Raw genomic sequence first — 57,671 nt, forward strand, 5'->3', positions numbered from 1 at the left:
TTATATTGAGCCAAAAGATATAAAGATAGATGGAACAGCAACACGTATAGAATGGCCACCAGTGTTTTGCCATGCAGGAGAGGAGTATGCAATAGTACTGCTTACTGATGATCCTGGTACTGCAGTCAAAATAGCAGAACTTGGCAAATATGATGCAGTAAATAGCCGTTGGGTAACAAGTCAGCCATATCAAGTAGGAGTATTACTATCATCGAGCAATGCAAGCACCTGGACTCCACATCAAAATTTAGATTTAACGTTTCGACTACTAGCTGCAAAATTTAGTGAAGTTTCTCATGTTGTTGATCTGGGCAAAGTTACTGTAAATAATGTATCAGATTTAATTGTTTTGACGAACGTCGAAAAAGTAGCATTTGATACCAATGTAGAATTTATCTTAACAGATGAAGAGGGAAGAGAAAACTTTTTGTCTGATAATTTACCGCTCGCACTGCGTGAAAGACTATCTGGAGAGTTAACAGTAAAGGCAAATTTAAAAGGGTCAAAAGAAAAAAGTCCAGTGCTATATCCTGGGTTACAGCTAGTTCTGGGAAATATAGGGGAAGAAGGAGATTATGTCACGAGGAGCATTACCGCAGGAGCTAACACTAAAATTACCATAACGTATGATGCATTAATACCTGGTACTGCAGATGTAAAATCATATGTGGAACAAAGCGCTAAAGGATGGCAATTAGTAGATTTAACAGCAGGAAAACCAATTGGAGAAAATTGGGTAGAGAGAGTCCACATACTGACAAACTTTAATGGCAATGAGACAAGGATAAAATTAGTTTTAAGTGGAACAGTTGTCTATCGTCCTAAAGTCAAAAATTTGCGAGTGATTATTACTTGAATCAATGCCAAATGACCAAAGCAAACGAGGATATACACTACCACATCCAGAAAATATTGCTGTGCAGGATGTTGTTCGTATCCGTACCACAATTGAGAAAATAGATGAAGATATTACCGAAAGAGAAGATGAGCATAATCAACTTAAGAGTAATTTTGAGCGGTTTAATTTTGAGACTTTTTTAAATTTTTGGGAATGAAAGAAGCAATATACCAAAGGATAAAGGATTTAGCAGCAAGTAGCACACCTGATCAACTGGCATATCTTGCAAAATCGCTGGAATTGATAGCAGATAAAAAAGCTATTGCTGACATTGTGCAGATGACTGAGGTAAAAGAGATAATTGATGCACTACAAAAGAGGCTTAAGGATTTAGCAGAAAACAGTACACCAGATCAATTAGCATATCTTGCTAAAGCATTGGAATCAATAGTCGACAAAAGTGCAGTTTCTGAAATTGTACAGATGACTGATGGTAAGCTAAAAGAACTTCTTGATAGTGCAAAAAAACACTTAACTGATCTGGATACTAAAAAAACTAGCTCTTTAGCAATGATCTCTGAATCAGAGAAGCAGTTATTAAAGAGAATTGATGAAAAAGGAACAACAAATTTATCACTACTTGATACGAGAAAGAATGCAAATATTGCAGCAATAAATAGCATTAGTAACAGTCATAAAGATGGTCTTAAAGGTTTAGTAGAAGATTTTCGTGCTGTTAATAATGTACCATCTGGCTCATCAATTATAGGAGAAATAGAAACTCGAATTAAAAACATCTCTAATGAGGTAAAAACTCGGGATGAACAGTTAAAAGTGTCTCTTATAAATGAAATAAGAAAGCGCAACATGGTTGAATCAGGGTCATTACCTTTCTTATTTGGTGTACTTGGCAGAAAAAATAATTACTTTGGCCACGGAACTTTTATGACAGAGCTTGGAAAGTGGAGTAGTGATATAACAAAAACCGACTATATGTTGCAATTACTAGCAGGTAGCCATATATACGATACAGATTACGTTAGTTTTTATCGGCCAAGACAACTCAGTTTTATAGAGGGAAGCAAGGGAACATTTATTTACGGAGAGTTATACACAAACAGTTTTTCTGGTAGTTATGATCAAATATACTATTACCCATATGCTGCACTTGGAGTAGTATTTATAAAAAATACAACGAATGTGAACATAAATAAAACTATAGAGTTTGTTGGATCATCGTATTCGAGTACGGAGTATGGAGGTGCAGGATTATTTGTGGGAACTCCTGATAATACTAATTCTAATAAATCAAGAATTTCAAGAATAATATGGAAAAATGTTTACCAATACACGAGTTCTGATAGCAAGTTAGCCGGATCTGGCAATGTAGAAATTCCAGCAGGAAAAACAGTTGCAATATTACTTTACACATCATCTTATTTATATTCCAGAACAAAAGTTAGTGAAGGTGTGCTCTCAGGTAATGTATATACCTATGGTCAATTTATTCAGTGGGGGATTTATAACATACGTAGCAATGTTCTAACTACAGGACTTGAAGTAGATGTGGAGAGAACGCTAAAAGCTTGGCAATGTCCAGGGTTATCTAGCACATGTGAGATTTGGCAGTAAATTAAATAGGGAGGGAGATGATATGAATTGTTATTGCTTGGTTGGAAGCATGAGAAGGTATAATAACTTCTCAGAGTGGATAGGTGGCAGGTTGAAAGTTTTTGTGAGGCCCTTTCTGCTTTTTGCAGTATACAGGAAAAAGACCTCGTGAGGGAGATTAATCGCCCCTGCCACCGAAAACCATCATGCGGCCTATAAAATTTAGTGACCGCGTATAGGAGAATGGACCAACCGGTAATATTCTACTCTGATATATTGGAGTATTCAATAAGAGGGAAAATTTATGCGTTATATAGGTGTTGATTTACATACTAATAGTTTTACTGTTTGTTATTTAGAACAGGAAAAACCAGAGCATATTAAAACATTTCGCTTACAGGATTTAGATAAATTTATTAAAGATCTTCGAGAAACAGATGAAGTAGCTTTTGAAGCAACAGGGAATAGCTGTTTCTTTTATGATGAAGTGTCACCCTGCGTTAAGCGTGTTGTTGTGGTTGCTCCCTTGCAATTTGAAGTTATTCGTCGTTCTGTAAATAAAACAGATAAACATGATGCAAGAGCTATTGCTTTTTTTCTCAGCAAAGATATGTTGCCTGAAGCAAAATGCAAGAGCAAACAATGCCAACAGTTAGCTTCTCTTCTTAAAACAAGAGATCAGTTAGTAAAATCACGGGTATCTTTAATCAATAAAATGCATGGACTTTTCAATTACCACGGAATAAAGATTAAAAAGGAAGTACTGACAACCAAAACGGGATTTGAACGCTCTCTAGGTAAACGTGATTGGAGTTACTTGGAAAAGGTTGAGATTGAAGTAATTAGCAGTAACCTGGAAGTTATTCGAGAAAGTCTCAAAAAACTTGAAAAGGAAATGATAGCTTTTGCCAAACAGCTCCCTGGATTTAATAATCTCATCAGTATTAAAGGCATTGGTGCAATTTCTGCAGCTGTCTTTGTTGCAACAATTGGTGATATTAATAATTTTAGTAATCCAGAAAAACTGACAGCTTATTTTGGAATTGTACCACGAGTTTCTCAATCTAATCAACAATGTACAATTGGAAAGATTACCAAACGTGGACCGAAAATAGGTCGTACTTCTTTAGTACAGTGTACTTGGATTGCTATACGTTATAGCCCTTATTTGAGAAGCTTTTATGAACATGTGAAAAAAAAGCGTGGTGCTGCTAAGGCTATTACTGCAACTGCTAGGAAGTTTCTAACAACCATTTTCTATACTCTTAAAAACAACTGGGTTTTCAAAGATTTTACAAAATATGAAATTTATAGTTGACAACAATCATAGGAGACAAATCTAATTAAAGTAAGGCGAGTAGAAAATTATGAGGAAATAGTTGAAGCAATAAAACAAAGTGCTGAAGAAAACTTGAATGAATTAGGCGATTATATAGATAGAAATTTTAATGAGCTATTAAGTTACATAGAAAGTAATCAAAACGAGGTTAAGAAAGTCTTTAGTGAGTTAATCAAGCAACATCGGCAAGCTAGTGAAGAAATAGCAAACTCTATTGCAGAGGGAAGAGAAGAAAATAAAGAAGGCTTCAAGCAAGTAGGTCAAAAGCTTGATGAAATACATAGTACGATTGTAGCAGGGCAGGAAAATAGACAAGTAAAGGAGCCAATTTGGTTTGATGTGAAAAGGCCAGTAAGTTTATTTACTGGGAGAAAAGAAGAATTGATTGATCTACATAATAAGATACAACGTAATTCAGGAAAGGTAACAGTAATATCACAAATAACTTCAATTAGCGGGTTAGGGGGAATAGGTAAAACTGAGCTAGCTAGAAGATATATTCAAGAATATAGTAACGATTATTATAACAATGTTATATGGATCAATGCTGAAAGCGAGGTAACTCTTATTGAATCATTTACTCGATTAGCGAAGGATAAACTAAGAATTGATACAAAAGATACAAATGGAGAAGAAAAGGATATACAAGCTATCGTAGAAGAGGTTTATGAATTTTTCAGTAATAGCAAAAGCTTGTTTATTTTTGATGATGCCGAAAAAAGTAATTATTTGAATAAGTTTTTACCACTACATGATTTATTACCGGGTGGTAATAGACCTTATATTTTAATTACTTCTCGTAATCGAGAGTGGGAAAGGGGGATAGAAGTTATTAATCTCAACGAATTAAAGTCAGAAGAAGCGATAGAATTTGTAAAAAAGGGCTTGAGTATAGAAGATGAATCTCAAAATGAAAAGATAAAAGCTTTAGTAGAAAAGTTACAACACTTTCCTTTAGCTATGCAGCAAGCGATAGCATATATTGAAGATCAAAGAGTTACTAGGGAATTTGATATAAATGATTATCTGAACGAATATGAAAAGAAGACAAAAGACTTGCTTAATTATGAAGCATTTAAAGGAATTGATAATGACTATGCAAAAACAACTTTTACAACTTGGAAGATTACAACCGATAAAATAGCAAGCGATAGAGAGAATGGAAAATTAGCTTTAAGGATTCTTAATATTATATCTTATCTTGCACCTGACAAAATTAGCAGAGAAGTATTTTTAGGTTTGACAGGGATTGGTGAGGAGGAATTAAGGTCAGCTGTTCGTTTGCTCATAAAATATTCTGTGGTGAATGGTGAACAAAAGCAAAGTGTGTTGAGTACTCATAAATTAGCTCAAGAAGTGACAAGAATAGAATTAGAAGAAGAAGGTAAAAGTGAGGAGGTTATGAAAGAGACTTTCGAGCTTCTCAGAGTAAGTTTTCCTTATGGTAGTGATAAATTAGAAGACTATGTCAAAAGACGACAATTATTACCGCACTTAGAGGCATTTTTATCATATATAGATAATTGGTTAAAAAAGAACCCTGAAGATAAACAAAAAATGGAAGAAGATTATCTTGAGGATTTGTTAATACGAATGAATGGTGGGTATTTTAACTTGGGTAATCCTCAAAGACAAAAGGAATTGCTAGAAAGGGCGTTACCTATTTTAGAGAGTCGTTATGGAAAAGGACACTTTGAAGTGGCTAGAGCTCTAGTAAACTTGAGTATCAGTTATGGAGCTTTAGGTGATGCCCAGGGAGCAAAAGAGTTACTAGAAAGGGCTTTACCTATTTTAGAGAATCATTACGGAGAAGATCATTTTGAAGTGGCTATAGCTCTAGTAAACCTGAGTGTCACTTATGGAGTTTTAGGTAATTATCAGAAAACAAAAAAGTTGCTAGAAAAGGCTTTGCCTATTTTAAAGAAACATTATGGAGAAGATCATTTTGAAGTAGCTAAGATACTAGTAAACTTAGGTGTTACTTATGGAGCTTTAGGTGATCATCAGAAAGTAAAAGAGTTGATAAAAAAGGCTTTACCTATTATAGAGGATCGTTACGGAGAAGATCATTTTGAAGTAGCTAAGACGCTAGTAAACTTAGGTATTACTTATGGAGTTTTAGGTGATCATCAGGAAGTAAAAAAGCTGCTAGAAAAGGCATTACCTATTATAGAGAATCATTACGGAGAAGATCATTTTGAAGTGGCTAGAGCTCTAATAAACCTGAGTGTCAGTTATGGAGCTTTAGGTGATCATCAGAAAGCAAAAGAGTTGCTAGAAAGGATACTACCTATTTTAGAGAATCATTATGGAGAAGATCACTTTGAAGTAGCTAAAACAATAATAAGCCTGAGTATCAGTTATGGAGCTTTAGATGATTATCATAAACAAGCGGAGTTGCTAGAAAGGGCTTTACCTATCTTAGAGAATCATTATGGAGAAGATCATTTTGAGGTAGCTAAAACGCTAGTAAACTTAGGTGTTACTTATGGAGCTTTAGGTGATTATCAGGAAGCAAAAGAGGTGCTAGAAAAGGCATTACCTATTGTAGAGAATCATTACGGAGAAGATCATTTTGAAGTGGCTAGAGCTCTAGTAAGCCTGAGTATCAGTTGTGGAGCTTTAGATGATTATCATAAACAAGCGGAGTTTCTAGAGAGAGCGTTACCTATTTTAGAAAATTATTATGGGGCAAACCATTTTGAAGTAGGAATAACTCTAAAAAATTTAGGTATTGCTTGTCTAGCTTTAGGTGATGCTCAGGAAGCAAAAGAGGTGCTAGAAAAGGCATTACCTATTATAGAGAATCATTATGGGGAAGATCTTTTTAAGGTAGCTGAAGTACTAATGAACCTAAGTATCAGCTATGGAGCTTTAAATGACTATCGGAAACAAAAGGAATTGCTAGAAAGGGCTTTGCCTATTTTAGAGAAGCATCACGGAGAAGATCATTTTGAAGTAGCTATAGCTTTAGAAAATTTAGCTTCTGCTGATAAAGCTTTAGGTAATGATCGGAAAGCAGAAAAGTTGCTAGAAAGGGCTGCTAAAATATATCAAAGAGGTAAAACTTTAGTTGAAGAATGTTTGCCGAGCACAAGTTCAGGAAGGAGTAAAAGAGAAGCAAAGATTGGGGAATGTGAACTGTCTTGGGAAGACGTAGATAAATTTAATACAGAAAAGGATGAGAAAAGAGATTTTAGTAAAATTAAAATCGATAGTGAGAAGTTCGTTAATTATATTAAAGATCTACCAGAGAGAAAGCATTTTCAGCTAATTGAGCTAGCAGATAAAGTTGAAGTTACAGGTAGGTTTCGCGATTTAGTCAATAAGCTTACTAGTAATCAAAAAGTCATGAATCATTTAAATAGAGTAAAAAAAATCTCCAGTATAGCTATGCATGGAATGATGGCTAAAAATGTTCTAGCTGACTTTTTAAATGGAGATTATGAAGGTGTGGCAATTAATGTTGGCTTTATTGCCGGTGGTCAAGGATTTGCTAAAGTTGCTGAAGTTGCATCTCGTAAAGGATTAAATTTACTCTCAGAAGGAAAAATATTACTTGGTAGATCTTTAAAAGTAGCATCACCTTTACTTGCTCAAGGTACTTCTGCTTTTATTATTTATGATCTAGTAAATCAGATAAAAGCATTTAAAAATGGAACGAAAGAAGCACTGGTTGGCATAGTAGAAGATAGTATTTACTTAGGAGTTGACGCTGCAGAGATTGGGATTGAAGTTGCTGAAGCTTTTGAAGTATTAGAAGGAGTATCAAGTATTACTGGACCTATTGGAGCAGGAGTTGGCGCTGTAGTATTTGTTGGCACTGATGTTTACATGGCAGTAAAGAGAGTTGATAAAATTGATCAACTTATTCACTTAAGTGAAAGAGAAAAATTTATTGAAGGATTGCGTGCGTTTATAGGTATGCAACCTGAACAATATATAGAAGAGTTAATGGAGGAAAAACAACTTTATAACCAATTAGTTAAGCAAGGATTTGAGTATTTAAAGGAGCATAGTGATATTCAAAGCTATGTCTTTCCTACTGGTAAATCAGTTGTAGATTTTTGTCATAAAGTGCTATACCCAGCACTAAGTGGAATGACACCACGTTATTATACTGAAAAATGCACAACTAAATTTGAGATAGATTTAGACAGTACAGTATTACTTGATAGAAAAAGAACCAATATAAAATGGAGTAGAGCAAGACCAGATGATCCAAGTGGAGGAAAATTGCTTTGTTTACCACAGGAAAATGACGAACCTGCGCCAAGTTATGGCTCATATTTATGTGAAAATGCAATTGGTTTATCTAATAACAAAACAGAAGGGTATACTTTAATTAATTTAGGAGAAGGTGAAGATTATGCCAGAGGATTCAAGAATAGCCCAAACATGTTTGTAGTGAACGATGGGTTTAAAAGATATTATGGAGGAAATAAGAATGATATATTTATTTTTCAGGAAGGTCTTACAGAAGGATATTTGCATGGGGAAGGTGGAATTGATACCTTAGATCTGACTGAATTTGCTCAAGAAGTCGTAGTTATAAGCGTTTACTTAAATACAAGTATTGGTTATGTAGTATATAATCACCATGGTTATCATCGCTTTAAAATTAATTCATTGGAAAGAGTGCTTGGCAGAAAAGCTAAGGCAGATCGTATATTTAGTGCATGTGAAACTAAATTTGTAGATGGTAATGGTGGTGAGGAAGATCAACTTGATTATGTAAAGATAGAAAATAATAACTGTTACTATGATATACAAGTAATAGTTAGGAATTACACTGAAGTAGATAATATGGCACTAAAGGGTAACTTTAGCTATATTGTACCATTTCAAAAAGGTAGCGCATCTGTTAAATTACTTACTAATTTGGAAAGTAATCATAGGTTTATATTCGATTACTTGCTTCCTGATATTCAGAGTGTTGATATTGAAGGTCAAAATAGTATAAGGTTCGATTTTTTTCCAAAAGTAGCAAATGGCAACTTTAATGTAACTATCTTATATAATATAATAAACAATATAACCTATCAATTAAAAGACGGAACCGAAATAAAAGTAAGTAAGGAAAGAAATTTATATGCAATACAGAGTGCTAATACAACCATTGACAAAATTATAGAAAGTTATCCAGCTATAGCAAATAAACTCAATATGACTATCGCTGTTCAATCTGATAATGAATCTATACTTGTTGGCCATGGGAAATGTGAGGTACTCCGCAATAATCCAATCCATAACAGTCACTTAATTGGAAATGGTGGTGAGAATATATACGTAATTACTATAGCTTCAGGTGAGCAAAGATATGAACATAGTGTTTTTTCTATACCACAAGTAAACATCTACAATCTTGATAGAGCAAGTTCTATAGATACGTTAGATTTACGTAATGTGGTAAAAATAATACAAGATGATTTAAAAGTGCATATTAGTTTGCCGAGAATTTATCAAGATGGAAATGATTTGCTAGTTAAGTTAGAAGCAGAAAATATGGAACAAAATTTTTCAGCAGTAGAAGTGCTAACAGTAAGATTAAAAGACGGTTTGGATTGGTATCAAAAGCTTCATATTATCTCAGATAATGCGCTTATGAAAATCAGTTCTGAATTAGAATTAAAACCACTACCTTTGATATTTGGAAAGGATAAGGAGATTATTGTGGTAACCGTTCAAGATGTGGAGGAAGGTACTGAGCTTATCACGCCTAGAAAAGGAGGAAACTATACTTTTGTTCGTAACAATTTCCGTGATTTAATAATAACTAATGCTTTTGACTCGACTATTACTAGAGATGATCTTTGCAGTATTACACTTAATAAATTCTATAAAATACCTAAAATGAAAACGTTATCAATAAAATTTGCTGATAAAGAGATAATGTTAAAAGATCATCAGAAAGAAATAAGTACGGCAAGAGATATAAATATTGTAAAAAGAGAGTATAATGAGCAATTATATAATGATGTTTTCAATCGTAGTGAACAAGTTATGTTATCTGATCAACCTCATAGACATAGGCGGCACATTAGAAATCGTAGAAGTGAATACACAATGAGTAGTGGTACAAGATCATCTTCATGGATAAATGGTTTGTTTGGTTGGGTAAAGAGCTCTATAGGAGGGTTGTTAAGTTTTAAACCTGAACAAACATCAAGCACTCCAAGTCCAATCTCACAAGTAGATGCAAAAATGGATGTAAATGGTACGATAATGTTACTTGACGTGCTCGTTAGAAAAGTTACAGGTCAAAAGTATATTTCTACAGGAGATCGATCTATATCTCCACTAGAGGCACAGGAATATACACTCAATATTACAAAGGGATTTGAGAAAGTAGTAGAGCAAGCTGGATTAAAAAGTGGTGTATCAATGCATCGATTAAATATTGATTATATGGGAATGCAAAAAGAGATTACTAGAAAAGTCATGAGTGGTAAATTTAATGAGATTTCAGGTATTTTAAAATCATATGTAGGGAAAGCATGTCCTGGTGAAGAAGCTGGTAAATTAAGTACGAAGAAATTTGACAAGTTTATAGCGCAATTTGATAAGGGCCTGCTAAATCAATCAATAGAGCAGATATTACACAACAGAGATGGTAGATTAGAAGTTGATGATACAAAGCAAATGAGTTTAGAGCCTCAAAGTTATTTAAGTAATGCTTCTGTTCAAAGCCATCCAAAAGCATCAACTTGTCTTTCTGAGATAGGAGTAACCAAGCTTGGAGGTAATATCAATAGGTAGGTTATAATATAAGAGGTAATATGCCAAGTAGTGAAAAATTTAAAGTGAAGGTAGCAAAATTAGCCAAAATAATTAGGGATACCAGACCAAGTTTGATGGTCCTAATACTAAGAATGTGTTTTCCATATTGAACTTACAGCACGTAGCTTTGATATAGAAGTTTGGGTAACGTTATGATAGTAATTTATATAATTCTATGTGCAATCTTCATAGCTGTTTTAGACAGTTCATTAGACTCTTAATTAGGGGATATTTCTCACTTAGAAAAGGTTTTCATAAATGTTAAAGTGAATAAGTAGGGATATTATGCTTTTTTCTTAAGTTGCAAAATTTCAGAATGAGAGAGACCAGTAATTTGAGCTATAACATCAATAGAGACACCGGCCTTGAGTGAGTTGGGAGTGTTAAATAAACTGTGTCAAACCAAGAAATAAAAATATAATTGATATAAAAAAATGGAGGTTTGACATGAGTCAAGTAAACAGAACTACCGGTTTGGTAGACTATAAAGAACTGGAAGCAAATATTCTATCATCGATAAGAGAAGGAAGGCCGCTGACGGGAAGAGATGGAGCATTAACACCGTTTATAAAAAGGTTGCTAGAGGCAAGTCTGGAAGGTGAAATAGAAAGCCACATGTCAGCTAAAAGTGAAGAAAATAACCGAAGAAATGGGAGAAACGCAAAAACTTTACGCACGAGTGGAGGCTCATTTGAGTTGTTAACACCTAGAGACAGGGAAGGAAGCTTTGAACCCCAAATAGTTAGAAAAAGACAAACAAGCCTACATCCAGAACTTGAAGCAAAGGTCTTAAGCACATTTGCCAGTGGCATGGGATACAGAGATATAGCGTCACATATTGAGGAAATTTACGATCACAAAATATCGGCGGCAGAGATATCAAGTATTACTGACAAACTGCTACCAGTAATCAACGAATGGCGTAGTCGTCCGCTGCAGTCTGTATATCCGATAGTTTTCATGGACGGAATATTTTTTAAAGTCAAGGAGGACGGGCATTGTGTAAGTAAATGTATGTATAATATATTAGGTATAGATCAAAATGGCAGAAAAGAAGTATTAGGTTTTTATTTAGCTGAAAGTGAAGGAGCTAACTTCTGGTTGGGAGTACTAAATGATCTCAAAGAGAGAGGAGTGGAAGATATTCTAATTGCATGTGTAGATGGGCTAAAAAGCTTTCCTGCAGCAATAAACGGTGTGTTCCCTAATGCAGAAGTGCAGATGTGTATAGTGCATCAGATACGTAACTCACTGAAGTATGTAGCTAGTAAAGATGCAAAGAGTTTTTTGAGTGATTTAAAGAAGGTATATCAAGCTTCAAGTAAGGAAATTGCCGAGAATTATCTGTTGGAATTAGATGAAAAATGGGGCACAAAGTACCCTATGGTTATAAAATCTTGGCAGAATAATTGGGAAAACCTATCTGGTTATTTTAAGTATTCCGATCCAGTTAGGAGGATAATCTATACTACTAATCCCATAGAGGGGCTACATAGGCAAATTAGGAAATTCACCAAAACCAAGGGCTCATTTACCAACACAAACGCCTTGTACAAACAGGTATATTGTGCTATAAAAAAAGTAGAGCAAAAATGGGTAATGGCTTTGCCTAATTGGGCATTAACTATATCTCAGCTCGATATTTTCTTTCCCAACAGATTGAAAATTCAGTTGAGCTAAAAATGTGGTTTGACACAGTTTATTTAACACTCCCTGATTCCAGCGTCACGCGCTGGAATGACACCTATTTGCTTTCATTGGTTCCTTTCTTATCATCCGAGTGGCCTTTTCTTTTCATTCAAGTAGCCGCGCTGTAGAATAAAATTTTTTATTTTAATGAAAAAATTGCTTCCGCATACTCAAGATGCCATTATAATGATAGTAGAGATATTTAGAGAGCTCAAAATCTATCTCGGTCTGCAGACCTTTTAACCAATTTTTCAATAAAAACTTTAGTGACATCTGTTGTATGTACACTCTGAATTTCTTTTATACAGGAGGATTTTATGCCTAGAATTCCAGATACTTGACCTTTACTTTAGCTAATAACAGGCGCCTGTAGTTTTTAGATTAGTGTTAACACGGTTTTTCTGCTTTTTTTACTTAATGTCTTAACTCAATACACACCAGAATCATTTACTGCTTCTAATAAATATAACATTGCTATCACTAACGATATTGTTGTTTTATGCTACAATGTAGATGACGCAGATTTTGCATCGTAATAACATTTTTGTATGATTAATGTTAAGTTAATTACTAGCCCAGCAATATTGCTAAGCACAATAAAAGTTAACCCCTCATAGAGACCATAGATAAGCCAAGAAAATGAACAAATAACAAAATTTACTAACATCAGCATCGATATATCACGAATAATTTTAGTGACATATGATTTATATACTTGAGGTAATAATCCAACTAGAGACGAAATTAACGCAATGAAACCGAAGCACTTTCCTACGCTTATATACATATACCATCCTTTTATTAATATATTAAATTTAAAATGTTGATAATATTAAATTTCTTTCGACCATTACTAAACTATAATAATGATATAGCTTAAACCAAAAAGAATTAAAAGTATACCTAAGCTAATTATTATCCAAACTAATAGTCGGCTGTGCATCCTGCTCAGAAATCAGAGCAACTAGCAAATTGTTTATCAATTGAACCTTTTGTTTTCCATCCAATTGTAAGCTTTTATTTTTTTCAAAATGGGCTATTACTTCTTCGATAATTCCTATTGCATTTTGCACTATATGCTTTCTTGCAGAGGTGATGGCATGCGCTTGTTGACGCCTCAGCATTGCTTGTGCAATCTCAGATGAATAGGCCAAATGCGATATTCTCGCTTCTGCAATTTCAATTCCAGCAATATTCAATCTTTGTTGTAGCATTGATCTCAATTCATTTGAAATTTTATCAGAATTTTTACGCAAAGATTCCTCATCGTTTTCGCTATCATACGGATAATTACTTGCCAGTTCTCTAATTACCGAGTCACTTTGCACAAAAACGAATTCATGATAATTATTAACATCATAATATGCCTTTGCAGGACTGCTCACTCTCCAAACAATTACTACTGAAATCTCTATCGGACTTCCATTAGCATCATTAACTTTAATTTTTTCTGTATTGATATTCTGAAATTTCAGAGAAACTCTATATTTACTCGAAAATGGAAGCGTTACGCATATTCCAGACTTAAAATAAGTTCCAATATAATGACCAAAAAACTCTATCACTCTTGCTTCATTAGGGTCATTAACAAAAAATGCCTGAAGAAAAGTCAAAATTGAAACAGCAGCAACTCCAAGTGCAATTGTGCTGTCATACACAAAAAGTACCAATAAAACTAATCCTAGTACTATTAGTACAGGAAAAGCCCGAATTTTACTTAGATTTCTATCATTTATTGTATTTTTATCTGTACTGTCTTCATCAGATTGCTTTTTCACTTGCACCCTCTCTGCTGATTATTTCATCTACCTTACTTACAAATAATTTAAACTCTCTTAATTCACGATCAGGCAACTTTACTTCAGTTCTACTTGCTATTGTAAGTGGATCAATGTGTTTACCATTATATATAACTTCGTAATGTAAATGGGGTCCTGTTGCAACACCAGTGCTGCCAACATAAGCAATGATTTGTCCCTGCTTTACTTTAGAGCCTAACTTTATATCGCTACTAAATTTGCTTATATGTGCGTAACAAGTTGAATATTTATTGTTGTGCTTTATTTTGATGTAATTCCCATAGCCACCATTCTTTCCTATATATTCTATTACACCTTCTGCAGTGGCGTGTATAGGAGTGCCAAGTTTAGCTGCATAATCTACTCCTTTATGAAAAGCAATTTTACTATGAATGGGATGCTTTCTATTACCAAAATTCGAGGATATACGAAAATCTCCGTTTAAAGGACTTACAAAAATTTCGCTACTCTTCAAGCTTACCCCCTCTTTATTAAAATACCTTTCTTTGCCGCTCTGTGATTCATAATGATACAAACTAATGGCCTTTTTATCTGTTATCAGTGAAGTATATAAAATTTTTTCTTCAGCTTTCTGATTACTCTCACACAGAACTTCCAACTTGCTTTTGGGCACAATGTCTTTTTTAAAATCTACACCATAATCTTTATATATGCTGATTAATCTCATTATTGTATCTGGCGCCAAACCTCCTGCATCAAAAAAAGAGGATTTTATGTCACTGGATATGAATAACAACTTTCTATCACTTTCTGTAGCTTTTTTTTTCCTGATCCCGTCTTGGAATAACACTGGAGAGTGGGTTAGTGTCATTTCAGTGCTTGACACTGGAATCCAGTTTTTTAATCGAAAATGTTGTATAGCGTGCTGTTTACAATCAATTTCCAGTGTCTGGGCACTGGAATGACAATAGTCTTTCTGCGCAAATGTTTCAGTTGCATATGCTGGTAAAATACAAAGCAGTGGAAGTATTACCAGCCTCATAGTTTATCAGCAAAAATAAAATTACCTTCAACATACTGCACATCATCATTATCTTCTAGCTCTTCAACTAATGTAGATAATTTATCAATTAATTCTTTGTCGCTAACTTCAATCAGGTCCTTTGGTTGCCATGAAAGACGAGCAAGTTCTGGTTCTCCAAATTTTGTATAGAAAGCGTCACGTACTTTACCAAAGTCTTTTACTTCACAAGTTATAACATATAATTCTTCTTTGTTATTTTCCTCAACATTCAATACTTCTAATTCAATTCCATAGTTAAATAAATCTTCAAAATTTATACCCTCTGCTTTATAGACAATTAAGCCTACATGATCGAAAAGGTAACTCACACATCCTGTTTCTCCCAAATTACCGCCTTTGCGAGAAAAGATATAACGTATCTCAGAAGCAGTTCGGTTGCGATTATTTGTCAGAGCATGGACAATAAGTGCAGCACCAGAAGGTCCGCAGCCTTCATATTGTATTTCTTCATAACTTTCTCCAGCAACGTTACCAGCTGCATTTTTTATTGCTGTTTCTATTTTATCTTTTGGTAGATTTTCCTTTCGCGCAGCAAAGATAGCAGAGCGAAGACGTGGATTGAGTTCGGGATCAGGCAGCCCTTGTTTTGCAGCAACTGTTATTTCCCTAATGAGCTTCGTAAATTTTTGCGAGCGCTTTGCATCCTGAGCACCTTTTCGATGTTTTATATTTGAAAACTGTGAATGACCAGCCATAAGAAAACTAATTCACCCCTTCTGCTAACATATTTTCATACTGCTCAGCTTCTAAGTCAAGGCCAAGAGCTAAGTGAGCTGTTATTAAATAACTAATAACTCTAGAAGAATATTTATCGCTTATCATATTTTGAAAACGCTTAATTGCTGCTAAATATTCACCACGCTTTAGGTAAAATTCACCAATAGAATACTCTTTTTTTGATATATGTTCTGTGATTAATTTTTCTTTTTCTTTGATCTCTTCTATATATTCGCTATTCGGAAAAAGATTAATATATTCAGTAGCTAGCTCTAAAGTTTTATATGCAATTTGTTGCCCAAGCTGCACTTTGTTAATTTGCATGTAATAAGATAATACTCTTAAGTAATATACATATGGCAAATCTTCACCATTTGGATAAACGTATATATAATCATCCATATCACTTGCAGCACCGCTGTATTTACCCATATTATAGTGAGAAACCCCAGACAATAATTTGGCTTTCATTGCCCAATAAGATAAAGGATACAAATCCTCTATCTTTTGAAATGCTCTAATAGCTTGCTTATATTTTTTCTGATCATAAAGCTTAACTGCCTCCTCATATAGTTCAGCTTCGGTGTGTTCCAGATCATTCCCATACGACTGCGTGAAGGGGCAAGTCAGAAGAAAAAAGCATATGATTAAAGTCTTATACATAAGATTTTTTTTGATCAAAATAAAGTATAGACTAAATATTACCTAAATAAACAAATTTTTGGCATTATCATCGAACGAAAAGCGGCTCTTGGCCACCATTACCTATATTGCTCGCACCACCACCTATTGCAACACCCTTTCCGCTCACTTCCACGTTCTCTAGCTTTTTACTATAAGAATGCGTAATCAATCCACTTCCTACCATCAAAAGAGCAATACCTACCAGACCTAAAGCAGGCCCAACAGCAGATGATGCTAATGCTACTCCAGAAATCAATATTATTCTCCTGATTAGTAATAAAGAAGAACCAGCGAGCATTAACTTAGCTGCAGACATATTGCTTGTCTTTTTTTCAGATTTCTCATCAAAGCCTTGCTCTTTTTCTACTTCAGAATTTTTATTTTTCTTGTACTCACGATAGCAAAAAGTAGCACTCGCTACAAAGTAAAATAGACTAGAAATTGAAAAAGCTACGTCTCCTATTACTCCTTGCTCCAATGCTTCGCTTACTATGCTAGCCACAATAACTAATGTAACTAAAGCAGCATCAGCATAGTTAAAGTAATCATCAACTGTATAAGGAATATCTCTCTTTTCTTTTTCTCCATCTTCAATATTCCCCAACTCTCGTTCTTTTTCTGCTATTTTTCTATTATTATAAATTAAATATAGTGTGCAAATAAGATATAAAATTGTAAAAGGTAATATAGTATGGCTCAATGCGCTACTTATAAGGCCAAGTAATACCTGATCGCTACATGTTTTTTCCAGTTCAATTGCCATCAACAATGCAAATGGAGCCATTGTTGCCAATGATACACATTTTCTATGCAGCTCTCTTTTTTTTAACGTTAATAACTCTTGTTCTAGCTTCTGCTTTTTTTTTCCTTCTTCAAGTATTAATAATTCTTGCTCAAGTTTTTTTCTCTTTTTTTCTTCTTCATCAACTGTTGACCAGAAATCTCGAAAAAAATCCTCTATTGTAGTATCTTTCTCAGAACTTGATCTCTTAAAGGAAGACTCAGTATTAAAGCTATCTATAATAATACCAGTCATACAAACTTGACTAATTTATAAACTAATACATTATACAGGATTTTAACTACTCAGTCAATATTGTGAAATTATTAACTTTCTTTGTATACTCTTAAGTAATTTAGTCAATCTGTTTGATGCCAGCTAGAACGTAATTATAGCCTGACCACATAGTCATAACAGCCGCAGCCCATAAGCAAACCACACCTATATATTTAGTTGCTTCATAATCACTCATTATTAACGCTACTATAGCAACCATCTGCAAAAATGTTTTAATTTTCCCAGCCTTACTCACAGGTAAACTAACGTTTGTAGCTATCAAGAACTCCCGCAAGCCTGAAACTAATATCTCCCTACAAACAATTATAACTGACGGTATAATTGTAATATCATCTATCTTATGCTTATAAACTAGCATGATTATTGTTGAAGCTACTACTAACTTGTCGGCAATTGGATCAAATAACTTGCCAAAATTCGATTGGACTTTCCATGCACGCGCTAAATAACCATCAAAAAAATCTGTAATGCACGCAAACATAAAGATCAATATTGTTATTAGACTTGCATACTTACTTTCTATATAAAAGCTTGATATTATTGCCGGTATCGCGAGCGCACGAGAAATTGTTAGCAAATTAGGCACGTTTTTCTTAAGCATGTCACATCACCCTACGTAGTAGATAAATTTATACAGAAGTACAATAGAGTTCACAAGCTAATAGTTGAACATTCATAAAAACCCCATATACTTAAAAAATTACTAACAATAAGCTCAAAGCATAAGAATGAATAATGATTTAGATAACACCACAAAACAAGAAGCACTGAAGTATCATAATAGGGGTGGTAAACCTGGTAAAGTATCGATTATACCAACAAAACCCTTATCCACACAGTATGACCTATCACTTGCTTATTCCCCTGGTGTTGCAGCCCCATGCCTTGCAATAGCTAAAAATCCTAAAGCGGTTTATGATTACACGGCAAAAAGCAATTATGTGGCTGTCATTTCAAATGGCACCGCAGTGCTGGGACTTGGCAATATCGGTCCTCTTGCTTCAAAACCCGTCATGGAAGGCAAAGCTGTTTTATTTAAGCGTTTTGCTGACATTGATGCAGTCGATATAGAAGTTGACACAGAAGATATAGAAAATTTCATCAATGCAGTAAGGTATCTTGGGCCAAGTTGGGGGGGAATAAATTTAGAAGATATAAAATCTCCTGATTGTTTCATAATAGAAAAACGTCTAAATGAATTGATGGATATTCCGGTTTTTCACGATGATCAACATGGAACTGCAGTAGTTGTTGCAGCTGGTATAGAAAATGCCCTCGATATTGCTGAAAAGAAATTAGAGAATGTCAAGATCATCATGAATGGAGCTGGAGCAGCTGGTATTGCGTGTTTGGAAATACTAAAGTCCATGGGCGCTAAGAACATAGTACTATGTGACAAACAAGGAGTAATACACAAAGACAGAAAAGAGGACATGAATGAGTGGAAGGGAAAATATGCAATTGACACTAAAGAACGTTCTCTACTTGATGCCATAAAAGGCGCTGATGTATTCATCGGACTCTCTGCAAAGGATGTGCTCAGCGAAGAGATGTTAAAAAGCATGGGTAAAGACCCGATCATTTTTGCTCTTGCTAACCCTGATCCAGAAGTAAGGCCTGAATTTGCAAAGTCTGTAAGGCCAGATGCAATAATTGCAACTGGTAGGTCAGACTATAACAACCAAGTCAATAACGTAATGGGATTTCCTTACATATTCAGAGGAGCACTTGATGTACATGCAACAACAATAAATGAAGAAATGAAAATTGCCGCTGCAGATGCAATAGCAAAGCTTGCCCACGAATCAGTGCCAAATGAGATATCTTCAGCCTACGGCGGTCGTAAAATGAGCTATGGACGTGAATATATAATACCTACTCCATTTGATCCAAGATTAATTTCTATAGTATCTCCTGCTGTTGCAAAAGCTGCAGTTACCTCAGGTGTGGCAAGAAAGGAAATAAAGGACTGGAATGAGTATGCAAGTCAACTAAAATCTCGTCTTGCTAGTGCTCTCAATACGCTCAATTTATTGTCTTCACAATAATCAATTGCATATTTTAGACTTATAATTAAAATAAACTGATGACTATTACAATTCATGAATTAGAGAAAATTATCAAACAGTCATTCCCTGACGCTGATATAAAGATTAAGGACCTTGCTGGAGATGATGATCACTACCATTTAAAAATAACTTCCAAGTGTTTTTCTGGAAAGACAAAAATAGAACAACACAGAATGGTATATAAGGCTCTTGAAGGTCAGTCTATACATGCATTGCAACTAGAAACTGGAGCTTAAAATTAAGGTGATATTTATGAACAATTTTGAACAAATAAAAAAAGACATAGCAGAAAACGATGTAGTGCTGTATATGAAAGGCACCTCTGACTTTCCTCAATGTGGATTCTCTGGACTCGTTGTGTCAATTCTCAAAGAATTGAATGTAAAGTTTAAATGCATCAACGTACTTGAGAATGATGAAATACGTCAGTCCATAAAAAGTTTTTCTGATTGGCCAACAATTCCACAATTATATATAAAGGGAGAATTTGTTGGTGGCTGTGATATTACCCGTGAGATGTATGAAAAAGGTGAATTACAAAATTTGTTAAAAGAAAAAAAGGTTGTTGCCGAGTAAGTTTACACAGCAGAGTGGCAAAATAAGGTAGGCGAGAAAAGACAACCATAGGAACAAATAGGTGTCATGCCAGTGCTTGACACTGGCATCCAGTCCTTTTGCACAAAAAACGTTGTAAGTGTCTACCAACTTAGTTGGATCCCAGTGTTAGCTACTTTCATGACAAGAAAAGAAGTGGGATTTTGAGTTTTTGATGAGATTATGGATTCCAGCACCACGCACTGGGATGACAGTCATGTTACATTCGAGTTATACCTTATCACCAGGCTTAACAGATAGATGGCCCAACGTTATTAACTTTATAGGCTTATTTTCGTTATTTGCGACTACCCAAACCCCATCATCTTCATGGTCAACAATTTCTATTGGTGTAAATACTACGTAATTATTGTCATCAACAATCTTTATTCCAAGAATACCATCGTCATTTAAGCTCAAAGCTGAAGAAGGAATTTTATATGCAAATCTTTCACCTGAAGGGAGGCTTACACTAGCAGTCAGTCCTTGCAAGGATATAATCTCATTATCAGTTACCTTTACCTCCACTCTATAAGATCCAGTTTTAGGCTCAGCAATTTTACTAATAAAACTCACTTCACCTACTAATTCCCTTCCGTCTAGCAAATTAATTTGCGCTGCACTACCTAGTTCTATTTTACTTACTTCATTTTCTGAAACATATAACACCACAAGAACCTGATCAAAATTAACTATGTCAGTTATCTTATGTCCAAGATTAACAAAATCCCCTTCATTTACGTTGATCTTATCTACATAACCATCAATAGGGGATTTAATCGCAGTATTTTCTAAATCCAACTCTAGCCTTTTTAGGTCAGCTTTTGCACTCTGCAATGCAGTAAAAGCTGCTTCCACTCTTATCTGTGCTCCATACCCTTTTGTATTCAATTTTCGAGAGGAATCATACTCAATTTCACGCTGATTTAATAAAGCTTTGGCTTTCTCAACTTGTGCAACTCTGTCATAATCTTCTATCTTTAAAATTACATCGCCTCTTTTTACTTTTTCACCATCAGACAAATAAATAGCAATAACTTGACCACTTGTTCTTGAAACAAGGCTTGCCCTATGCAAGGGATTTACTGTACCAGAAAAATTTAAATATACAGTGCGGTTTTGTGGAGTATACTCCTGAGTTTTTACTGAAAAACTACTAATTGGATTATCACTATGAACCGCCTGATCTTTTTTTAAAAATGTACTGTTGATAAAAAACAGTAGAATAAGAGCAATACCGGAAACGATGATTACTTTGTTTCTCATCCTTAAACAGTAAAATTTATTGACCAATCTTGTTAGAAATAACTGCATAAATTTTCGAATCAGAAGTATAAGTATAATACATCTATTGTCACTCTATAAACAGTTTTATGTGAGCAAATTTTCCTACAATAAGTATTTGCTAAAATGCAATTTTTAATCAAGAAACCTTATCCGAAAAGTTATTATGTCAGTATAAGAATTAACATTATATTAGCATATAAGTACTAACGTGGTGTTAGTTTTATAATTAAGGAGTATATTATGACAAATCCTATACTAAACCCTCCATTTCAATGGAAGGCACCTCATGATTGCTATAGAGAATGTGAAGAAAAGTCACCAGGTAATAGTTGGCAGGTAACAGCAGAGCAAAATAACTGCAAGTGGTACTGTCATCTGAAAGATACTCATGGCTTATTTAAATCTGATTCACAAGAAGAGTCGACACCTATTGATATAAGTAGTACATTCAGAGAGATTGGAAATAAATTCTATGATCTTGCAGATTCAGTGTCTGTTCTATAGTAAAATAAAGGATCAAAGTTCAATTAGTAAGTCTACTTTTGTAGACTTACTCTCTCATATTGACTCAACTGCAGAGCTGAAGTGCTAATGCCTGAGATTTTTTTTACTGACTTTCCGTATTTTCAGGAAGAGCAGATCCTATTAACTCTATCTTGGTCTGTTGTACCACAATGTTCGTACAGCAACTAAAAGGGTGTCATTCCAGCGCGTGACGCTGGAATCCATAATCTTTTCAAAAACTCAGAATTCCTGGATCCCACCTGGGATGACACCTATTTATTTTCGGTGCCCCCTTTCTTGTCATTCCAGTGTCAGCTACTTGAATGACTCCTATTTATTTTTAGTGCTCCCTTATCTTGTCATTCCAGTGCGTGACACTGGAATCTAGAAAAGAAGCCAGTATCAGTTACTTTCATGACAACCATTTTGTTTCTATGGTTGTATTTCTCTCATCTACCTATTTTGCCACTCTGATGAGTAGATATATTAGCATATATTTAATAGAGTTTAGCTCTTCACTAAACGGGTACCCAACTGCTCAACACTATCAATTTTAATTTGTAAAGTGCCCTTTATAAATTTATTAGTCTGGTCTGTACTCATAAAAACTGTATGTTTATTGGGCATTAATTTTTCCATATCGGCTCTATTTTTTTTATCTTGCAAATTAGGCATTAATTTTTCCATAACAGCTCTATCTTTATTTTGCAAATGACAAATATAGCTATACTCTTTGAAATCTAGAAGTTTAGCAAAGCTATCACGATCATTCTCATGGTGAAAAGCAACATTTATACCTACTATTTCGTCCGTTTCTTGCAGCTTTCCATCTTTATCTATTACCTGTGCCTTAGCAAGCGCAACTGTAGGCTTATGGCCATAATTTGTTCCAATAACTCTTCTTATTGAGTGCTCTATTGCTATTTTTTGCACTTCGGGATTTTCATCAAACTCTCTCAGAAAATTAAGGTGTAAGTTAATATACTCAGAGTATTTCAATCTGTGTTTTTTATGTATAGCTGGTTTATAGGACAGCTCGCTTGTAGGTGACTTATAGCTTGCAAGGAGCAATTTTTGTTCATACTGTTCATTAAATTCTTTTACCCTTTCAAAATGTCTTTCATATTGAGTCAACCCATCTTTTCCTTTTTTCTCCATCCTTTCCAAGAATTTCTCTACAGGTTCTCGTTTGGCTAGACTAATTTTGCGTATAAGCGGAATTTGTTTTTTCAAGCTAATCCAATATGGTAGGCAAACAACTTTCGCATCTTTCGAAAATAGACCTTCTAATTTTTTCACTGCATTGTATAAGTTTGCTGATTCTGGTTTATAATGCCCACTATTATTGTCTATATAAGTTATTTTACCATTTACCACTTTCATTAAACCAGAACATAAAATCGGCTTACCGCCTGCAAGAGTTGAATGACGATAAGCCCATTCGCTTTTGTTAACATTAATATGTTCATGAGTTACTAATTTTCCATCAAGCGTGATCACATAAGCTACACAACCTTTTTTACCCTTACTAATTTTATCAGTTGTATCATATAATTTGCCCTCTAAGTTGTATAACTTAAGTTCCCCATCTTGCTCGCCAATAAATTTTCTTTGATCAAATTGTTCATCAGAGTTAAAATACTTAACCCTTGTATTAGTTCCAGGAATTTTTCTTCCTTCAACTCCAACTTCTGGAAACAAATTATATCGTGGAAAAAAATAAGTAAAATTATTCTCTATCCAATACAGAATCTTATTTATGATACCAAAAACTTTTCTATTACCTAAATCAATAGAGAGTTGCTGTTCCTTTGGTACTGCTAGATGATTGGACTTTGTACCAGACTTGCCAAATTCTTTGGCAGCATATTTAAACTTTTCTAGTAAATATTCCTTACGTTCTTTTGATACTGACATTTTTACCTTACTCACTATTATTTTATCTTATATTATTTTAAACAAAAAGTCAATCTTTCTTAAGATATTAAGAAAAAAAAGTAGCAGCAAAATAGCTAAACTGACTTAGATTTATCGACAATTTGAAAAATCATCATTCCGCTACTTGTTAGCGAAATCTATGTTCGTACAGTTGTGCTGCCCAACAAACTTATGCTAAGCTGTGCTGCCACTAATTTTGCAACCGGTACTCTATAGGGCGAGCATGACACATAATCAACCCCTGATTTGATGAAAAACTCTATGGACTGTGGATTCGCTCCATGCTCTCCACATATACCAAGTTTAATTTCTTTTCTGGTTTTTTTGCCCCTTTCGATAGCTATTCTGATTAATTCCCCTACCCCTTCAACATCTAGCACCTCAAAGGGATCGTTTTTGAATATGTTGCTTTCCTTATAAGAATCGAGGAAATTAACTGAATCATCTCGTGAAAGTCCCATAGTTGTTTGTGTTAAATCATTAGTGCCAAAACTAAAAAATTCTGCGTGTTTTGCGAGTTTGTCAGCAATAAGTGCTGCTCTTGGCAGTTCTATCATCGTTCCGATTGAATAATTCACATCGAAATTTTTAGCTTCTTTCTTTACTAACTCGCATATCAGAACAAACTCTCTCTCGCTCATGATAAAAGGAATCATGATTTCAGGTTTCACTTCTATCTTCTTTTCTTTCCTTAATTCACTTGCAGCACTGAGTATTGCCCTAATCTGCATTTTATATATTTCAGGATGAGAAATAGCAAGCCTACACCCTCGATGGCCAAGCATTGGATTTTTTTCTGATAACTGTACTATTTTATTTTTTACCGATTCAACTGACTTATTCAGTGATCTGGCAATTTTCTCTATAATAGATTGATTATGGGGTAAAAACTCATGCAAAGGCGGATCAAGCAACCGTATAGTGACTTCCCTGCCCTCCATAATAGAAAATATTTCTTTGAAATCAGACCTTTGCATTTCTTCGAGTTTATTTAATGCATTTGTCCTTTCATTTTCATCATCAGCTATTATCAATTTTTGAATGAATTCGATTCTATCACTAGCAAAAAACATATGTTCTGTGCGACATAATCCTATACCTTCTGAACCGAATTCTTTTGCAATTTTTGCATCTTTTGGAGTATCAGCATTCGCTCTCACCTTCACTGTTTTGATTTCATCTACCCAGTTAATTATCGTTTTGAATTCTTGAGATAATTCAGGCAAAATTGTAGGGAGAATACCAAGCATAACCTCTCCTGTTCCTCCATTGATGGTGATTGATTCACCTTTATTTACTTTTATATCCCCCATAGAAAGAAATTTTTCATCTTTATCAATATAAAGTCCATTTAGACTACAAATGCATGGTTTACCCATCCCACGAGTTACAACAGCGGCATGGGAGGTCATACCTCCCCTCGCTGTTACTATTCCACTTGCAGCATTCATTCCATTAATATCTTCAGGGCTCGTCTCTGATCTTACCAAAATTACTTTTTTACCCTGCTCTGCAGCTTTTTCAGCATCACTTGCACTGAATACTACATATCCAGAAGCAACACCTGGAGAAGCTGGCAGTCCTTTGCCTATTACTTCTTGATCGATTTTAACATCAAGAACTGGATGTAATAAATTGTCAAAGGTTTTTGGATCAATTCTCAATATTCCTTCCTCTTTTGTAATCACTCCTTCGTTTACCATATCAACTATTATGCGAATAGCAGCTTCGGCTGTGCGCTTGCCAGACCTAGTCTGCAAAATCCATAACTTACCGTCTTGTACAGTAAATTCGATATCCTGCATGTCCTTATTATGCCTTTCAAGTTTTTCACATACCGCGCATAATTCTCGGTAGACACTTGGTAGCAACTTCTCCATGGTACTTTCTTGCTCCCCGTTAATTGGCATAGGAGTATAAACACCAGAAACCACATCCTCACCCTGAGCATTAACTAAAAACTCACCAAAAAGCTTTTTTTCTCCAGTTGAAGGATTCCTTGTAAATATCACGCCGGTTGCAGAATTATCGTTCAGATTGCCAAAAACCATTGCTTGTACATTAACTGCAGTTCCAAGGTTTTCAGGAATATTATTTATTTTTCTATAGGAAACAGCTCTATCATTTTGCCAAGAAGAAAACACTGCATTTACTGAATTGAGTAACTGTTCTTCAACGTTCTGCGGGAAATTTTTTCCTATTTTCTCACATACTATCTCTTTAAAATCATTAACAATTTTCTTTAAAACATCAACATTAAGATCAGCTAAGCTTTTTACTCCACTTTTTTGCTGTTCACTATCAATAATGTCTTGAAATAGGTTGTGGTCAAGCTGTAGTACAACATTCGAGTACATCATGATGAAACGACAGTAGCTATCATAGGCAAAACGTTCTCCACTTTTTTTTGCAAGACCAACAACGGTTGCATCATTTAGGCCAACATTTAAGATCGTATCGAGCATACCTGGCATTGAATTCACACTACCAGAGCGTATGGAAACTAATAAAGGATTATTTGAATCCCCGAATTTACAACCGATGTCATTTTCGAGCATCGCCATGTAGTTTTTGATCTCGTTACGTAGGTCGTTAGACAATTCATTATCTTGACAATAGGCCTGACAAACAGCAGTGGAAATTGTAAAACCAGGTGGAACAGGAATGCCAATGTTACACATCTCTGCCAGATTTGCTCCCTTCCCTCCTAGTAGATTTCTCATTGCTGCATTGCCTTCACAGTTGCTTTGGCTAAAGTAATATATTAACTTTTCTTGCATTTTTTTCGGATTTTCACTAATAAACATACTATACATACTATTCTAATAAATTTGTCAGGCAGGAGTAATAAATTTTGTAAAATTCAGCACAATTAAATAGCCTCTTTTCCTTTCATTTTAGTGTCCCTATTGTCATTCAAGTATTCTTTCCTGTCATCTCAACGACCTCTATGATGTCATTCCAGCGCATGAGACTGGAATCCAGTTTGTCCATAATCTCACCAAAAACGTTGTGTTTTAGCATAATTTTGTGCTCAATATGCTTATTTGTAGTAAAGACTTCTGGATTCCAGCATCAAGTGCTGGAATGACACCGTCATACCTGTTGGAGTATGAATGTAGCCTTATCTCACACTCCTGTCATCCCAATGCCCAGACACTGGGATCCAGAAGACTGATCAAGTAATAAGAACTAGTCACGCGCTGGCTCTCTAAAATTACTTTGGCTACAAGTGTTAAGAAATTTACCAATCAAAAAAAGGCAAAAGGAATCCCATGTTGCTTTTTGACCCTATATTACTGTAAGTGATAATGTGCTAACGCTTAAAATAAGCGCGATCTGGCCGAATGTAGAAAAAATAAAAAAAGGCATGCAGCCGCTATAATTTCGCCAATAAATACAAGATTTATCAAGAAGCTTCTATTAAATGAAAGTTATGCAAAAAATCTATTGCAAGTCTTTTAATATTCTGTTAAGAGCTGGAACAAATAAAAATTATTATGTTTGGATTAGAGAATAAGAAATTTCTGATTACTGGTGCATCAGGCGGAATAGGCCAGGCAATTGTAGAAATTATGCATAAGGCCAGAGCAACTTTATGTATTTCTAGTACAAAAAAAGAAGTACTCGAAGAAGTTGCTAAAAAATATGAAAAAAACATCCATGTGCTTACTTGTGACTTATTAAAGTCTGAGGAGGTAAATCAACTAATAAATAAAGCAAGTGAGTTGATGAAAGGCTTTGATGGGCTCATATGCAATGCGGGTATTACGCAAGACAGTTTATTGTTGAGAATGACAGATGAAGCATGGGAAAAGGTGATTGACATTAATTTGAACTCTACATTTAAACTAAATAGAGAAGCATGCAGGAAATTAATTAAAAACAACTGGGGAAGAATCATAAATATTTCCTCAATAGTAGGATTGACAGGAAATGCCGGGCAAGTAAATTATGCAGCATCAAAAGCTGGAATAATAGCTATGAGCAAATCTATAGCAAAAGAAGTTGCAAGTCGCGGTGTAACAGTAAATTGCATTGCTCCTGGGTTTATAGATACTAAGATGACTGAAGTTTTAAATGAAAAACAAAAAGAAAAAATATTAGATAATATTCCAATGAAAAGAATGGGAACAGGGAAAGAAATAGCAGCAGGGGTATTGTTCTTAGCAAGCGACGAAGCAAGATATATAACGGGGCATGTGCTTAACATCAATGGTGGGCTATTTATGTAGCAACACTTATTTATGGACAAACTATGAGTTTTACCCTAAAATAAATATATATATAAATTTAGATTTACACTAGTTTATTACTTGGAGGCAAAAGAATGAGCTATATAATAAAAAAGTTTTTTGATGCTTTATGTATAGTGTTGTTTCTCTCTTTCTCAGATTACGCAAGTGCTGCTAGCGATATAGAAGATACAACTGCCCAAGTAATATGCAACATTATTGGTTACGTTTGGGGAATAGGCGGACCACTTATGACTGTAGTCATAATAGGTGCAGCTTTGCTTGCAATATTTGGTAGAATGCCATGGCCAGCTCTCTTTGCCTTAGGTATGTTTTGTGGTGTATTTTTTGGCGCCAAAACGATTATAATGAAAATTATACCCAATATAAGTACTGAAGTAAAAGATATGTTGGATAAGTGTGGAAAATAATCCTAAAAGTCAGCGTGTTTTTGTTTGTATTGTTGCTTCATATCTTCAATTTGCAGCAAGTAAGAGCTATCTTGCGGTAAAGTTTTAACAGCTAACTCAGCGTACTTCATAAATTTCTTTAAATTACCTTCAATACAAGCCTTTTTTGTCAAAGCAAAATAATGCATTGCCGTATCAGCGCTACGTTTATATGCAATACTTAAATACTTCCAGACAAAAGCGTTATTCACTTCTACGTTTGCAATCTGCTCCAGGTAAAAAATTGCCTTCTCTATGTTACCGTGTAATAACAAAGTATGAGATAATGCAAGTTTCACTAAATAGTTATTCTTCTCAGATAAATATCTAAGTGATTCTTCATACATTTTTATTGCTTCACTTAAATTTCCAGCTTTGTATAACATCTCCGCTTTTAATTCATATAAATAAGGATCATTGCGTGACTCTTGAATCAATAAATCAACTTTAGCAATAGCCTTTTCTATCTTTCCTTGCCTATAATGAATTACAGCATTTACATACTTAGAATTATCTTCATATTTATTAGATAATACATAAATAGGGGTAAAAAAGGAGTCTAGCTTTGCAACCATACGTTCAAACTTCAACAACTTATCTGCAAGGATTGGTTTTATATTATTTTTAACCTTATAATTCTGTACAGCAAATATACGTTTATCACTAAGTGGGTGAGTGCGGAAATACTCTTCAGTGTTTTCATGCTCAATACTCTTAAAATAGTCAAAAATCTCTTTCATACCCGAATTATCATAGCCAGATTCATCAAGGTATCTTAAAGCATAGCTATCTGCTACACTCTCTTGCTCTTGAGAATAGTTAAAAAACAGCCTTGAACTAAGCGTTACACCACTAAGCAAAATTGCACTAGCAACCTGAGGGTTAATGACAATACTAGAAACTAATCCTACCATATAACTAACCATTGCTATTGATTGAAAATAACCTACAGCACTACTCATTTGTAATACATGACCAGCAGATATATGAGCAATTTCATGTGCTAATATACCAAGTAAAACATAAGGTTCAGTCGAATATTGTAAAAGCCCCAAATGAATGAAGATGCTGTTATTGTTAATTACAAAAGCATTAATCGATCTATCATTAACTACAAAAACTTTTATTTTATCATTATCAATACCCGCAGCAGAAAATAAAGGTTGCGCTAGATCCTTAACTACCGCTTCCACTTCACTATCTCTAATAATACTAACAGAGTAAGCACTATTACAATATACAAAAAAGAATAGTAAAACAAAAAGCTTAGACATGGAAATTCCTTATTCGTATAACTTTTAGGAATCTTACATTTTAACATTTAAACTATACGAATTTATAAACGCTAGTTTAAATTTTGAACGTAACTGATAAGTTTATCGATGGTAGTTAACTTAATTTTGTGTTGTTCAGCAAATTCAAGCAACTGGGGTAAGCGCATCATAGAGCCATCATCATTCACTAATTCACACCCTACAGCCGCATGACTAGATCCAACCAATTTTGCTATCTCAACACTTGCCTCAGTATGACCGTTGCGTGCTAAAACCCCGCCCTCACTTGCAATAATAGGAAAAACATGACCAGGGGTAATAATATCATCCTTAGTACTTTTTCCATCAATAGCAGTAAGTATCGTATGCGTTCTATCATGAGCAGAAACACCTGTTGTAATACCATAACGAGCATCGATTGACGTAGTAAATGCAGTGTGAGGAATAAGTGCTTCATCTACATTACTTCTCTTCATAAATTCAAGGTTAAGTTTATTCATGTAAAACTTTGTCATAGCTAAAAACACAATACCAGTGCCATACCTAACCATAAAAGCAATATGTTCTGGTTTCACCTTTTCAGCTAAAACAACCAAATCACCTTCATTCTCTCTATTTTCATTATCAACTAAAATGAATAATTTACCGGAACGAGCATCCTCTAATATATCTTCCACAGAAGAAATGAGAGACAGATCAATTGAAGGGTAAGCTGCTTGTACCATGATTTACTTAAACTCAATCTTAACTATTTTATACAATTTCTCTCCATTTGGCACTATCACTTCCACATACTCACCAACTTTTTTGCCAATTAAAGCACTACCGAGTGGTGAATCCGTAGAGATCGACTGCTTTGAAGCATCAGCTTCATACCCACCTACAATCTTATAAACATATTCTATTTCACTGTTATCGTCACCGAGCATGCTTACCGTAACAGTTGCACCAAACATTACTGTATCACCAGACAAATTTTTTACTTCTATCACTTCTGCATGTGAAAGTTTACTTTCTAACTCAATTATGCGGCCTTCAATAAAACTTAATCTTTCCCGTGCTGCATGATATTCTGCATTTTCAGATAAATCGCCTTGATCACGAGCATCAGAAATAGCCTGTATGATAGAAGGTTTTTCTTCCTTTAATTTCTCAAGTTCGACTTGCATACTCTCAAAACCTTCCCTTGTAATAGGAAACTTGTTAACAATGGATGAAGTCATAATCACCGCCTAAACGCAATTAAATTGAGTGACAAAATCACTCACAATACCAAGAATATCATCTTTTATATCATCATTCATGTCACCTGACAACTTTTTTAAAACTCCAGGGTGAACAGTTTGAAAATAATTGATAAGATCACACTCGAACCTATTGATGTTGCTCACCTGTACCTTATTTAATTGACCATACAGATTAGAAAAGATATACATAAGCAATACTTGCTCTTCTATTTGCATAGGTGAATACTGTTTTTGCTTTAATAATTCAATAAGGTATTTACCCCTGTCTAACGACAACTGAACACTAGCATCAAGATCAGAACCAAATTTGGCAAAGTCTTCTAATTCTCTATATTGAGCTAAACTTAGCTTTACAGAACCAGCAACTTTTTTCACAGATTTCAATTGTGCAGCAGAGCCAACCCGAGAAACCGATAAACCTATATTCACTGCAGGGCGAAATCCTTTGTGAAACAATTCAGACTCAAGAAAAATTTGTCCATCGGTAATTGAAATCACATTAGTTGGAACATATGCAGATACATCACCAGCCTGAGTCTCAATAATCGGCAAAGCAGTCAAAGATCCCTGTCCTTTTTCATCAGACATTTTGGCAGCTCTTTCAAGCAAGCGAGAGTGTACATAGAATATATCTCCAGGATAAGCTTCACGACCAGGAGGACGTCTGAGCAATAAGGACATCTGCCTATATGCCACAGCATGCTTAGATAAATCATCATATACCACCAAGCAATGCATTCCATTATCACGGAAAAATTCTCCAATAGTGCAACCGGTATAAGGTGCTAAAAATTGCATAGGCGCGCAGTCAGATGCGCTAGCCACAACTACGGTTGTATACTCTAATGCTCCACTTTCTTTTAGCTTATTCACCACTTTTGCTACTGTCGAAATTTTTTGTCCAATAGCAACATAAACACAGTAAATTTTTTGATTTTCGTTTACCTCATCATTAATCTTCTTCTGATTGATAATAGTATCAATCGCAATAGTGGTTTTACCAATTTGTCTATCGCCAATAATTAATTCACGTTGCCCTCTACCTATAGGAATCAACAAATCTATAATTTTAATTCCTGTCTGCAGAGGTTCATGCACAGATTTACGGTCAATAATACCTGGCGCTTTAGATTCTATATACATTTTGTTCTTGGCTCTAATTTCTCCGCCATCGTCTATAGGATCGCCTAATGCATTTACAACTCTCCCTAATAATTCATGACCTACAGGCACCTGTACAACATCACCACTACATTTTACAACGTCCCCTTCTTTTACATCACGGTCATTGCCAAGCACAACTATTCCAGCTGTATCATGATCTAAATCAAGAACTATTCCTTCTACACCGCTTGCAAAAGATACCTTTTCACCAAACTTTGCTTTTTCCAGCCCATAGACCAATGTGATACCATCCGTTACTGAAATTACTTCACCTATATTTTCTCGTTTTATAGGATTATCAAATGTCTCAACCTTCTCTTTTATTATGTTCACTACTTCAGAGGCATTTATGCTATTCTTCATATACAATTCCTTATTTTCAACATTTCCATTTTACTCAAATCAACCAATCTATCCAAATAACTCTTAAGCGAAGCATCAATCAAGTTAAAACCATACCTAACTACAAAGCCACCTAGTATAGAAGGATCAACCACATTACTGACTTTTATTATTTTACCAAGAAAGTTCAAAGATTCAGTAATTATTTTTATATCAGGTTTCTTTAAGACCTCTGCTGATTTTATAGTAATTTCCAATTCATTTTCACTTTCCCTTACAAGATTTAAGAATTTTTCTAATATAAGGATTAATAAACGGGAGCGCTTGTTTGCAAGTGTAACCATAATAAATTTGACTAAGCTTTCACTCAAGTTCTCATTTATAGAAAGTATCGCTTCTTTTTTGTGCAAAAGAGAAACCATAGGATGAGATAGATACACAAAAACATCACTTTGATCTTTAAAAAAAGCTAACAAAAATTCTACTTCTTTTCTTATAATACCTAATCTTCTTCCTGAGACATGAAACAGTGCTCTAGCATAAGATGAAACTAAATTATTGTTTTTCATATTAAATTACCTATTCTAGTAAATCTAAGTTATTTAAGCTACCATTGTTCAATCCAAGCATTTTTTATATAAATAGGTTTTCTCCTTAAGGAAAGAAAACATAAATCATATCTGACTGAATAATCTAAAAAATCAAGATTTTTACTTAAGAAATATTTAGAAGAATTTATAATAGACTGACACTGAAAATGAGATATCGGTACTTCTTTTCCAAATAAACTTGTTTTAACTTCTATAAAAATCAGCTCCCTTTTTTTAGATACAATTAAGTCAATTTCACCCAACTTACAACGGAAGCGACGTTTTATAACATTATAGAATTTCAGCTTTAAATATATCGAAACTAACAATTCTCCAAAGTAACCTACAAAATAGCGTAACCTACTTACCATAAAAAGAACAATTAGCTTTGTGTAACTACTTTGCTTCCTTTTTTATTTTTACTATAAATCTCACCTTTTGCTGAAATATCTCTATCAACTAGCTCTATCACTGCCATTGGAGCGCAATCACCCTTTCGAGTACCAAATTTTATTATTCTAGAATACCCACCTTTACGGTCTTGATAACGATTAGCTAGAATGCTTAATAATTTATCAACTACTAACTTACTATTATGAAGACGTGAAAGCAAAAGCCTTCTACCATGTAAAGAATCGTTATTCTTAGCAATTGTAATAAACTTTTCCACATATGGACGAAGTGCTTTAGCCTTTGGTAAAGTAGTTACAATCTGCTCATGATTAATTAACGAGATAGATAGATTCTTTAACATTGATAACCTATGCTCGGTACAACGAGACAGTTTATTTTTCTTTATTCCATGTTTCATATACTACCTAATCCTCATCAGTATGTTGTTTAGCCAGTTCATCTATATCCTTAGGCGGCCAATTTGGTATATTCATACCCAAAGACAAACCTGAATTATTTAAAATTGCCTTGATTTCATTCAAAGACTTTCGGCCAAAATTAGCAGTTCTCAACATTTCAACTTCCGTCTTTTGCACAAGATCACCTATATAAGTGATATTTTCATTTTTCAGACAGTTATGAGATCTAACAGATAATTCCATTTCATCTACTTTACGCAATAGAACAGGATCATAGCCCAAATCTTTAGCACCACTAGATAAAGAAACCTGCGATTTTTTATAACTCACATCAGAACTAATAAAAGGCTGAAATTGCTCCTGTAATATTCTTGCAGCATAGTCAACAGCTTGACTTGGAGAGATTGTACCATCAGTTTCAATTGACAATATCAGCTTATCTTTATCAGTAACTTGACCAACACGACTATTCTCTACTTTATACGAAACCCTCTCAACAGGACTATATAAAGCATTAACTGGAATAAAACCAATTAAATCTTGTTCATTCATAGACTTTAAAAATTCATTTTCTTTATATTTATTTACAGAAAGATAACCTTTTCCACTGGCAACATATATAGTAATGTTAAGCTCCACATCTTGACCTAGTGTACATATCACCAAATCTTTATTAACAATAGAGCATTGGTCATCAGTTTCTATCATTCCAGCTAATACTTGACAAGGCCCTTTAGCGCTCAAATTTAAGCACTTATTAGACGTGTTATTTAACTTACATCTCAACATGCCCATATTTAATGCTATATCAGTTATGTCTTCCCTCACTCCTTGGATCGAAGTAAATTCATGATTCACGCCTTCAATTTTTATTCCATAAACAGCGCTACCGCGAAGAGAAGATAACATTACACGCCTCAATGCATGACCCAACGTTAAAGCAAAACCACTTTCCAAAGGTTCTAGAACTATATCACTTTTTTTACTTGAATCACCTGATATTACCTTAATCGCATTAGGCTTAGTTAATCTATCTAAATTTCCACAGAAAGAAACATTATCACTATAATACATACAAAAACCTTCCAAATATCCTATACTCTTCTTTTTTTCCTTAATCTACACCCATTATGAGGTATCGCCGTTTTATCTGCAATTGAAGTGACAGTCAATCCAAAATTCCGAAGTGCTTTAACTGCAGCTTCTGCACCAAAACCAGGACCACGAATTATTACAGAAACAACCTTCATACCAAATCTCTCTATTACTTTCTTCGCAGCAGCCTCCGCAACCTTACCTGCAGCATAAGGTGTGGATTTTCTCGAACCAGAAAAACCACATGCACCAACAGAAGTCTGGTAAAGCGTATTACCACAAACATCAGTCACATTTACAAAAGTATTATTAAAAGTTGCACGAATATGGACAATACCAGTAATAAACCTTTTTGTATTCTTACCAACCGTTTTAACTTTTTTCATAAAAACTCACGATAATAACAAATTTTATTTTTTCCCAGCAATAGGCAATTTAGATCTGCCTTTACGAGTTTTAGCATTAGTATGGGTTCTTTGTCCCCTCACAGGCAAACCTTTTCTATGCCTTAATCCTCTATAGCAACCAATTTCCATTAAAGATTTTATATCCATAGCCACTTTTTTTCTGAGCTCACCCTCTATGACATATTTTTGCCTAATAAAACTACTAATTTTCTCTATATCTTCATCTTGTAATTCTGAAACACGCTTACGCTCATCAATTTTACAGCTACGACAAATTATATTCGCAGTAGTAATACCTATACCATGTATATAAGTTAATGCAAAAGGAATACACTTCTTCACCGGAACATTTATGCCTGCAATACGTACCACTGATACCTCGATACTTTATTAATAATAACTCTTAATTTATACCATAAAACAACTTATAGTCAAATCAAATTACAAGAAATTTTACTTTCAATCTCTTGCATTACTCTATCAACACTCAAATTAGCGTTAATTGTTAACAACTTGCCCTTATAATACTCGCGCAAACCCTTCATCTGAAAATGATATTCTCTTATCCTCTTATTAATTGCAAGCATATTAGCATCATCAATTCTCTTCTCCAATCTCGTACTTTTACATTTAGCACAAGTAGTATTTTTAAAAGAAGATATACTATATATACTTTTACAATCCAAACAAGTAAGACGATCTTTTAATCTATCAATTGCAATATTATCGTCAAGCTGCAACTCAATTACAAGATCAACATCCCTATTGCATCTTTTTTGCAAAACTTGAGTCAAAAAATGAGCTTGATTTAAATTTCTTGGAAAACCATCTAACAAAAAATCACCATCTATTAATGCAAGCTGGTCACACAATAATTTACATATAACTTCATCTTGAATTAAATTACCAGATTCAACAGTATCCTTTATTCCTTTACCTAATTTACTCCCACTAGATATAATATTCCTTAATAAATCTCCTACTGAAACTAATTTAAAATTATACTTTGCTATTAACAAACTGGACTGAGTACCCTTACCAGAACCAGGAGGACCAAAAATTGTAATAATCACTTTAGTCTCCTTGTTTTAGACTCATATTTCTTTATCCAACTATCGTACCTATTTGAAAAAACATAAGATTGTACTTGCATAATAGTATCAGTAATAACGTTAACTATAATCAGCAAGCTCGTCCCACCAAAAATAAATGGTATATCATAATGATACCTCATAATTTCAGGTATAGTACATATTACCACCAAATACGCAGACCCAATAAATGTTAATTTAAAAACTATATCTTGAAGATAATCAGAAGTATGTTTTCCAGGCCCTCTACCAGGAATAAAACCACCATTTTTCCTAAGAAAATCAGCATTTTCCTCTGGATTAAATATAAAATTGGTATAGAAAAAATTAAAAAGTACTATGAGTATTAAGTAAGTTATAATGTACATCACTTTATTTGCCATAAAGTAGTTTAAAATAAAATCAGCAATGGCATGACCTTTATAGAAATTTGCAATTGAAATAGGCGTTAATAGAATTGCGTTAGCAAAAATAGTTGGTATTACACCAGATAAATTGATCTTCAATGGAATGTAAGTAAAATCATCATTATGTAATTTTTTAAACTGTTTTTTGGGATATTGAACAATTACCTTTCTATAAGAAGATTCTGTAAAAATGACTAAAAGGAGTAGTAAAAAAAACAATGCTATAACAAAAAGGGTAATGAAAAACGACATACTACCATTTTTATTTAATGTTAGCAGAGATGATAAAGCATTATGTAATTCAGATGTTATGCCAGTAAAAATGATTAATGAGATACCATTGCCTATACCGCTCACACTAATCCGCTCACCAAGCCATATTAAAAATATAGTTCCACCTAAAAGGCTAAAGACACCTATAGTACGAAACATAATACCAGGTTCAACTACAACTAACACCCCTTCTCTATTCATTCTTTCTAACCCTATCAAGATCGTAATTGATTGAAAGATACAAAACACTATAGTCATATAGCGTATATAAGAGTTCATCTTTCGACGTCCTAACTCTCCTTCATTTTTAATTTCATTGATTCCTTTAACGGCAGAAGATAATAATTGCATAACTATGGATGCAACTATGTATGGCATAACGTTTAACGCCAAGATAGTCATTCTAGCTAAAGCGCCACCAGAAAATAAATTAAATACTCCAAAAATACCAGAACTCTCTTTTGGAAATATATCATTGATTATATCAAGATTAATTCCAGGAATAGGAACATAAGTGCCTAAACGATAACAAACTAAAGCCATCAGCGTAAAAAATATACGCTTTAGTAAATCAGCTTTATATAACAACGTAGAATCCAAATTATCAAATGCAAATTTACTGTTCATAATTCATGATAGTATTTCTACACTACCACCAACTGCAGATACAGATCTTTTTGCAGCTTCTGATGCAAAATCAACATGAAACACAAATTTTTCGCTTAATTTACCCTTATTAAGAAGTTTGATTTTACTTTTAACAGATCTGATAAAACCTAATTTATGCAGTAGCTCCTTATCTATGATAGAATCCTTGACTATTTTTTTAGCTTCCATTAAGCACTGTACATCACCAACATTAAATATAGAGTATAAGTTTTTGCGTATAGGCTTAAAACCTCTTTTAGGTAAACGAGTATATATAGACTGCTGTCCACCTTCAAAACCATTTATAGAAACGCCACTTCTCGCTTTTTGCCCTTTATGCCCCCTACCGGATGTTTTACCTTTACCACAACCAATACCTCTACCTAATAATTTAGGCTTCTTTTTCTTAGATAATTTGGTAAACACAGAATTTAATTTTACAGCATCATTCATACTTTACCTATTTCCAACTATCTCACTAATCTTTTTACCCCTCTTACCTGCCACTTGGCGAGGAGATAACATAACATCAAAAGCCTTAAATACTGCACATATAATATTATGAGGATCATTTGATCTAGTAGACTTAGCTACCACATCCTTTATACCTAATACCTCAAAAACCGACCTCATTGCTCCACCAGCAATAATACCTGTTCCAGTTCTTGCAGCTCTTAAAACTATCTCACCAGAACAAAATTTAGCTTTAATATCATGATGTAAAGTTCTACCTTCACGTAAGTACACCCTAATCATCGACTTCTTTGCAGCATTTACAGCTTTCACTCTTGCTTCAGCAACCTCTGCATGTTTACCTATTCCACATCCTACCCTACCCTTACCATCACCAACAACAACCAAAGTTGAAAATGAAAATCTTCTACCACCTTTAGTAACCGTTGTTACCCTTCGTACTGAAACCAAAAGTTCTGATAAATCATTATCATTTTGTAAATTCTTTACAGCCATATTTAAAACCTTCTAAAATTTAAATCCAGAGCTTCTTAAAGCCTCAGCAAATTGAGAAATCAATCCTGTATACTTATATGCCCCCCGATCAAAGACGAACCGCTGCTGCAATTCTGTACTAGGCAGACGCTCAATCACTAAAGAAGAAACCTGTTTTATAGTTTCAGCATTGACCCTACCTTTACATACATTCCTAATTTTATCATCCAAAGTAGAAGCAGAAGCTAGGGTTGTTCCTTTTGCATCGTTAATCAACTGAACGTAAAAATGTTTATTAGACTTAAATATGGATATACGTAAACGTCCAGCGCTCTTATCGAGCTTCGCTCTATTACGAAGTTTCCTTTTTTCATAGCTAGTTAAAAAATTATACAATCTTTTCATTTTAATTATTTCTTTTTATTTACAACCTTACGCAGCATAAATTTGCCTTTTATTATAATACCCTTACCTTTATAAGGATCATATTTTCTAATTTTGCATATATCAGAAGCCACCATATAGACTTTTTGCTTATCCATACCGCGAATCACTAAATGAGTTGGCTTTATACACTTAATCTCAACGTCTTTAGGCACTTTATACTTAATATTATGACTATAACCAAGATATAAAGTCAAATACTTATCATCACATTCTGCTTTATACCCCACACCATTAATCTCAAGATCAACAGAAAAATCATTAACCATACCGTTAATCATGTTATTAATATTACTTCTATAAGTGCCCCATATAGATTTTATTTTATCATAATCATCCCTGCCTTGATCAACAGAAAGTAACAATTGATTATCAACTATCTGACACAGAATGCCACTACACAAGTTCAGCTCTTTTTCTGCCCTAACACTTCTTATTAATACCCTACCATCATTATATTCAACTGAAAGATCAGCAGGAATATTGATAGGTGCGGCACCTATACGAGACATACATTTCTCCTATCATTTAAAATACACGACACAAAACTTCTCCACCAACTTTTAATCTACGTGCATTATAATCGGTCATCACTCCTTTCGGTGTAGATATAATAAAAATTCCAAGACCATTATATGCTTTAGAAATGTCCTTACACTTAGAATAATAACGACAACCGGGCTTTGATACCCTAGCTATATCATTAATCACAGGTGATTTATCATAATACTTCAACTGCACAACAAGCGAAGGGACACTATCACTCTCTTGCTTTTTATAATTAAGAATATACCCTTCCTCTTTTAAGATCTTCAATATAGAAGAATTCACTTTAGAGAATAGGACTCTTGTTTCCCTATGCATTGCCAATTGAGCATTACGTATTCTTGTTAAAAAATCACCAATACCATCAGATAACGACACTATTACACTCCTTATATCACATTTACCAACTAGATTTTGTAACCCCTGGAACTTGCCCAAAAGAACACAAATCACGTAAAACAATCCTACATAAACCAAATTTTCTATATACTCCTCTCGGCCTACCAGTTAAAGCGCATCTATTCCTAATTCTGATTTTAGAAGAATCTTTAGGCAATTTTTTAATCAGCTTACTTTGAGCTGCAAACCTTTTTGCAATAGATAAATCCTTATTATTCATTATAGATTTTAATTCTTCTCTTCTCTCCCTATACTGATCGCATAACTTTATTCTACGAAGATTCTTCTGTATCATGGATTTTTTTGCCATATATATTTTCTCTCAATTATCAAAAAAAGGGAATTTAAGAGCCAGTAATAATTCCTTTGCTTCCCTATCACTAACTGCACTTGTTATAATATTAATATCCATACCTCTAATTTTACTTATTTTATCATAGTCTATTTCTAAAAATGATATATGCTCCTTGATACCAAAGGAAAAATTACCATGACCATCAAATTGCTTCACACTAAACCCTCTAAAATCTTTTTCCCTTGGCAAAGCAATATATATTAATCTTTCTAAGAATTCATACATTTTATTTCTACGCAAAGTCACTTTACAACCTACAGTTGCACCTTTTCTAATTTTGAAACCAGAAATAGATTTTTTTGCAAAGGTTAACACAGGCTTTTGCCCAGCAATCAAATGTAGATTATCAAATGGCTCATTTATCGCTTTATTGTCCGTAGCAGCATCTCCAACGCCCATATTGATACACACCTTGACAAGTTTAGGCACTTGCATTACATTGCCGTAATTAAACTTATCCTTTAAGGATTTTACTATATTATCTTTATACAATTGTTTAAACATATCAACCTAATCTATCACTTCTCCAGAAACTTTTGCAAAACGCACTTTTCTACCATCTATAATCTTAAATCCTACTTTAGTTGGAGTTTTACACTTAGGATCCAATATTGCAACATTTGATACATCAATAGCTAACTCTTTATTCAATATACCACCACCACTACCAGCTCTTGGTTTAGTATGTCTCTTACACACATTTACGCCAGAAACAACTACTTTCTTTTTAGCATCACGTATTATAACTTTGATTACCTTACCAATTTTTCTCTTATCTTTACCAGTTAAAACTATAATATCATCACCACTTTTTATTTTAGCACTCATTATAAAACCTCATCAGCTAATGACATTATTTTCATAAAAGAACCAGATAATAACTTTTTTACCGGACCAAACACCCGAGTGCCAAGTGGTTCACCTTGATCATTAATTAAAACCACAGCATTGCTAGAAAAACGAATTACAGAACCATCAGATTTCTTAACATTATTTTTTACTCTAACAACAACTGCTTTATATACTTTTCCTTTTTCAACTTTACCTTTTGGGTTAATAGACTTAGTAGATATAATAACCGTATCACCTACAGATGCAGATTTCCTACCACCTAACAAGCCAATACAAAGCACTGCACGCGCACCAGAATTATCAGCTACTTCTAACAATGTATTTTTTTGAATCATATAAATACCTATTCCTTTTTAGCTATTGATAACAACCCATTTTTTAGTAACAGAAATAGGCTTATGTTCCTGTATTAAAACCCTATCTCCCTTTTTGCAACTATTATTCTCATCATGCGCTATATACTTCTTGTATTTTTTTATAACTTTTTTATACAGCCTATCCTTATACACTTGTAACACCGAAACCTTTACAGTCTTATCAGACTCAGCATTAGTTACGACACCACAAAAAACCTTCTTAGGCATTTTTTCCCTCTCTCTTTCTTCTATTTAATACAGTTAGACTACGAGCTATGCTCTTTCTTATTAAGCTAAAACGCGAAAAATTGTTGCACTGGCCCAGCTTTTTTTGAAAAGCCAAATTAACAAATTCTTTCCTCAAACTCACAAGAAGTTCATGTAACCCTTGTGAAGATTCTGATTCAAATTTAACTATATCCATTGCAACTCCATTCAATTATGATTAGATATAAATTTACACTTCATAGGAAGCTTAGCAGTCGCTTTTTCAAGCGCCAATCTTGCTAAATGCATGGGAACATCACTACTAATTTCAAACAAAATCCTACCGGGCTTAGCTTTAAATACCCAAAATTCAACACTACCTTTCCCTTTACCCATACGTACATCTGCTGGCTTTTTACTAACCGGGGTATCAGGAAAAATTCTTATCCACACTTTACCAGAGCGTTTTAACGTTCTAGATATTACGCGCCTTGCAGTTTCAATATGCTTAGACTGAACCTTACCTACTTCCATAGCTTTTAATCCATAATCTCCAAAAGACAGCGTGCTACCACCTTTAGCATTACCCTTGATTCTCCCCTTAAATACCTTTTTATATTTACTCTTTTTGGGAACAAACATTTCAATATACCTTAACTACCAACATAAACCCAAACTTTAACTCCTATAATACCACATATAGTCTTCGCTTCATAAAAAGCATAATCTATATTAGCACGCAAAGTATGTAAAGGCAAACGACCTTCTTTGTACCATTCAGTACGAGCTATTTCAGCTCCGCCAAGACGCCCAGAGCAACTTACTTTAATACCCTCAGCACCCATCTTCAAACAATTTTGAATAGCTTTTTTCATCGCTCTTCTACATGAAATCCTTTTTTCTAGCTGATGTGTAATACTCCTTGATATTAAAGCTGCATCTATTTCAGACTTTTTAACTCCTACTACATTCACTTCGACACTACTTCCTACTTTTTCAGCTATTTTTTGCCTTACCTTCTCAACATCTAAACCTTTCTTACCTATTATAACTCCAGGCTTAGAAGAATGTATTATTATAGACACTAAATTAACTGTACGCTCCACAATTACTTTAGAAATACCAGCATGCTTAAAAGATTCATTTATATAATTGCGAATAAATAGATCGTAATGCAATCTCTGCTTATAATCGTCTGTAGCACACCAAACAGAATCCCAGGTATTACCATTTACTTGTAATCTAAATACTTTAGGATTAACCTTCTGTCCCATATTTTTACACTTTCCTTATTAACTTTCCATTTCTATAAATCATACAATTTCTTTCAATTTTATAGTTATATTACTATAAAATTTACTCATTCTATTAGCCCTACCCATAGCTTTTGGATATACTCTACGCAAAGTAAGGGACTTACCTATTAAAATTTCCTTTATATATAAATTATCAATGTTCAATCCATAATTATTTTGAGCATTAGAAATTGCAGAATTCAACACTTTCATTATAAAACCAGCAGCTTTTTTTTCACAAAATCTTAATTGTACATTAGCAAAAGAAACTTTTTTATTACGTACTAAATCAGCAACCAAATTCAATTTGCGAGGAGTCGATCTTAAAATCCTAGAACCAGCCTCAACTATTATATCCCTATTTTTCATATCAATTACCTATCTTCTTGTTGCCTTTTTATCACCACCGTGCCCAGTAAATTTACGAGTAGGTGAAAATTCACCAAATTTATGACCTATCATATTCTGATTATCAACACTAACAGGAATGTAATCTTTACCATTATAAACAGCAAACTTTAAACCCAAACAATTAGGAAGAATTACAGAAGCCCTGGAATGAATTTTTATCACCTTATTAATAGAACCCTCTTTTAAAGCTCTCTGAACTAATCTTAGTACAGATGGGTGTAAAAAAGGTGGTTTCCATACAGATCTACTCATAAATTAACCTTTCAATTTTTTTATATACTTATCACTAGATTTATTTTTTTTCCTAGTTTTCTTTCCCTTTGTTGCAACACCCCAAGGAGTAACAGGATGACGACCGCCAGAAGTTTTTCCCTCTCCACCTCCATGAGGGTGATCAATCGGATTCATTGCAACTCCACGCACGGCAGGTCTAATTCCAAGCCACCTACTTCTCCCAGCCTTACCCAGCTTTCTATTCTTATGATCAAGATTAGACACTACACCAATAGTAGCTTTACAAGAAGATAAAATCAACCTAACTTGACCAGATCTAAGCCGCAATAAAACATATTGACCATCACGACCAACAATTTGCGCACAACAACCCGCAGCTCTAGCAATTACAGCACCACCACCTGGCTTCAATTCAACGTTATGAACAAAAGAACCAACAGGTATATATTTCAACAACAAACAATTACCTGGCAGAATATCAGCATCATCTCCAGCTGTCACAACATCACCAGGCTTCATACCTTGAGGAGCTAATATATAAGATTTAGTATCATCTTCCTTATATGATATTAATGCTAAAAACCCACTTCTATTTGGATCATACTCTATTTTCTCAACTATACCCTGATCACTTCTATTACGTTTAAAATCTATAACTCTATATTTCTTCTTGTGACCACCACCCCTGTGACGAGTTGTAATTCTACCATGATTATTTCTTCCACCACTGGATTTCTTACCAAATACAAGAGACTTCTCCGGCTTATCTTTTGATAAACCAATTTTACTTATTAATATAGTCCCACGAGAAGACGGAGTAACAGGATTAAAAAATTTCATACCCATATTAAACGCTCATTATATCTAATTTTTGACCATCTATCAAAGAAAAATAAACCTTTTTTCTCTGTTTTTTACAACCAATCACACCCCTGAAACGTCTATATTTAGGTTTAACTCTAATAACATTTATAGAAGAAATTCTGACATTAAATAAAGACTCTATTGCCAATTTTATTTGACGCTTATTTACATTTACAAAAACATACAAAGAGTATTTATTAAACTTCTCTCTTAAAAGAGAAGCCTTTTCTGTGATTACAGGAGACTTTATTATATTATTATATTTAATCATAACAATCTACCTTCAAGATGCTTTAAAGTGTCTTTTGTTAACATCACGCATTCATGATTCAATATATCAAAAACATTTAACCCAATAGGTTTGATTAAATCTACATAATGCAAATTTTTAGCAGCACGTAACAAATCATCTCCATAATCACCAACTATTAAAAAAGAAGAAAACTTAAAATTTCTAATATATTCACACATTTTAGATGTTTTCTCCACATCAACATTTAAACTATCAAGAACAATAACTTGATTATTTAAATATTTTAGAGATAAAGCAATTTTCAAACCAAATTTACGTACTTTTTTATTAAGAGAATAAGCATGACTCCTCACAACAGGACCAAAAATAATTCCACCACCTCTAAACTGAGGAGACCGCAAGCTCCCCTGTCTCGCCCTACCAGTACGTTTTTGACCATACGGCTTAGCTGTTGTACCAGAAACATCACTGATACCCTTTGTTTTATGAGCACCAACTCTTCTCTTTGCTAATTGCCATCTCACTATATCATGCAAAATACTCAATTTTTGCTTGGCAGAAAATATCAAGGGATTAAGCTCAACACTACCTACATTACTATTAGATAGATCAACTAATTCACATTCCATAACTAACTCACCAAATTATTAGCATCATCACTCATATTCAACAGCAGACCTGCTGGAAAAGGAACATCTTTATGTAAAGGCTTTTTAACTGCATCTCTCACAAAAACATAAGAGTTTTTAAACCCAGGAACATTATTACCCTTTACAGCAATTATGCTATTTTCATAATCAATGGATAATACTTTCATATTCTGTACAGTTACTCTGCTATTACCTAAATGACCAGCCATTTTCTTCCCCTTGAATACTCTACCAGGATCTTGACATTGACCAGTAGAACCTTGTGATCTATGAGCAATAGAAACACCATGAGATGCCCTAAGCCCACTGAAGTTATGCCGCTTCATCACACCAGCAAACCCTTTGCCTAAAGAATAACCCGTAATATCAAGATATTGACCAACTACAAAATGATTAACCCCCACCTTTTTACCACATTCTATTCCGAATAGATCAGTTAATCTACTTTCGTATAATTTACATTTACTATTTATACCCTTTTTCTTTAAATATTCCAACTGAGGTTTTGCTATTTTTTTTAAATCTCCTGTGCCTAAAATGACTGAATTGTAGCCACATTTATCTTGTCCTTTTATATCGATAATATAAGTTTCGCTGAGATGCAATAAGGTTACAGCCATGCGACTATTATCAAAATACATAGCAGTATGGCCAACATTCGTCATTAACAAACCAATTCTCCTAAGCGAATTTATTCTTTTCATTTTCTCTTTTTTCCTAAATATTAACTTCCTTAACCTTTAAATCTACTTCTACACCAGCAGAAAAAGATAAATCTGCAAGCATCTTCATCATAGTAGAAGTAGGATTATGTACAATAATTAACCGCTTAGAAATTCTCATTTCAAATTGCTCACGAGATTTTTTATCAACATGAGGAGACCTATTAACAGTAAATTTAGAATCTTTTCTTGGCAATGCAATCGGACCAGATAAATCTGCATTAAACTGCTTTAATTGATCAATAAACTCCCGAATACACTTTTCCAATAAAGAACAATCGAAAGCTTTGATTCTAATATATATATATTGCTTCATCTTAGTTATTATACTCATTCTAAAATTTCCGAAACAACGCCAGAACCAACAGTTCTACCACCTTCTCTTATCGCAAAACGCAATCCTTTATCCATTGCTATTGGTACTTGCAACTCCACTTCTATACTTACATTGTCCCCTGGCATTACCATCTCCTTTCCATCTAGCAATTTTATGCTCCCAGTTACATCCGTTGTCCTTAAATAAAACTGTGGCTGATAATTTCCAAAAAATGGTGTATGCCTTCCTCCTTCTTCTTTCTTCAATATATACACCTCCGCATTAAACTTCTTATGCGGGGTTATTGCCCCTGGCTTTGCCAATACTTGCCCTCTCTCCACTTCTTCTCTCTTTGTTCCTCTGAGTAGTATTCCTACATTGAGTCCTGCACTTCCCTTATCTAGCAACTTCTTAAACATCTCAACACCAGTACATATCGTCTTTTGCGTCGCTTTCAGACCTATTATCTCTATCTCATCCCCTGTCTTTATCTCCCCCTTCTCTATTCTTCCTGTTACTACCGTCCCTCGGCCCGATATTGAAAATACATCTTCTATTGGCATTAAAAATGGTAAATCTATAGGCCTTGGAGGTACTACCGCATACTCATCTAACTTCTCCATCAATTTATCTATTGATTTCTTTCCATGCTCACTACTATCATCCTCTAATGCTTTTAACGCAGACCCAACTATCACAGGCACTTCATCACCTGGAAATCCATACTTACTTAGCAACTCTCTCACTTCCATTTCCACCAAATCTATCATATCAGCATCAGCAACATCAGCTTTATTTATATATACCACGATATATCCAACACCCACTTGTTTTGCCAGCAATATATGCTCTCTCGTTTGTGGCATCGGTCCATCAACCCCCGACACTACCAATATCGCTGCATCCATCTGTGCTGCACCTACTATCATATTCTTCACATAATCAGCATGTCCAGGGCAATCAACGTGTGCATAGTGTCTCTTTTCTGTTTGATATTCAACATGCGCTGTTGCTATTGTTATCCCTCTCTTTCTTTCTTCTGGCGCTTTATCTATTTGATCATATGCTACAAAATTACCATAATGCTTTGTTATCGCCGCTGTTAACGTTGTCTTCCCATGATCCACATGTCCTATCGTTCCCACATTTACATGCGGCTTTCCAAATGCTTCTACTATCGCTGTCATAACTTTAACTCTTCTACCTAAAATACAAATACATCAATAAATAATATGTTGATTTTATATAAATACAACAAAAAAAAGAGCGGATAGTGGGAATCGAACCCACGTCACTAGCTTGGAAGGCTAGAGCTCTACCATTGAGCTATACCCGCACAATGGAGGAGGTAGGATTCGAACCTACGTACGCAATGCGGACAGATTTACAGTCTGTTACCTTTAACCACTCGGTCACTCCTCCACAAAAATCTGTTAAGAGAACACTACCTTAACTTAAGTTTTATTATCCCTAATATTAAACATCCAAATCCAAAAGATCAAGTAATAAAAGCTAATCTAACTGATTTCAGTTAGATTTTACTTTTATATAACAAAATATTGTCAATAAAACGCCCAAATAAATAATGTGAATCATGTGTACCTGGCGCTTCTTCTGGATGGTATTGAGCAGAAAAGACTGGGTAATCCTTCATCATTATCCCCTCTACACTATTATCAAATAGAGAAATATGAGTAACTTCAACGTTACTTGGAAGAGAAGCTGAATCAACAACAAAACCATGATTTTGGCTAGTTATCTCAATTTTTTCACTATTTAGATGATAAACTGGATGATTACTCCCTCGATGACCAATATCCATCTTGACAGTCTTTGCTCCCAAAGCAACTGCAAGTAATTGATGACCCAGGCATATGCCAAGAACTGGTATTTTAGATTTCACAATAATTTCTATTTCTGAAATTACACTCTCTCCTATCTCTTGTGGATCACCAGGGCCATTTGAAAGCACTATACCATCTGGATTCATGCTTAATATTTTGTGAGCAAAACCTGTATCTGGTTTGACTAATTCAACCGTACAATCAAGTTCTACTAAGCGTGAGATTATACTATTTTTTACACCGAAATCAACAATTACAACCCTATATTTTGCATTAAGAGCGCTTTGAAAGTTATTACTTAAACTGACTTTCTTAGTTATTTCTATTCCATTTACAGATTTGTATTTCTTCAATTCATCTAATATATGTGCCTCACTTGGCGTACATATCATTCCATTTTGAGATCCATGTTTTCTCAAATATCTCGTCAAAGCTCTAGTATCAATTCCCGATATCCCAACTACATTATTTTTCTCCAACCAATCATTTAAACTAATATATGAAGAAGAGTGAGACATAGGAGAAAGTTCACACATAACCACACCACTTGCAAAAATTTTCTCTCCTTCATTATCTTTGTGATTTATTCCAACATTACCAATATGAGGAAAAGTGAACGCTATTATTTGATCAGCAAAAGAAGGATCGGTTATAGTATGTTGATAACCGGTCATACCAGTGGTAAAGCAAACCTCACCTATACATTTGCCTTTTTTACCTACCGATTTCCCAAAAAAACACTTGCCATCTTGTAAAACTAAAGCTGCATCCTGCATTTAACTCTCTCTTAAACTCATTTAAAATATTATATAAGAATTTTAAATAACATGCCAAAACTCAATCACAAGCTTCTCAACACAAAAACATCTTGACTATCGCATGTTTCATATTATATGAATAAACTGTTAATGAAAGTGGAGGGTTGCAATGCCTAATAATACAGATCAGTCTAAAAAAATAAATGAGAAATGGTTATTTATAGGAAGTGCTTCATTGTTTCTTGTAATAATGCTACCATCAATTTTTCTCTTAGCAAAAATAGCTATGATGTTTGTTATAATCTCAACTACAGCAATAGCAATAAAAATTGCCTCAAAAGCAATATCAAACGTTTTAGAGGATAAAGAGAATCAATCAACACAAAATAAAATTATAAACCTAGCTATTGGAGCAGTGTCCATACTTGCAGGTGGGCTATCATTACTTATTACAGCAAAAGTTAGTTTCATCGCAATATGTTCAACTATAGCTACTTTAGCTCTGTACGAATATATTAAAGATGAAAAAATAGGTAAGGATATAAATGATAAATTCGATGAAATAGCTAATAATACAACTGAGTTTTGCGTCAACAGCATTGAAAAACTTATTCCATCACAAAGTTGTGAAGTGTAATCTTTTGTTTATAAATTTTTAGATGCATGGCTGACGTATAAACACTGAAATCAGCACTTCCTTTCTTGTTATCCTAGTAATGGTTTCCATCATCAGAAACGTTGTATTTTTTATCACTTCTATACTCGTAAATTTAACTAGATTCCAGTGTCAAGCACTGGAATGACACGCCTTGAATGGAAATCGGTGCGCGATGCACAGCCGTATAGAGATTGAAGATATCATCCAAGTACTCTCCTTCTTGTCATTCCAGCGCGTGACGCTGGAATCCAGATTGGGCATTCAGTTGATAAACACGCTACAACGTTTTTCGTACGAAAGGACTAGATAGCTACTTTCACGACATCCATTTAGTTGCTTTTTCTAGTATGCCTTATTTTGCCACTCTGCTAAGCAGATAGTTAGATTTTGAAGAAAAATAAGAACATTATTCTCACTCGATGAATCTAATAAAAAATGGCTCATTTTACAGCATTTTAAATTTGTTCTGTACAATGTTTGTAAAATTGCGATAAAAAATTACTTGACAAGTTTTGACAGCTTTGCTACTATACGTAGTGAAAGTATTCTAGAGCTCGAAATCTATCTTCGTCTGCAGACTTTTCAATTCAATTAATTTGTAAATTCTAGTTAAAATATATTGTAGCTATGTATAGATAACTTCTATCATAGTCATATATATTTTTCTCAATCTTTTTTATTAATCGAGGACTATCATGTTTAAAACACTGAATTACGCATATCATTGACCTATATATCTTTAAAGGACAGATGGTACCTATGTCCTTTTTATATAAATTTATTGTATTTTATGCCTACTTAGTAATATCATTTATTGTTTTTGTTCCAATCTTTTTCAAATATTGCGAGCCCTTGATCAGTTAGTGGATGATTAATTAACTGTCTAAGTACTTTTGCTGGCACGGTAATTGAATCAGCACCAAATTTTGCAGCTTCTATTACATGCGCTGGACTTCTTACTGATGCAACAAGAACTTTTGTATTAAAGCCATAATTAGAATATATAGTGCATATATCTTCTATTAGCGATAAGCCATCATAGCTTATATCATCAAGGCGACCAACAAAGGGAGAAATAAAACAAGCACCGGCCTTAGCGGCAAGCAGTGCTTGTCCAGGAGAAAAACATAATGTAATGTTAGCAGGTATTTTATGTTCTGTCCACAACTTTTTACAAGAAATTAATCCTTCACGTGTAAGGGGTAACTTTACTACGATATTACTAGCGATTTTCGCTAACTTCAGGCCTTCCTTAACCATATCTTCATGTCTATTTGCAACAACTTCAACACTAACAGGTCCTTTTATAATAGAACATATTTCGCTTACTAAATCTTCGTACTTATCTTTATGTCCAGATTTTGCTATTAAAGAAGGATTAGTTGTTATACCATCAATGAACTCTTTTAGCTCCTTAATTTCATTCACATCAACACTATCAAGAAAAATTTCCATATTATTATCCTGTTTAAAACCTATTTTTACAAAATATTGTCATCTTTGGAAAGTGTTAAATAAAATCGGATTTTTAACTCAACTCAATTTTCAGTCCGTTAGAAAAGAAAATATTGAACTGAGACACAGTATACCCCTGGTAATAAACATGAATTGGTTGCATTTTATTAACAAAATTAGCATAACCAATTTCTGAAGTTTACTAGCTTTACGTTCAATAGAAATTCTTGCATAGCCTAAAACTTAGTGCTACTATTAGTATAGTAACACAAATAGATAGTGAGGAACAATAAACAAAATGACTAAGTTCGAGTGTAACGCTCGTAATTAAATTCAACTGAAAAGGTTAATATAAAAGGAGTTTTGATAGCCTAATCACTCCTAAAGTAAATGTATTACCAGAACAATATAGTAAGAGGGTATACTATGTCAGCAAAATTTCTGATATTGAAAGATATATTAGCAGAACTGAAAAGAAAAAATAGCATTACTGTTTTAGAAGAACATTGTCAGGAAAAATGGGAGGTTTATGACTTGCTCATGGATTTAACAAATGATGAAAATTTTAAGCAAGCATATATAGATCTATCTTTCAACAAGAGCTTTAAAAAAAACTTTATAGAATTAGCAAATCAGGCAAAAAAAGCTGTAAGTAAGTATTTTAGAAGGAAAGACATAGAGTTTCAAGCTTTCTATATAAGAACTGAAGATGCTAATAGAGTGTTAAACATTAACCTTATTAATTACAATAGAAGTGAGCCAATAAGAATTAGTGATATCTTACAGCAAGAAAGGGATATTAGCACATTGAATATCTATTGCGATAAAAAGCATGACATATACGCTTACCGAAAAGGTAAGGAAAGACATTATGAATTTAAAGAGGGTGCATATTATGAAATGACAAGCACTTGGCCTGTGCAGGACAAGGATGGAAAAACTGTTACCTGTACTATGGTTATGAATGTAAGTAATTCTGGTATAACTAAAGTACTACAGTTTAATGGTAAAGATTTTGAATCGCCACCTGAGGAGTTTTGGAATTTAATAAGACAAAATGAAGAATTATATATTCAAGGTCTCTCTCTACATGACGCTGTCAAAGCATTATTGGAGAAGAATAAAGATGCTCCAGCTGTTAGTAATCTGCAAAACAACGAACATATAGTAATCTATCAAGACGAAAAGCTGAAAGATCTTGAAAATGATGCTAAAAGCAATCCTATTCTTTCTTTCACTAGCAACAATGTATCAGAGGTTAATCCACAGCAGATTGCAACTCAGGCAATTGCAACTCAAACAGAGGTTGCTGTGCAACACGTTGAAACTCAAACGAAAATTGGCTCTCAACAGGCTAAAATTCAAAGTTTACAAGAAGTTGCAACTCAAACAGAAGTTAATTTACAGCACACTGAAACTCAGACAGAGATTGCTGTGCAGCACGTTGAAACTCAAACAGGAATTGGCTCTCAAGAAACTGAAACTCAGACAGAAGTTAATTTGCAAGAAGCTGCAGTGCAAACAGAAGTTAACTCACAACAACTAGATCAAAAGCTTACAAAAGCTGAACAAGAAATTAGAGAATTAAATGAACTGAGGAACAATTTACAATATAGGCTCGACGAGGCTGAGCAAGGAATTAGAGAATTAAACAAGCAGAGGAACGATTTACAATATAGGCTCAACAAGGCCAATCAAGAAAATGAAAAATTGCAAGAAGAAAGGTTTGATTTGAAAAACGATCTTGATCAGTTAAGAAGCGATAATGAGAGTATAAAGAAAAGTAAGGAGAAGCAAACATCAGATTTGGAAAAAGAGTTACTATTATTGAAAGAAGAAAAGCAAATGTTAAACAGTCGTATAATAAAGCAAGAAAAATTAGAACAGGAACTCATGGAGGTTAAGAAGAAAGTTAAGGAATTGGAGAAACAATGTAATGATTTACAAGTTGAATGCAAAGAAAAGGAACGAAAACTTGAGAAAGAAATGAGTAAAACAGATGAGCGAACAATCCAGCTTAATGCAGAGCAAAAGCAGAAAATACAAGAACTTGAAGATGCATATGAAGGAAAGAAAGATCTAGAGAAAAAGCTAAAAATTTCTAATGCAGAACGAGAGAAACTGAAAGGTGAAGTGAATAAATTAGAAGAAGTTGCAAGTGAAAATGAAAAGGAAGTAGACAGAATGAGACGTCAATACGATAAATTGGTAAACGATTTAAAATCTCAAATGCGAAACTTAGATGATGAGCACAACACAAATCTGGAATCTTACAAACAAAAGGTAGATCGGCTAAAGCGGAAATGTGAAGAGTTAGAGAGTGAGCTAGAGCTTAAAAATGAGGAATTTAAGAAGCAAGAAGAACTGTTATGTCAGGAGATAGAAGGAGAGGTAGAGAAAAAATACGATCTATTACTGGAATTAAAGTTTAAAGAATATGAAGATGAGATTGAAAGATTAATAATAGAAAAAAAAGAGCTAAACGATAAAGTACAACACTTAAATAACCAAGTAGAATTGTTAAGTCCAGTAATTGATAAAGCACTTGCTAATAAAAAGGAAGTTTGTAATAATAATTCAAAAATGTTTTACCAGCTTACAGGGGAAATTGATGATCCAGAAAAAAATTCAAGCTTTGATAGCGCATTTTATTTTTATAGTGATGATGATCACTGTAATTCATTTCTAAACTCCGTCAACAGTACCTCAGAGGTATGTAGCAAAAGTCAGCGTGAAGGTGTTTAATATGTTCAGGTGCATATGAAATCAGTGCTTTTTTTCCTGTCATTCAACTCTTGTCATCCCAGTGCGTGACACATAGCTGTACGAACATTGCAATACGGCAACATAATAAACAATGTCATACCAGTGCCTAGACACTGGGATCTAGTTTTTGGACATTGTTTTTGACATATGTCCTTAAGAACTATTGTTTACTGTATAATTTGCAAATACTTTTTATATCTGGATCCCAGTGTCATGCACTGGGATGACAAGAAAGAAGGTACTGGAATGACATCTTCCCTGAACCATAATGTTCGTACAGTTGTGTGTCAGCTACTTGAATGACAAACATTGAGATGACAAGAGTAGACTTATTTCTTGAACAAAAAAGAGCCCCTAAAGAGATTTGACATCAAGATAACTTAAATATATACCAACTCTCTTATTTTTTAATGATTCCTCATCATGAGTCAAATGATCAAAAACCTGAATTTGATTTGTTACAATGTTACAATTATTATTTGCAACCTCCAATATACCATTATCAATTACAATTTTTTCCTTTGTCTGGTTACTCATTTGAGCAGTAATTATACCAGGTAATAAATAAATTAAGTAAGGAGAATGGTAAGCTAAAATCACTAGCTCTCCTTCAAGCCCATTTACTGAAAGCGAAACCACTTCATCGAATGAAATTCGATTATCAGGAGAAAAAAATTGCACCTTAAAAGTGTTCATAATCTTTAATGTCCGGCTCCAACTTCAGCTTTTATTGATTCAGCCTTTTCTATTACTTCACTTATACTTCCCACCATATAAAAAGCAGCTTCTGGCAGATGATCATATTTACCTTCAATAATTCCTTTAAAACTAGAAATAGTATCAGAAAGTGAAACAAATTTGCCAGACATGCCAGTAAATACCTCCGCAACATGAAAAGGTTGAGAAAGAAACTTCTGAATTTTACGAGCTCTATCAACAATAATTTTATCTTCATCAGATAGTTCATCCATACCAAGTATTGCGATAATATCTTGCAGCGACTTATAAGTTTGCAATATACGCTTTACCTCAGAAGCCACATTATAATGTTCTTCACCAATGATTTCAGCAGATAAAGACTGAGAAGTTGAGTCAAGTGGATCAACAGCAGGGTATATACCCATTTCAGCTATCTGCCTTGACAACACTGTGGTTGCATCAAGATGAGAGAATGTCGTCGCTGGAGCTGGATCGGTCAAATCGTCTGCAGGAACATATATAGCCTGTACAGAAGTAATAGAACCAGCAGTAGTTGAGGCTATTCTCTCTTGCATAGCGCCCATATCAGTCGCAAGAGTTGGCTGATAACCAACAGCCGACGGTATTCTTCCAAGCAAAGCAGAAATTTCAGAGCCAGCTTGAGTAAAACGGAAGATATTATCTACAAAAAATAGAACATCTTGATTTTCATGATCACGAAAATACTCCGCCATAGTTAGTGCTGTTAAAGCAACCCTAGCCCTTGCTCCAGGAGGTTCATTCATTTGACCATAAACCAAAACGGCTTGAGATTTTTCGTGCTCATTTATATCCATTACATTCGAAGTAATCATCTCGTTATAAAGATCATTACCTTCACGCGTTCTCTCTCCTACTCCAGCAAACACAGAAAATCCTTTATGAGCTTTTGCTATGTTGTTAATCAGCTCCATTATCAGAACTGTTTTACCAACACCAGCTCCACCAAATAAGCCAATTTTTCCTCCTTTAAGATAAGGAGCAAGAAGATCTATAACCTTTATTCCTGTAACTAAAACTTCTTCCTGTATCTTCTGCTCAGTAAAACTTGGAGGTGATCTATGTATAGGTTCTAAATCATACTTTCCTTTTAGCGGACCACACTCATCTATAAGCTCCCCTACAACATTAAAAATCCTTCCTAAAGTTGAGCGTCCAACCGGAACTGATATTGGTGCACCTGTATCAACAAACTCATCACCTCTTGACATACCATCTGTGCTATCCATAGCAATGCAACGAACTATATTGTCACCTATATGTTGTGAAACCTCTAAAACTAGCTCCTTGCCCTTACATTTTAGTTTGCTTTTTAAAGCATTAAATATCTTAGGCAACCCGTCTTCAAATTTTAAATCAACAACTGCTTGAGTTATTTTAACTACTTTACCTGTACTCATCTCTTTCATCACCTAACACTACAATTCTATAAAAGAATTTCTAAAGAAAATAAATCTTATATTATTAACAGAAATTTTGCAATATTAAAACACTTACTAGTTACGTTTCATTATAAACAATGCAAATGCATTCAATAGCCAAGTAATAACAAACAGCACCAAACTAAGCGCATAAGCAGCAAGAGTTTGCACACTATTGAAGTCCTGATCTCCGGTAAGTAATGTAGCAATTTGTACAGTGATAGTAGTAACTGAATTGAGAGGATTAAAGGTCAAATTTGCATTGATTCCCACAGCCATTAGTACAATCATTGTTTCACCTATCACTCTTGAAATTGATAATAAAATTGCACTTAAAATTGTAGGCATTGCATAAGGTATTGTTATATGCCATATAGTTTCCGCTGGTGTTGCGCCAAGCGCCATAAAACCATAACGTAAACTTTTTGGAACAGATCTTATAGCATCTTCAAGCAAAGAAATAATAAAAGGAAGAATCATTACCCCGATCGATAAACCAGCAATCAAAGCACTTTCTGAGTGTATACTTAAATTAAAAAAATTTGCTACCTGCTTTATAAAAAAAGACAAAAATACGACTGAGAAGTATCCATATACAACAGTAGGAATAGCAGACAAAACCTGTAAGGCTGTATTAATAACATAACGCACTTTTTCACTCGCATACTCACTAATATATATTGCAGAAAATAAACCAAGCGGCACCGCAACTAACATTGCTACAATAGTTATAAGTAATGTCCCCACTAAAAGTGGCGCTATACCAAAACATCCCACCTCTCCTTCGCCAATAATAGCTACATTATGCTTCCATTTTAAGCAAAATAAGAATTCTGAAATAGCTACTTTATTAAAAAAAGAAATGGACTGAACAAAAATAGATAGCATTATAAATAAAGTGATAAAAAGTGATATTGCTAAAGCCATAAATAACAAAAATTTTACCATCTTATTTCTTTTACCTTTAAAGATAAAAATCAGCATAAAAAAAAGTAACGCTATAGAAATAGAAGTTATAAAATAACCATCATAGAATGCTAACAAACAAGGTAGCATCCACATACAACTCAAATATATATAAGACTTAACTTTACTTACTGCTTGAAACTTACTCAAACAAAATAAAAGGATTAGTAAAACAGGTACGCCTATAATTAAATTCATTTTTCCATA

At 34.1% G+C, this 57,671-nt stretch carries 61 protein-coding genes, 2 tRNA genes and 2 pseudogenes; 14 read left to right on the forward strand and 51 right to left on the reverse strand.

Annotated features, from left to right (window positions below):
- The 5 genes and pseudogenes from LEM02_RS03170 to fxsT all read left to right on the forward strand — a co-directional run.
- Positions 1-856, forward strand: an 856-nt coding sequence (locus LEM02_RS03170; RefSeq protein WP_226079697.1) for a hypothetical protein, incomplete at its 5' end; no start/stop codon positions are given.
- 4 nt (positions 857-860) lie between these two features.
- On the forward strand, positions 861-1,055 hold the full coding sequence (locus LEM02_RS03175) for a hypothetical protein (protein ID WP_226079698.1): 195 nt from the start codon (positions 861-863) through the stop codon (positions 1,053-1,055).
- The gene (locus tag LEM02_RS03180) at positions 1,052-2,470 is read left to right on the forward strand and encodes a hypothetical protein (RefSeq protein ID WP_226079699.1); all 1,419 of its coding nucleotides are present in this window, start codon (positions 1,052-1,054) and stop codon (positions 2,468-2,470) included. The genes LEM02_RS03175 and LEM02_RS03180 overlap by 4 nt, the downstream gene beginning before the upstream one ends.
- A 283-nt stretch (positions 2,471-2,753) precedes the next feature.
- On the forward strand, positions 2,754-3,767 hold the full coding sequence (locus LEM02_RS03185) for an IS110 family RNA-guided transposase (RefSeq protein ID WP_226079700.1): 1,014 nt from the start codon (positions 2,754-2,756) through the stop codon (positions 3,765-3,767).
- A 69-nt stretch (positions 3,768-3,836) separates the two neighbouring features.
- Positions 3,837-10,547 (forward strand): annotated as a pseudogene (gene fxsT, locus LEM02_RS03190) (FxSxx-COOH system tetratricopeptide repeat protein); the annotation flags it as partial.
- Positions 10,548-10,851: 304 nt separating this feature from the next.
- Here the strand turns inward: fxsT and LEM02_RS03195 are convergent.
- Positions 10,852-10,944: pseudogene (locus LEM02_RS03195) on the reverse strand (Rpn family recombination-promoting nuclease/putative transposase); the annotation flags it as partial.
- Between the two features lie 71 nt (positions 10,945-11,015).
- On the opposite strand from LEM02_RS03195, the gene LEM02_RS03200 reads away from it, so the two are divergent.
- Positions 11,016-12,248 (forward strand): IS256 family transposase, encoded by a 1,233-nt coding sequence (locus LEM02_RS03200; RefSeq protein ID WP_226079221.1) that lies wholly within the window; start codon positions 11,016-11,018, stop codon positions 12,246-12,248.
- A gap of 511 nt (positions 12,249-12,759) precedes the next feature.
- Here the strand turns inward: LEM02_RS03200 and LEM02_RS03205 are convergent.
- From LEM02_RS03205 to pgsA, 7 genes are all read right to left on the reverse strand, one after another.
- Positions 12,760-13,044: a SemiSWEET family sugar transporter gene (locus tag LEM02_RS03205; protein ID WP_226079702.1), complete on the reverse strand. Its 285-nt coding sequence runs from the start codon at positions 13,042-13,044 to the stop codon at positions 12,760-12,762.
- Between the two features lie 121 nt (positions 13,045-13,165).
- Positions 13,166-14,035 (reverse strand): SPFH domain-containing protein, encoded by an 870-nt coding sequence (locus tag LEM02_RS03210; protein ID WP_226079704.1) that lies wholly within the window; start codon positions 14,033-14,035, stop codon positions 13,166-13,168.
- The gene (locus LEM02_RS03215; RefSeq protein ID WP_226079706.1) at positions 14,019-15,059 is read right to left on the reverse strand and encodes a M23 family metallopeptidase; all 1,041 of its coding nucleotides are present in this window, start codon (positions 15,057-15,059) and stop codon (positions 14,019-14,021) included. Before LEM02_RS03215 ends, LEM02_RS03210 begins: the two co-directional genes overlap by 17 nt.
- Complete coding sequence (locus tag LEM02_RS03220) at positions 15,056-15,796, reverse strand: YebC/PmpR family DNA-binding transcriptional regulator (protein WP_226079707.1); 741 nt, start codon at positions 15,794-15,796, stop codon at positions 15,056-15,058. Before LEM02_RS03220 ends, LEM02_RS03215 begins: the two co-directional genes overlap by 4 nt.
- A gap of 7 nt (positions 15,797-15,803) precedes the next feature.
- Positions 15,804-16,481, reverse strand: coding sequence for an outer membrane protein assembly factor BamD (gene bamD, locus LEM02_RS03225; RefSeq protein ID WP_226079870.1), 678 nt, complete (start codon positions 16,479-16,481; stop codon positions 15,804-15,806).
- Positions 16,482-16,548: 67 nt separating this feature from the next.
- Positions 16,549-17,538 carry a hypothetical protein gene (locus LEM02_RS03230; RefSeq protein WP_226079708.1) on the reverse strand — a complete coding sequence of 330 codons (990 nt, stop codon included), beginning with the start codon at positions 17,536-17,538 and terminating at the stop codon, positions 16,549-16,551.
- A gap of 100 nt (positions 17,539-17,638) precedes the next feature.
- Positions 17,639-18,181, reverse strand: a complete 543-nt coding sequence (gene pgsA, locus LEM02_RS03235) for a CDP-diacylglycerol--glycerol-3-phosphate 3-phosphatidyltransferase (RefSeq protein WP_006012406.1) — start codon at positions 18,179-18,181, stop codon at positions 17,639-17,641.
- A gap of 127 nt (positions 18,182-18,308) precedes the next feature.
- Here pgsA and LEM02_RS03240 point away from each other — a divergent pair, with 127 nt between their 5' ends.
- From LEM02_RS03240 to grxD, 3 genes are read left to right on the forward strand one after another with little or no spacing between them, the layout of a single operon-like run.
- Positions 18,309-19,628 (forward strand): malic enzyme-like NAD(P)-binding protein, encoded by a 1,320-nt coding sequence (locus LEM02_RS03240; RefSeq protein ID WP_226079709.1) that lies wholly within the window; start codon positions 18,309-18,311, stop codon positions 19,626-19,628.
- 38 nt (positions 19,629-19,666) lie between these two features.
- Positions 19,667-19,885, forward strand: a complete 219-nt coding sequence (locus tag LEM02_RS03245; RefSeq protein WP_006012412.1) for a BolA/IbaG family iron-sulfur metabolism protein — start codon at positions 19,667-19,669, stop codon at positions 19,883-19,885.
- A gap of 16 nt (positions 19,886-19,901) precedes the next feature.
- On the forward strand, positions 19,902-20,225 hold the full coding sequence (grxD, locus tag LEM02_RS03250; RefSeq protein ID WP_226079710.1) for a Grx4 family monothiol glutaredoxin: 324 nt from the start codon (positions 19,902-19,904) through the stop codon (positions 20,223-20,225).
- Between the two features lie 249 nt (positions 20,226-20,474).
- Here the strand turns inward: grxD and LEM02_RS03255 are convergent, their stop codons facing one another.
- The gene (locus tag LEM02_RS03255; RefSeq protein ID WP_226079711.1) at positions 20,475-21,509 is read right to left on the reverse strand and encodes an efflux RND transporter periplasmic adaptor subunit; all 1,035 of its coding nucleotides are present in this window, start codon (positions 21,507-21,509) and stop codon (positions 20,475-20,477) included.
- Positions 21,510-21,770: 261 nt separating this feature from the next.
- Here LEM02_RS03255 and LEM02_RS03260 point away from each other — a divergent pair, with 261 nt between their 5' ends.
- Positions 21,771-22,034, forward strand: coding sequence for a hypothetical protein (locus LEM02_RS03260; RefSeq protein WP_226079712.1), 264 nt, complete (start codon positions 21,771-21,773; stop codon positions 22,032-22,034).
- 507 nt (positions 22,035-22,541) lie between these two features.
- On the opposite strand, the gene LEM02_RS03265 is transcribed toward LEM02_RS03260, so the two are convergent.
- Both LEM02_RS03265 and ppdK read right to left on the reverse strand, forming a co-directional pair.
- The gene (locus tag LEM02_RS03265) at positions 22,542-23,951 is read right to left on the reverse strand and encodes a hypothetical protein (protein ID WP_226079713.1); all 1,410 of its coding nucleotides are present in this window, start codon (positions 23,949-23,951) and stop codon (positions 22,542-22,544) included.
- A 158-nt stretch (positions 23,952-24,109) separates the two neighbouring features.
- Entirely contained in the window at positions 24,110-26,752 is a 2,643-nt protein-coding gene (ppdK, locus tag LEM02_RS03270) for a pyruvate, phosphate dikinase (RefSeq protein ID WP_410543380.1), read from the reverse strand.
- Between the two features lie 720 nt (positions 26,753-27,472).
- On the opposite strand from ppdK, the gene fabG reads away from it, so the two are divergent.
- Both fabG and LEM02_RS03280 read left to right on the forward strand, forming a co-directional pair.
- Positions 27,473-28,207, forward strand: a complete 735-nt coding sequence (gene fabG / locus LEM02_RS03275; protein ID WP_226079716.1) for a 3-oxoacyl-[acyl-carrier-protein] reductase — start codon at positions 27,473-27,475, stop codon at positions 28,205-28,207.
- Positions 28,208-28,302: 95 nt separating this feature from the next.
- Positions 28,303-28,638 carry a TrbC/VirB2 family protein gene (locus LEM02_RS03280; protein ID WP_226079718.1) on the forward strand — a complete coding sequence of 112 codons (336 nt, stop codon included), beginning with the start codon at positions 28,303-28,305 and terminating at the stop codon, positions 28,636-28,638.
- A 2-nt stretch (positions 28,639-28,640) separates the two neighbouring features.
- Here the strand turns inward: LEM02_RS03280 and LEM02_RS03285 are convergent, their stop codons facing one another.
- From LEM02_RS03285 to carA, 36 genes are all read right to left on the reverse strand, one after another.
- Positions 28,641-29,930 (reverse strand): M48 family metalloprotease, encoded by a 1,290-nt coding sequence (locus LEM02_RS03285; RefSeq protein ID WP_226079721.1) that lies wholly within the window; start codon positions 29,928-29,930, stop codon positions 28,641-28,643.
- 71 nt (positions 29,931-30,001) lie between these two features.
- Entirely contained in the window at positions 30,002-30,655 is a 654-nt protein-coding gene (gene ribB / locus LEM02_RS03290) for a 3,4-dihydroxy-2-butanone-4-phosphate synthase (protein WP_226079723.1), read from the reverse strand.
- A 3-nt stretch (positions 30,656-30,658) separates the two neighbouring features.
- Entirely contained in the window at positions 30,659-31,153 is a 495-nt protein-coding gene (greA, locus tag LEM02_RS03295; protein ID WP_226079725.1) for a transcription elongation factor GreA, read from the reverse strand.
- A 9-nt stretch (positions 31,154-31,162) separates the two neighbouring features.
- The gene (gene atpA, locus LEM02_RS03300; RefSeq protein WP_226079727.1) at positions 31,163-32,704 is read right to left on the reverse strand and encodes a F0F1 ATP synthase subunit alpha; all 1,542 of its coding nucleotides are present in this window, start codon (positions 32,702-32,704) and stop codon (positions 31,163-31,165) included.
- Positions 32,701-33,252, reverse strand: a complete 552-nt coding sequence (gene atpH, locus LEM02_RS03305) for an ATP synthase F1 subunit delta (RefSeq protein ID WP_226079729.1) — start codon at positions 33,250-33,252, stop codon at positions 32,701-32,703. The genes atpA and atpH overlap by 4 nt, the downstream gene beginning before the upstream one ends.
- Positions 33,253-33,290: 38 nt before the next feature.
- The gene (locus LEM02_RS03310) at positions 33,291-33,644 is read right to left on the reverse strand and encodes a YraN family protein (protein ID WP_226079730.1); all 354 of its coding nucleotides are present in this window, start codon (positions 33,642-33,644) and stop codon (positions 33,291-33,293) included.
- An 11-nt stretch (positions 33,645-33,655) separates the two neighbouring features.
- Positions 33,656-34,084, reverse strand: coding sequence for a 50S ribosomal protein L17 (gene rplQ, locus LEM02_RS03315; protein WP_226079731.1), 429 nt, complete (start codon positions 34,082-34,084; stop codon positions 33,656-33,658).
- 7 nt (positions 34,085-34,091) lie between these two features.
- Positions 34,092-35,159, reverse strand: coding sequence for a DNA-directed RNA polymerase subunit alpha (locus LEM02_RS03320; protein WP_226079732.1), 1,068 nt, complete (start codon positions 35,157-35,159; stop codon positions 34,092-34,094).
- Between the two features lie 20 nt (positions 35,160-35,179).
- A complete protein-coding gene (gene rpsK / locus LEM02_RS03325) occupies positions 35,180-35,566 on the reverse strand; it encodes a 30S ribosomal protein S11 (protein ID WP_226079733.1) in 387 nt (128 codons plus the stop codon).
- Positions 35,567-35,590: 24 nt separating this feature from the next.
- Complete coding sequence (gene rpsM / locus LEM02_RS03330) at positions 35,591-35,959, reverse strand: 30S ribosomal protein S13 (RefSeq protein WP_226079734.1); 369 nt, start codon at positions 35,957-35,959, stop codon at positions 35,591-35,593.
- A gap of 59 nt (positions 35,960-36,018) precedes the next feature.
- A complete protein-coding gene (locus tag LEM02_RS03335; protein ID WP_211907868.1) occupies positions 36,019-36,660 on the reverse strand; it encodes an adenylate kinase family protein in 642 nt (213 codons plus the stop codon).
- A complete protein-coding gene (gene secY, locus LEM02_RS03340) occupies positions 36,657-37,985 on the reverse strand; it encodes a preprotein translocase subunit SecY (RefSeq protein WP_226079735.1) in 1,329 nt (442 codons plus the stop codon). Before secY ends, LEM02_RS03335 begins: the two co-directional genes overlap by 4 nt.
- Before the next feature lie 3 nt (positions 37,986-37,988).
- A complete protein-coding gene (rplO, locus tag LEM02_RS03345; RefSeq protein ID WP_226079737.1) occupies positions 37,989-38,459 on the reverse strand; it encodes a 50S ribosomal protein L15 in 471 nt (156 codons plus the stop codon).
- A gap of 3 nt (positions 38,460-38,462) precedes the next feature.
- Positions 38,463-38,975, reverse strand: a complete 513-nt coding sequence (gene rpsE / locus LEM02_RS03350; RefSeq protein WP_226079740.1) for a 30S ribosomal protein S5 — start codon at positions 38,973-38,975, stop codon at positions 38,463-38,465.
- A gap of 12 nt (positions 38,976-38,987) precedes the next feature.
- Positions 38,988-39,359 (reverse strand): 50S ribosomal protein L18, encoded by a 372-nt coding sequence (gene rplR, locus LEM02_RS03355; protein WP_226079742.1) that lies wholly within the window; start codon positions 39,357-39,359, stop codon positions 38,988-38,990.
- 5 nt (positions 39,360-39,364) lie between these two features.
- A complete protein-coding gene (gene rplF, locus LEM02_RS03360; RefSeq protein ID WP_226079744.1) occupies positions 39,365-39,910 on the reverse strand; it encodes a 50S ribosomal protein L6 in 546 nt (181 codons plus the stop codon).
- Positions 39,911-39,926: 16 nt separating this feature from the next.
- Complete coding sequence (gene rpsH / locus LEM02_RS03365; protein WP_015588355.1) at positions 39,927-40,322, reverse strand: 30S ribosomal protein S8; 396 nt, start codon at positions 40,320-40,322, stop codon at positions 39,927-39,929.
- Between the two features lie 22 nt (positions 40,323-40,344).
- Complete coding sequence (gene rpsN, locus LEM02_RS03370) at positions 40,345-40,653, reverse strand: 30S ribosomal protein S14 (RefSeq protein ID WP_214250025.1); 309 nt, start codon at positions 40,651-40,653, stop codon at positions 40,345-40,347.
- Positions 40,654-40,665: 12 nt separating this feature from the next.
- Positions 40,666-41,202 (reverse strand): 50S ribosomal protein L5, encoded by a 537-nt coding sequence (gene rplE, locus LEM02_RS03375; RefSeq protein WP_226079746.1) that lies wholly within the window; start codon positions 41,200-41,202, stop codon positions 40,666-40,668.
- Between the two features lie 6 nt (positions 41,203-41,208).
- The gene (gene rplX, locus LEM02_RS03380; RefSeq protein ID WP_010404700.1) at positions 41,209-41,526 is read right to left on the reverse strand and encodes a 50S ribosomal protein L24; all 318 of its coding nucleotides are present in this window, start codon (positions 41,524-41,526) and stop codon (positions 41,209-41,211) included.
- Positions 41,526-41,885 carry a 50S ribosomal protein L14 gene (rplN, locus tag LEM02_RS03385; RefSeq protein ID WP_226079748.1) on the reverse strand — a complete coding sequence of 120 codons (360 nt, stop codon included), beginning with the start codon at positions 41,883-41,885 and terminating at the stop codon, positions 41,526-41,528. The genes rplX and rplN overlap by 1 nt, the downstream gene beginning before the upstream one ends.
- A gap of 18 nt (positions 41,886-41,903) precedes the next feature.
- Positions 41,904-42,134 carry a 30S ribosomal protein S17 gene (gene rpsQ / locus LEM02_RS03390; protein WP_226079750.1) on the reverse strand — a complete coding sequence of 77 codons (231 nt, stop codon included), beginning with the start codon at positions 42,132-42,134 and terminating at the stop codon, positions 41,904-41,906.
- Positions 42,127-42,330 carry a 50S ribosomal protein L29 gene (rpmC, locus tag LEM02_RS03395; protein WP_038198186.1) on the reverse strand — a complete coding sequence of 68 codons (204 nt, stop codon included), beginning with the start codon at positions 42,328-42,330 and terminating at the stop codon, positions 42,127-42,129. Before rpmC ends, rpsQ begins: the two co-directional genes overlap by 8 nt.
- An 11-nt stretch (positions 42,331-42,341) precedes the next feature.
- Positions 42,342-42,755: a 50S ribosomal protein L16 gene (gene rplP, locus LEM02_RS03400; RefSeq protein WP_019236922.1), complete on the reverse strand. Its 414-nt coding sequence runs from the start codon at positions 42,753-42,755 to the stop codon at positions 42,342-42,344.
- 11 nt (positions 42,756-42,766) lie between these two features.
- Positions 42,767-43,387 carry a 30S ribosomal protein S3 gene (gene rpsC / locus LEM02_RS03405; RefSeq protein WP_226079752.1) on the reverse strand — a complete coding sequence of 207 codons (621 nt, stop codon included), beginning with the start codon at positions 43,385-43,387 and terminating at the stop codon, positions 42,767-42,769.
- Between the two features lie 39 nt (positions 43,388-43,426).
- The gene (gene rplV / locus LEM02_RS03410) at positions 43,427-43,777 is read right to left on the reverse strand and encodes a 50S ribosomal protein L22 (protein ID WP_211907853.1); all 351 of its coding nucleotides are present in this window, start codon (positions 43,775-43,777) and stop codon (positions 43,427-43,429) included.
- A 9-nt stretch (positions 43,778-43,786) separates the two neighbouring features.
- The gene (gene rpsS, locus LEM02_RS03415; RefSeq protein WP_010404687.1) at positions 43,787-44,071 is read right to left on the reverse strand and encodes a 30S ribosomal protein S19; all 285 of its coding nucleotides are present in this window, start codon (positions 44,069-44,071) and stop codon (positions 43,787-43,789) included.
- A 3-nt stretch (positions 44,072-44,074) separates the two neighbouring features.
- Positions 44,075-44,899 (reverse strand): 50S ribosomal protein L2, encoded by an 825-nt coding sequence (gene rplB, locus LEM02_RS03420; RefSeq protein WP_226079753.1) that lies wholly within the window; start codon positions 44,897-44,899, stop codon positions 44,075-44,077.
- A gap of 1 nt (position 44,900) precedes the next feature.
- Positions 44,901-45,188: a 50S ribosomal protein L23 gene (locus tag LEM02_RS03425; RefSeq protein WP_226079754.1), complete on the reverse strand. Its 288-nt coding sequence runs from the start codon at positions 45,186-45,188 to the stop codon at positions 44,901-44,903.
- On the reverse strand, positions 45,185-45,799 hold the full coding sequence (gene rplD / locus LEM02_RS03430; protein ID WP_226079755.1) for a 50S ribosomal protein L4: 615 nt from the start codon (positions 45,797-45,799) through the stop codon (positions 45,185-45,187). Before rplD ends, LEM02_RS03425 begins: the two co-directional genes overlap by 4 nt.
- A 2-nt stretch (positions 45,800-45,801) precedes the next feature.
- Positions 45,802-46,524, reverse strand: coding sequence for a 50S ribosomal protein L3 (gene rplC, locus LEM02_RS03435; RefSeq protein WP_226079756.1), 723 nt, complete (start codon positions 46,522-46,524; stop codon positions 45,802-45,804).
- Positions 46,525-46,537: 13 nt separating this feature from the next.
- Entirely contained in the window at positions 46,538-46,858 is a 321-nt protein-coding gene (gene rpsJ, locus LEM02_RS03440) for a 30S ribosomal protein S10 (RefSeq protein ID WP_226079872.1), read from the reverse strand.
- A gap of 14 nt (positions 46,859-46,872) precedes the next feature.
- Positions 46,873-48,045: an elongation factor Tu gene (gene tuf / locus LEM02_RS03445; RefSeq protein ID WP_226079626.1), complete on the reverse strand. Its 1,173-nt coding sequence runs from the start codon at positions 48,043-48,045 to the stop codon at positions 46,873-46,875.
- A gap of 78 nt (positions 48,046-48,123) precedes the next feature.
- A tRNA-Gly gene (locus tag LEM02_RS03450) sits at positions 48,124-48,194 on the reverse strand.
- 4 nt (positions 48,195-48,198) lie between these two features.
- Positions 48,199-48,280, reverse strand: a tRNA-Tyr gene (locus LEM02_RS03455).
- A gap of 109 nt (positions 48,281-48,389) precedes the next feature.
- Positions 48,390-49,478, reverse strand: coding sequence for a glutamine-hydrolyzing carbamoyl-phosphate synthase small subunit (carA, locus tag LEM02_RS03460; RefSeq protein ID WP_226079757.1), 1,089 nt, complete (start codon positions 49,476-49,478; stop codon positions 48,390-48,392).
- Positions 49,479-49,629: 151 nt separating this feature from the next.
- Here carA and LEM02_RS03465 point away from each other — a divergent pair, with 151 nt between their 5' ends.
- Positions 49,630-50,097 (forward strand): hypothetical protein, encoded by a 468-nt coding sequence (locus tag LEM02_RS03465; RefSeq protein WP_226079758.1) that lies wholly within the window; start codon positions 49,630-49,632, stop codon positions 50,095-50,097.
- Between the two features lie 828 nt (positions 50,098-50,925).
- Here the strand turns inward: LEM02_RS03465 and fsa are convergent.
- Entirely contained in the window at positions 50,926-51,573 is a 648-nt protein-coding gene (gene fsa, locus LEM02_RS03470; protein ID WP_226079760.1) for a fructose-6-phosphate aldolase, read from the reverse strand.
- 426 nt (positions 51,574-51,999) lie between these two features.
- On the opposite strand from fsa, the gene LEM02_RS03475 reads away from it, so the two are divergent.
- On the forward strand, positions 52,000-54,318 hold the full coding sequence (locus LEM02_RS03475) for a coiled-coil domain-containing protein (RefSeq protein ID WP_226079762.1): 2,319 nt from the start codon (positions 52,000-52,002) through the stop codon (positions 54,316-54,318).
- 375 nt (positions 54,319-54,693) lie between these two features.
- On the opposite strand, the gene LEM02_RS03480 is transcribed toward LEM02_RS03475, so the two are convergent.
- From LEM02_RS03480 to pstC, 3 genes are all read right to left on the reverse strand, one after another.
- Entirely contained in the window at positions 54,694-55,035 is a 342-nt protein-coding gene (locus tag LEM02_RS03480) for a F0F1 ATP synthase subunit epsilon (RefSeq protein WP_226079764.1), read from the reverse strand.
- Between the two features lie 5 nt (positions 55,036-55,040).
- Positions 55,041-56,477 (reverse strand): F0F1 ATP synthase subunit beta, encoded by a 1,437-nt coding sequence (gene atpD, locus LEM02_RS03485; protein WP_226079766.1) that lies wholly within the window; start codon positions 56,475-56,477, stop codon positions 55,041-55,043.
- 96 nt (positions 56,478-56,573) lie between these two features.
- Complete coding sequence (gene pstC / locus LEM02_RS03490) at positions 56,574-57,662, reverse strand: phosphate ABC transporter permease subunit PstC (RefSeq protein WP_226079768.1); 1,089 nt, start codon at positions 57,660-57,662, stop codon at positions 56,574-56,576.
- Positions 57,663-57,671 lie beyond the last annotated feature (9 nt).

It is taken from the genome of Wolbachia endosymbiont of Tribolium confusum (assembly GCF_020405475.1).
Classification (GTDB): Bacteria; Pseudomonadota; Alphaproteobacteria; order Rickettsiales; family Anaplasmataceae; genus Wolbachia.

What these genes read in the sequence shown, in the direction of transcription:
- LEM02_RS03240 (WP_226079709.1), top strand. Translation starts at nt 18,309, where the DNA reads ATGAATAATGATTTAGATAACACCACAAAACAAGAAGCACTGAAGTAT.
- LEM02_RS03175 (WP_226079698.1), top strand. Translation starts at nt 861, where the DNA reads ATGCCAAATGACCAAAGCAAACGAGGATATACACTACCACATCCAGAA.
- rplB (WP_226079753.1), bottom strand. Translation starts at nt 44,899, where the DNA reads ATGGGTATGAAATTTTTTAATCCTGTTACTCCGTCTTCTCGTGGGACT.
- fabG (WP_226079716.1), top strand. Translation starts at nt 27,473, where the DNA reads ATGTTTGGATTAGAGAATAAGAAATTTCTGATTACTGGTGCATCAGGC.
- LEM02_RS03200 (WP_226079221.1), top strand. Translation starts at nt 11,016, where the DNA reads ATGAGTCAAGTAAACAGAACTACCGGTTTGGTAGACTATAAAGAACTG.
- rplE (WP_226079746.1), bottom strand. Translation starts at nt 41,202, where the DNA reads ATGTTTAAACAATTGTATAAAGATAATATAGTAAAATCCTTAAAGGAT.
- rplO (WP_226079737.1), bottom strand. Translation starts at nt 38,459, where the DNA reads ATGAATGATGCTGTAAAATTAAATTCTGTGTTTACCAAATTATCTAAG.
- LEM02_RS03285 (WP_226079721.1), bottom strand. Translation starts at nt 29,930, where the DNA reads ATGTCTAAGCTTTTTGTTTTACTATTCTTTTTTGTATATTGTAATAGT.
- bamD (WP_226079870.1), bottom strand. Translation starts at nt 16,481, where the DNA reads ATGTATAAGACTTTAATCATATGCTTTTTTCTTCTGACTTGCCCCTTC.
- LEM02_RS03230 (WP_226079708.1), bottom strand. Translation starts at nt 17,538, where the DNA reads ATGACTGGTATTATTATAGATAGCTTTAATACTGAGTCTTCCTTTAAG.
- LEM02_RS03205 (WP_226079702.1), bottom strand. Translation starts at nt 13,044, where the DNA reads ATGTATATAAGCGTAGGAAAGTGCTTCGGTTTCATTGCGTTAATTTCG.
- LEM02_RS03260 (WP_226079712.1), top strand. Translation starts at nt 21,771, where the DNA reads ATGACAAATCCTATACTAAACCCTCCATTTCAATGGAAGGCACCTCAT.
- rpsJ (WP_226079872.1), bottom strand. Translation starts at nt 46,858, where the DNA reads ATGAAGCAATATATATATATTAGAATCAAAGCTTTCGATTGTTCTTTA.
- rplQ (WP_226079731.1), bottom strand. Translation starts at nt 34,084, where the DNA reads ATGAAACATGGAATAAAGAAAAATAAACTGTCTCGTTGTACCGAGCAT.
- carA (WP_226079757.1), bottom strand. Translation starts at nt 49,478, where the DNA reads ATGCAGGATGCAGCTTTAGTTTTACAAGATGGCAAGTGTTTTTTTGGG.
- LEM02_RS03425 (WP_226079754.1), bottom strand. Translation starts at nt 45,188, where the DNA reads ATGATTAAATATAATAATATAATAAAGTCTCCTGTAATCACAGAAAAG.
- rplR (WP_226079742.1), bottom strand. Translation starts at nt 39,359, where the DNA reads ATGAAAAGATTGTATAATTTTTTAACTAGCTATGAAAAAAGGAAACTT.
- pgsA (WP_006012406.1), bottom strand. Translation starts at nt 18,181, where the DNA reads ATGCTTAAGAAAAACGTGCCTAATTTGCTAACAATTTCTCGTGCGCTC.
- LEM02_RS03215 (WP_226079706.1), bottom strand. Translation starts at nt 15,059, where the DNA reads ATGAGGCTGGTAATACTTCCACTGCTTTGTATTTTACCAGCATATGCA.
- greA (WP_226079725.1), bottom strand. Translation starts at nt 31,153, where the DNA reads ATGACTTCATCCATTGTTAACAAGTTTCCTATTACAAGGGAAGGTTTT.
- atpD (WP_226079766.1), bottom strand. Translation starts at nt 56,477, where the DNA reads ATGAGTACAGGTAAAGTAGTTAAAATAACTCAAGCAGTTGTTGATTTA.
- LEM02_RS03220 (WP_226079707.1), bottom strand. Translation starts at nt 15,796, where the DNA reads ATGGCTGGTCATTCACAGTTTTCAAATATAAAACATCGAAAAGGTGCT.
- rpsK (WP_226079733.1), bottom strand. Translation starts at nt 35,566, where the DNA reads ATGAAAAAAGTTAAAACGGTTGGTAAGAATACAAAAAGGTTTATTACT.
- fsa (WP_226079760.1), bottom strand. Translation starts at nt 51,573, where the DNA reads ATGGAAATTTTTCTTGATAGTGTTGATGTGAATGAAATTAAGGAGCTA.
- atpA (WP_226079727.1), bottom strand. Translation starts at nt 32,704, where the DNA reads ATGAAGAATAGCATAAATGCCTCTGAAGTAGTGAACATAATAAAAGAG.
- rpsC (WP_226079752.1), bottom strand. Translation starts at nt 43,387, where the DNA reads ATGGGACAGAAGGTTAATCCTAAAGTATTTAGATTACAAGTAAATGGT.
- rplN (WP_226079748.1), bottom strand. Translation starts at nt 41,885, where the DNA reads ATGATTCAAAAAAATACATTGTTAGAAGTAGCTGATAATTCTGGTGCG.
- LEM02_RS03320 (WP_226079732.1), bottom strand. Translation starts at nt 35,159, where the DNA reads ATGTATTATAGTGATAATGTTTCTTTCTGTGGAAATTTAGATAGATTA.
- LEM02_RS03465 (WP_226079758.1), top strand. Translation starts at nt 49,630, where the DNA reads ATGCCTAATAATACAGATCAGTCTAAAAAAATAAATGAGAAATGGTTA.
- grxD (WP_226079710.1), top strand. Translation starts at nt 19,902, where the DNA reads ATGAACAATTTTGAACAAATAAAAAAAGACATAGCAGAAAACGATGTA.
- rpsE (WP_226079740.1), bottom strand. Translation starts at nt 38,975, where the DNA reads ATGGCTGTAAAGAATTTACAAAATGATAATGATTTATCAGAACTTTTG.
- LEM02_RS03180 (WP_226079699.1), top strand. Translation starts at nt 1,052, where the DNA reads ATGAAAGAAGCAATATACCAAAGGATAAAGGATTTAGCAGCAAGTAGC.
- rplV (WP_211907853.1), bottom strand. Translation starts at nt 43,777, where the DNA reads ATGAAAAATAGGGATATAATAGTTGAGGCTGGTTCTAGGATTTTAAGA.
- atpH (WP_226079729.1), bottom strand. Translation starts at nt 33,252, where the DNA reads ATGAAAAACAATAATTTAGTTTCATCTTATGCTAGAGCACTGTTTCAT.
- rpsS (WP_010404687.1), bottom strand. Translation starts at nt 44,071, where the DNA reads ATGAGTAGATCTGTATGGAAACCACCTTTTTTACACCCATCTGTACTA.
- rplC (WP_226079756.1), bottom strand. Translation starts at nt 46,524, where the DNA reads ATGAAAAGAATAAATTCGCTTAGGAGAATTGGTTTGTTAATGACGAAT.
- ppdK (WP_410543380.1), bottom strand. Translation starts at nt 26,752, where the DNA reads ATGCAAGAAAAGTTAATATATTACTTTAGCCAAAGCAACTGTGAAGGC.
- LEM02_RS03280 (WP_226079718.1), top strand. Translation starts at nt 28,303, where the DNA reads ATGAGCTATATAATAAAAAAGTTTTTTGATGCTTTATGTATAGTGTTG.
- LEM02_RS03310 (WP_226079730.1), bottom strand. Translation starts at nt 33,644, where the DNA reads ATGGTAAGTAGGTTACGCTATTTTGTAGGTTACTTTGGAGAATTGTTA.
- rplF (WP_226079744.1), bottom strand. Translation starts at nt 39,910, where the DNA reads ATGTCTCGTATAGGTGCCGCACCTATCAATATTCCTGCTGATCTTTCA.
- secY (WP_226079735.1), bottom strand. Translation starts at nt 37,985, where the DNA reads ATGAACAGTAAATTTGCATTTGATAATTTGGATTCTACGTTGTTATAT.
- rplD (WP_226079755.1), bottom strand. Translation starts at nt 45,799, where the DNA reads ATGGAATGTGAATTAGTTGATCTATCTAATAGTAATGTAGGTAGTGTT.
- rplP (WP_019236922.1), bottom strand. Translation starts at nt 42,755, where the DNA reads ATGTTTGTTCCCAAAAAGAGTAAATATAAAAAGGTATTTAAGGGGAGA.
- LEM02_RS03265 (WP_226079713.1), bottom strand. Translation starts at nt 23,951, where the DNA reads ATGTCAGTATCAAAAGAACGTAAGGAATATTTACTAGAAAAGTTTAAA.
- LEM02_RS03475 (WP_226079762.1), top strand. Translation starts at nt 52,000, where the DNA reads ATGTCAGCAAAATTTCTGATATTGAAAGATATATTAGCAGAACTGAAA.
- pstC (WP_226079768.1), bottom strand. Translation starts at nt 57,662, where the DNA reads ATGAATTTAATTATAGGCGTACCTGTTTTACTAATCCTTTTATTTTGT.
- LEM02_RS03255 (WP_226079711.1), bottom strand. Translation starts at nt 21,509, where the DNA reads ATGAGAAACAAAGTAATCATCGTTTCCGGTATTGCTCTTATTCTACTG.
- LEM02_RS03480 (WP_226079764.1), bottom strand. Translation starts at nt 55,035, where the DNA reads ATGAACACTTTTAAGGTGCAATTTTTTTCTCCTGATAATCGAATTTCA.
- rplX (WP_010404700.1), bottom strand. Translation starts at nt 41,526, where the DNA reads ATGAGTGCTAAAATAAAAAGTGGTGATGATATTATAGTTTTAACTGGT.
- rpsQ (WP_226079750.1), bottom strand. Translation starts at nt 42,134, where the DNA reads ATGCCTAAGAAGGTTTTTTGTGGTGTCGTAACTAATGCTGAGTCTGAT.
- tuf (WP_226079626.1), bottom strand. Translation starts at nt 48,045, where the DNA reads ATGACAGCGATAGTAGAAGCATTTGGAAAGCCGCATGTAAATGTGGGA.
- rpmC (WP_038198186.1), bottom strand. Translation starts at nt 42,330, where the DNA reads ATGGATATAGTTAAATTTGAATCAGAATCTTCACAAGGGTTACATGAA.
- LEM02_RS03185 (WP_226079700.1), top strand. Translation starts at nt 2,754, where the DNA reads ATGCGTTATATAGGTGTTGATTTACATACTAATAGTTTTACTGTTTGT.
- ribB (WP_226079723.1), bottom strand. Translation starts at nt 30,655, where the DNA reads ATGGTACAAGCAGCTTACCCTTCAATTGATCTGTCTCTCATTTCTTCT.
- LEM02_RS03245 (WP_006012412.1), top strand. Translation starts at nt 19,667, where the DNA reads ATGACTATTACAATTCATGAATTAGAGAAAATTATCAAACAGTCATTC.
- rpsN (WP_214250025.1), bottom strand. Translation starts at nt 40,653, where the DNA reads ATGGCAAAAAAATCCATGATACAGAAGAATCTTCGTAGAATAAAGTTA.